This window comes from Streptomyces sp. NPDC048434, assembly GCF_043200375.1.
Classification (GTDB): Bacteria; Actinomycetota; Actinomycetes; order Streptomycetales; family Streptomycetaceae; genus Streptomyces.
On record NZ_JBICXQ010000032.1, the window covers coordinates 55,160 to 111,466 of the forward strand.

General features: G+C 70.0%; 51 protein-coding genes (1 of these 51 running past the window's edge). 16 read left to right on the forward strand and 35 right to left on the reverse strand.

Features of this window, described 5'->3' with window-relative positions; translation table 11 throughout:
• From ACGFWI_RS31775 to ACGFWI_RS31785, 3 genes are all read right to left on the reverse strand, one after another.
• On the reverse strand, window positions 1-93 hold the 5' end (the start) of the coding sequence (locus tag ACGFWI_RS31775) for an SseB family protein (RefSeq protein ID WP_393909496.1). 639 nt of this gene lie to the left of the window's left edge; the window shows 93 of its 732 coding nt (coding positions 1-93); its start codon is at window positions 91-93; its stop codon lies off the left edge, out of view.
• A 75-nt stretch (window positions 94-168) separates the two neighbouring features.
• Entirely contained in the window at window positions 169-1,338 is a 1,170-nt protein-coding gene (gene mycP / locus ACGFWI_RS31780; protein WP_393909497.1) for a type VII secretion-associated serine protease mycosin, read from the reverse strand.
• Window positions 1,335-2,681: a hypothetical protein gene (locus tag ACGFWI_RS31785; RefSeq protein WP_393909498.1), complete on the reverse strand. Its 1,347-nt coding sequence runs from the start codon at window positions 2,679-2,681 to the stop codon at window positions 1,335-1,337. Before ACGFWI_RS31785 ends, mycP begins: the two co-directional genes overlap by 4 nt.
• A 202-nt stretch (window positions 2,682-2,883) precedes the next feature.
• On the opposite strand from ACGFWI_RS31785, the gene ACGFWI_RS31790 reads away from it, so the two are divergent.
• The gene (locus ACGFWI_RS31790; protein ID WP_393909499.1) at window positions 2,884-4,104 is read left to right on the forward strand and encodes an amino acid deaminase/aldolase; all 1,221 of its coding nucleotides are present in this window, start codon (window positions 2,884-2,886) and stop codon (window positions 4,102-4,104) included.
• A 33-nt stretch (window positions 4,105-4,137) separates the two neighbouring features.
• Here ACGFWI_RS31790 and ACGFWI_RS31795 read toward each other — a convergent pair whose 3' ends face one another.
• From ACGFWI_RS31795 to ACGFWI_RS31810, 4 genes are all read right to left on the reverse strand, one after another.
• Complete coding sequence (locus ACGFWI_RS31795) at window positions 4,138-5,406, reverse strand: haloacid dehalogenase-like hydrolase (RefSeq protein WP_393909500.1); 1,269 nt, start codon at window positions 5,404-5,406, stop codon at window positions 4,138-4,140.
• Window positions 5,407-5,516: 110 nt separating this feature from the next.
• On the reverse strand, window positions 5,517-6,302 hold the full coding sequence (locus ACGFWI_RS31800) for a 3-oxoacyl-ACP reductase (protein ID WP_393909501.1): 786 nt from the start codon (window positions 6,300-6,302) through the stop codon (window positions 5,517-5,519).
• Window positions 6,299-7,678 carry an aldehyde dehydrogenase family protein gene (locus tag ACGFWI_RS31805; RefSeq protein ID WP_393909502.1) on the reverse strand — a complete coding sequence of 460 codons (1,380 nt, stop codon included), beginning with the start codon at window positions 7,676-7,678 and terminating at the stop codon, window positions 6,299-6,301. Before ACGFWI_RS31805 ends, ACGFWI_RS31800 begins: the two co-directional genes overlap by 4 nt.
• An 11-nt stretch (window positions 7,679-7,689) precedes the next feature.
• Window positions 7,690-9,057 carry a glutamine synthetase family protein gene (locus tag ACGFWI_RS31810; protein ID WP_393909503.1) on the reverse strand — a complete coding sequence of 456 codons (1,368 nt, stop codon included), beginning with the start codon at window positions 9,055-9,057 and terminating at the stop codon, window positions 7,690-7,692.
• Window positions 9,058-9,130: 73 nt separating this feature from the next.
• Between ACGFWI_RS31810 and ACGFWI_RS31815 the strand changes: the two genes are divergently transcribed.
• From ACGFWI_RS31815 to ACGFWI_RS31825, 3 genes are all read left to right on the forward strand, one after another.
• A complete protein-coding gene (locus tag ACGFWI_RS31815; protein ID WP_393909504.1) occupies window positions 9,131-9,850 on the forward strand; it encodes a FadR/GntR family transcriptional regulator in 720 nt (239 codons plus the stop codon).
• Window positions 9,851-10,113: 263 nt separating this feature from the next.
• Complete coding sequence (locus tag ACGFWI_RS31820) at window positions 10,114-11,553, forward strand: amino acid permease (protein WP_393909543.1); 1,440 nt, start codon at window positions 10,114-10,116, stop codon at window positions 11,551-11,553.
• A gap of 53 nt (window positions 11,554-11,606) precedes the next feature.
• Entirely contained in the window at window positions 11,607-12,305 is a 699-nt protein-coding gene (locus ACGFWI_RS31825; RefSeq protein ID WP_393909505.1) for a gamma-glutamyl-gamma-aminobutyrate hydrolase family protein, read from the forward strand.
• A 37-nt stretch (window positions 12,306-12,342) separates the two neighbouring features.
• Here the strand turns inward: ACGFWI_RS31825 and ACGFWI_RS31830 are convergent, their stop codons facing one another.
• Window positions 12,343-13,275, reverse strand: coding sequence for a LysR family transcriptional regulator (locus tag ACGFWI_RS31830; RefSeq protein ID WP_393909506.1), 933 nt, complete (start codon window positions 13,273-13,275; stop codon window positions 12,343-12,345).
• A gap of 86 nt (window positions 13,276-13,361) precedes the next feature.
• Between ACGFWI_RS31830 and ACGFWI_RS31835 the strand changes: the two genes are divergently transcribed.
• A complete protein-coding gene (locus ACGFWI_RS31835) occupies window positions 13,362-14,504 on the forward strand; it encodes a TDT family transporter (RefSeq protein ID WP_393909507.1) in 1,143 nt (380 codons plus the stop codon).
• Between the two features lie 15 nt (window positions 14,505-14,519).
• Here ACGFWI_RS31835 and ACGFWI_RS31840 read toward each other — a convergent pair whose 3' ends face one another.
• Window positions 14,520-15,257, reverse strand: coding sequence for a helical backbone metal receptor (locus tag ACGFWI_RS31840; protein ID WP_393909508.1), 738 nt, complete (start codon window positions 15,255-15,257; stop codon window positions 14,520-14,522).
• Between the two features lie 136 nt (window positions 15,258-15,393).
• Between ACGFWI_RS31840 and ACGFWI_RS31845 the strand changes: the two genes are divergently transcribed.
• Together ACGFWI_RS31845 and ACGFWI_RS31850 are read left to right on the forward strand one after the other, a co-directional pair.
• On the forward strand, window positions 15,394-15,774 hold the full coding sequence (locus tag ACGFWI_RS31845; RefSeq protein ID WP_393909509.1) for a hypothetical protein: 381 nt from the start codon (window positions 15,394-15,396) through the stop codon (window positions 15,772-15,774).
• Window positions 15,771-16,133 carry a hypothetical protein gene (locus ACGFWI_RS31850; protein ID WP_393909510.1) on the forward strand — a complete coding sequence of 121 codons (363 nt, stop codon included), beginning with the start codon at window positions 15,771-15,773 and terminating at the stop codon, window positions 16,131-16,133. The genes ACGFWI_RS31845 and ACGFWI_RS31850 overlap by 4 nt, the downstream gene beginning before the upstream one ends.
• Before the next feature lie 125 nt (window positions 16,134-16,258).
• On the opposite strand, the gene ACGFWI_RS31855 is transcribed toward ACGFWI_RS31850, so the two are convergent.
• The gene (locus ACGFWI_RS31855) at window positions 16,259-18,868 is read right to left on the reverse strand and encodes an ABC transporter permease/substrate binding protein (RefSeq protein WP_393909511.1); all 2,610 of its coding nucleotides are present in this window, start codon (window positions 18,866-18,868) and stop codon (window positions 16,259-16,261) included.
• Window positions 18,861-20,075: a glycine betaine/L-proline ABC transporter ATP-binding protein gene (locus tag ACGFWI_RS31860; RefSeq protein ID WP_393909512.1), complete on the reverse strand. Its 1,215-nt coding sequence runs from the start codon at window positions 20,073-20,075 to the stop codon at window positions 18,861-18,863. Before ACGFWI_RS31860 ends, ACGFWI_RS31855 begins: the two co-directional genes overlap by 8 nt.
• Window positions 20,076-20,302: 227 nt before the next feature.
• On the opposite strand from ACGFWI_RS31860, the gene ACGFWI_RS31865 reads away from it, so the two are divergent.
• The 4 genes from ACGFWI_RS31865 (at window position 20,303) to ACGFWI_RS31880 (ending at window position 23,835) form a co-directional block, all read left to right on the forward strand.
• Window positions 20,303-21,217: a 5'-3' exonuclease H3TH domain-containing protein gene (locus tag ACGFWI_RS31865; RefSeq protein ID WP_393909544.1), complete on the forward strand. Its 915-nt coding sequence runs from the start codon at window positions 20,303-20,305 to the stop codon at window positions 21,215-21,217.
• A 49-nt stretch (window positions 21,218-21,266) separates the two neighbouring features.
• Window positions 21,267-22,124: a siderophore-interacting protein gene (locus tag ACGFWI_RS31870; protein ID WP_393909513.1), complete on the forward strand. Its 858-nt coding sequence runs from the start codon at window positions 21,267-21,269 to the stop codon at window positions 22,122-22,124.
• Between the two features lie 332 nt (window positions 22,125-22,456).
• Window positions 22,457-23,095, forward strand: coding sequence for an ArsR/SmtB family transcription factor (locus ACGFWI_RS31875; RefSeq protein ID WP_393909514.1), 639 nt, complete (start codon window positions 22,457-22,459; stop codon window positions 23,093-23,095).
• A 2-nt stretch (window positions 23,096-23,097) separates the two neighbouring features.
• Window positions 23,098-23,835 carry an SRPBCC domain-containing protein gene (locus ACGFWI_RS31880; protein ID WP_393909515.1) on the forward strand — a complete coding sequence of 246 codons (738 nt, stop codon included), beginning with the start codon at window positions 23,098-23,100 and terminating at the stop codon, window positions 23,833-23,835.
• Window positions 23,836-23,970: 135 nt separating this feature from the next.
• Here ACGFWI_RS31880 and ACGFWI_RS31885 read toward each other — a convergent pair whose 3' ends face one another.
• Together ACGFWI_RS31885 and ACGFWI_RS31890 are read right to left on the reverse strand one after the other, a co-directional pair.
• Window positions 23,971-24,336, reverse strand: coding sequence for a VOC family protein (locus ACGFWI_RS31885; RefSeq protein ID WP_393909516.1), 366 nt, complete (start codon window positions 24,334-24,336; stop codon window positions 23,971-23,973).
• Window positions 24,337-24,404: 68 nt separating this feature from the next.
• Window positions 24,405-24,761: an L-rhamnose mutarotase gene (locus ACGFWI_RS31890; RefSeq protein ID WP_393909517.1), complete on the reverse strand. Its 357-nt coding sequence runs from the start codon at window positions 24,759-24,761 to the stop codon at window positions 24,405-24,407.
• A gap of 304 nt (window positions 24,762-25,065) precedes the next feature.
• On the opposite strand from ACGFWI_RS31890, the gene ACGFWI_RS31895 reads away from it, so the two are divergent.
• On the forward strand, window positions 25,066-26,184 hold the full coding sequence (locus ACGFWI_RS31895; protein WP_393909518.1) for an LLM class flavin-dependent oxidoreductase: 1,119 nt from the start codon (window positions 25,066-25,068) through the stop codon (window positions 26,182-26,184).
• 91 nt (window positions 26,185-26,275) lie between these two features.
• On the opposite strand, the gene ACGFWI_RS31900 is transcribed toward ACGFWI_RS31895, so the two are convergent.
• The 11 genes from ACGFWI_RS31900 to ACGFWI_RS31950 all read right to left on the reverse strand — a co-directional run bounded on the left by ACGFWI_RS31900 (window position 26,276) and on the right by ACGFWI_RS31950 (window position 38,738).
• The gene (locus ACGFWI_RS31900; RefSeq protein WP_393909519.1) at window positions 26,276-29,092 is read right to left on the reverse strand and encodes a DEAD/DEAH box helicase; all 2,817 of its coding nucleotides are present in this window, start codon (window positions 29,090-29,092) and stop codon (window positions 26,276-26,278) included.
• A gap of 1,219 nt (window positions 29,093-30,311) precedes the next feature.
• On the reverse strand, window positions 30,312-31,277 hold the full coding sequence (gene tatC / locus ACGFWI_RS31905; protein ID WP_393909520.1) for a twin-arginine translocase subunit TatC: 966 nt from the start codon (window positions 31,275-31,277) through the stop codon (window positions 30,312-30,314).
• 65 nt (window positions 31,278-31,342) lie between these two features.
• The gene (gene tatA / locus ACGFWI_RS31910) at window positions 31,343-31,639 is read right to left on the reverse strand and encodes a Sec-independent protein translocase subunit TatA (protein WP_393909521.1); all 297 of its coding nucleotides are present in this window, start codon (window positions 31,637-31,639) and stop codon (window positions 31,343-31,345) included.
• A gap of 222 nt (window positions 31,640-31,861) precedes the next feature.
• Window positions 31,862-32,065, reverse strand: coding sequence for a hypothetical protein (locus ACGFWI_RS31915; protein ID WP_393909522.1), 204 nt, complete (start codon window positions 32,063-32,065; stop codon window positions 31,862-31,864).
• Window positions 32,066-32,081: 16 nt separating this feature from the next.
• On the reverse strand, window positions 32,082-32,342 hold the full coding sequence (locus ACGFWI_RS31920) for a hypothetical protein (RefSeq protein ID WP_393909523.1): 261 nt from the start codon (window positions 32,340-32,342) through the stop codon (window positions 32,082-32,084).
• 58 nt (window positions 32,343-32,400) lie between these two features.
• Complete coding sequence (locus ACGFWI_RS31925; RefSeq protein ID WP_393909524.1) at window positions 32,401-33,351, reverse strand: helix-turn-helix transcriptional regulator; 951 nt, start codon at window positions 33,349-33,351, stop codon at window positions 32,401-32,403.
• Between the two features lie 16 nt (window positions 33,352-33,367).
• Window positions 33,368-34,333 (reverse strand): helix-turn-helix transcriptional regulator, encoded by a 966-nt coding sequence (locus ACGFWI_RS31930; protein ID WP_393909525.1) that lies wholly within the window; start codon window positions 34,331-34,333, stop codon window positions 33,368-33,370.
• Window positions 34,334-34,539: 206 nt separating this feature from the next.
• A complete protein-coding gene (locus ACGFWI_RS31935) occupies window positions 34,540-34,914 on the reverse strand; it encodes an FKBP-type peptidyl-prolyl cis-trans isomerase (RefSeq protein ID WP_393909526.1) in 375 nt (124 codons plus the stop codon).
• A gap of 68 nt (window positions 34,915-34,982) precedes the next feature.
• Window positions 34,983-35,972 carry an FKBP-type peptidyl-prolyl cis-trans isomerase gene (locus ACGFWI_RS31940; protein WP_393909527.1) on the reverse strand — a complete coding sequence of 330 codons (990 nt, stop codon included), beginning with the start codon at window positions 35,970-35,972 and terminating at the stop codon, window positions 34,983-34,985.
• A 135-nt stretch (window positions 35,973-36,107) separates the two neighbouring features.
• Window positions 36,108-37,469: a Pup--protein ligase gene (pafA, locus tag ACGFWI_RS31945; protein ID WP_393909528.1), complete on the reverse strand. Its 1,362-nt coding sequence runs from the start codon at window positions 37,467-37,469 to the stop codon at window positions 36,108-36,110.
• 9 nt (window positions 37,470-37,478) lie between these two features.
• Window positions 37,479-38,738, reverse strand: a complete 1,260-nt coding sequence (locus tag ACGFWI_RS31950; RefSeq protein ID WP_393909529.1) for an MFS transporter — start codon at window positions 38,736-38,738, stop codon at window positions 37,479-37,481.
• 122 nt (window positions 38,739-38,860) lie between these two features.
• Between ACGFWI_RS31950 and ACGFWI_RS31955 the strand changes: the two genes are divergently transcribed.
• Window positions 38,861-39,937, forward strand: a complete 1,077-nt coding sequence (locus ACGFWI_RS31955) for a LacI family DNA-binding transcriptional regulator (protein WP_393909530.1) — start codon at window positions 38,861-38,863, stop codon at window positions 39,935-39,937.
• A gap of 45 nt (window positions 39,938-39,982) precedes the next feature.
• Here the strand turns inward: ACGFWI_RS31955 and prcA are convergent, their stop codons facing one another.
• From prcA to arc, 5 genes are all read right to left on the reverse strand, one after another.
• Window positions 39,983-40,888, reverse strand: a complete 906-nt coding sequence (gene prcA / locus ACGFWI_RS31960) for a proteasome subunit alpha (protein ID WP_393909531.1) — start codon at window positions 40,886-40,888, stop codon at window positions 39,983-39,985.
• Window positions 40,889-40,957: 69 nt separating this feature from the next.
• Window positions 40,958-41,980 carry a proteasome subunit beta gene (gene prcB / locus ACGFWI_RS31965; protein ID WP_393909532.1) on the reverse strand — a complete coding sequence of 341 codons (1,023 nt, stop codon included), beginning with the start codon at window positions 41,978-41,980 and terminating at the stop codon, window positions 40,958-40,960.
• Window positions 41,981-42,293: 313 nt separating this feature from the next.
• Window positions 42,294-42,512: a ubiquitin-like protein Pup gene (locus tag ACGFWI_RS31970; RefSeq protein WP_159747643.1), complete on the reverse strand. Its 219-nt coding sequence runs from the start codon at window positions 42,510-42,512 to the stop codon at window positions 42,294-42,296.
• 189 nt (window positions 42,513-42,701) lie between these two features.
• Window positions 42,702-44,213 carry a depupylase/deamidase Dop gene (gene dop / locus ACGFWI_RS31975; RefSeq protein ID WP_393909533.1) on the reverse strand — a complete coding sequence of 504 codons (1,512 nt, stop codon included), beginning with the start codon at window positions 44,211-44,213 and terminating at the stop codon, window positions 42,702-42,704.
• Window positions 44,214-44,489: 276 nt separating this feature from the next.
• Window positions 44,490-46,256: a proteasome ATPase gene (arc, locus tag ACGFWI_RS31980; RefSeq protein WP_393909534.1), complete on the reverse strand. Its 1,767-nt coding sequence runs from the start codon at window positions 46,254-46,256 to the stop codon at window positions 44,490-44,492.
• Between the two features lie 249 nt (window positions 46,257-46,505).
• Between arc and ACGFWI_RS31985 the strand changes: the two genes are divergently transcribed.
• Window positions 46,506-46,799: a ferredoxin gene (locus ACGFWI_RS31985; RefSeq protein WP_393909535.1), complete on the forward strand. Its 294-nt coding sequence runs from the start codon at window positions 46,506-46,508 to the stop codon at window positions 46,797-46,799.
• 45 nt (window positions 46,800-46,844) lie between these two features.
• Here the strand turns inward: ACGFWI_RS31985 and ACGFWI_RS31990 are convergent, their stop codons facing one another.
• The 3 genes from ACGFWI_RS31990 to ACGFWI_RS32000 all read right to left on the reverse strand — a co-directional run bounded on the left by ACGFWI_RS31990 (window position 46,845) and on the right by ACGFWI_RS32000 (window position 49,938).
• Entirely contained in the window at window positions 46,845-47,420 is a 576-nt protein-coding gene (locus ACGFWI_RS31990) for a hypothetical protein (RefSeq protein ID WP_393909545.1), read from the reverse strand.
• 203 nt (window positions 47,421-47,623) lie between these two features.
• The gene (locus ACGFWI_RS31995) at window positions 47,624-48,607 is read right to left on the reverse strand and encodes a tRNA (adenine-N1)-methyltransferase (protein ID WP_393909536.1); all 984 of its coding nucleotides are present in this window, start codon (window positions 48,605-48,607) and stop codon (window positions 47,624-47,626) included.
• A gap of 68 nt (window positions 48,608-48,675) precedes the next feature.
• Window positions 48,676-49,938 carry a site-2 protease family protein gene (locus ACGFWI_RS32000; RefSeq protein WP_393909537.1) on the reverse strand — a complete coding sequence of 421 codons (1,263 nt, stop codon included), beginning with the start codon at window positions 49,936-49,938 and terminating at the stop codon, window positions 48,676-48,678.
• Window positions 49,939-50,112: 174 nt separating this feature from the next.
• Between ACGFWI_RS32000 and ACGFWI_RS32005 the strand changes: the two genes are divergently transcribed.
• Both ACGFWI_RS32005 and ACGFWI_RS32010 read left to right on the forward strand, forming a co-directional pair.
• Window positions 50,113-51,063 (forward strand): RecB family exonuclease, encoded by a 951-nt coding sequence (locus ACGFWI_RS32005; protein WP_393909538.1) that lies wholly within the window; start codon window positions 50,113-50,115, stop codon window positions 51,061-51,063.
• Between the two features lie 38 nt (window positions 51,064-51,101).
• Window positions 51,102-51,773 (forward strand): response regulator transcription factor, encoded by a 672-nt coding sequence (locus ACGFWI_RS32010; RefSeq protein WP_020929992.1) that lies wholly within the window; start codon window positions 51,102-51,104, stop codon window positions 51,771-51,773.
• 91 nt (window positions 51,774-51,864) lie between these two features.
• Here the strand turns inward: ACGFWI_RS32010 and ACGFWI_RS32015 are convergent, their stop codons facing one another.
• From ACGFWI_RS32015 to ACGFWI_RS32025, 3 genes are all read right to left on the reverse strand, one after another.
• Complete coding sequence (locus ACGFWI_RS32015; protein ID WP_393909539.1) at window positions 51,865-53,463, reverse strand: ABC transporter substrate-binding protein; 1,599 nt, start codon at window positions 53,461-53,463, stop codon at window positions 51,865-51,867.
• A gap of 89 nt (window positions 53,464-53,552) precedes the next feature.
• On the reverse strand, window positions 53,553-55,160 hold the full coding sequence (locus tag ACGFWI_RS32020) for an ABC transporter substrate-binding protein (RefSeq protein WP_393909540.1): 1,608 nt from the start codon (window positions 55,158-55,160) through the stop codon (window positions 53,553-53,555).
• A gap of 363 nt (window positions 55,161-55,523) precedes the next feature.
• The gene (locus tag ACGFWI_RS32025) at window positions 55,524-56,237 is read right to left on the reverse strand and encodes an HAD family hydrolase (protein ID WP_393909541.1); all 714 of its coding nucleotides are present in this window, start codon (window positions 56,235-56,237) and stop codon (window positions 55,524-55,526) included.
• Between the last annotated feature and the right edge of the window lie 70 nt (window positions 56,238-56,307).

Genomic DNA, 56,307 nt, shown 5'->3' on the forward strand with positions numbered 1-56,307 from the left:
GTCGGATCCGTACGCCGCCAGGGCTGCCGCGAGCGCGGGGTCGGCGGAGCCGTCGTCGTCGGAGAAACCGGGGTCCGGGATGTTCTTCTGCACGACGTGAGCGTATCGGCCGGGGGTGAAGCCCTTGCCGTGCGGGCCGGTGGGGCGCCCGCGGTGGGCGGGTGTCGGTCAGTGCTGCGCGGGGCGGCGGCGCCAGAGGACGACGGCGGCCGTGAGGAGGACCAGGCCGGCGGCGCCGGCGGTCCAGGGCAGCCAGTTGACGGGGGCGTCCTCGGCGTCGTCGGCGGTGGGGCCGGGGCCGAAGTAACGGGTGGCGTAGCCGGCGGGGGCCGGCTTCTGCGGGGTGGGCTTGAGATCTGCCGCGGCCTGGAGGGCGGCGGCGGGGTCGATCAGGCCGGCGCCGTAGTCGTCGTCGCGGCCGCCCTCGGGCTTGTCCTGGGCGGTGAAGGTCAGCAGCCGGCGGATCTGGGCCGGGCTCAGGTCGGGGTGTGCGGAGCGGATCAGGGCGACGGCGCCGGAGACGAACGCGGCGGCGGGGCTGGTGCCCCAGCCCGAGAGGTAGCCGTCGTCGGTGTCGGCCATGACGATGTCGAAGCCGGGCGCGCTGACCGTGGCGTACCAGTGACGGGTGGAGAACCGGGCCCGGCCCCCCAGATGGGTGACGGCGGTGGCCGCGATCACCCCCGGGTAGGCGGCCGGGTAGGAGACGTGGTTGCCCTTCAGGCCGCCGTTGCCCGCGGAGGCGACGACGGGGATGCCCTTGCCGAGGGCGTACTGGATGGCGGCGTCCTCGCGCGGCTCGGGGTGCGCGGATTCGCTGTCGTCACCCAGCGACATATTGATCACGTCGGCGCCGTGGTCGGCGGCCCAGCGGATGCCGTCGGCGAGCGCGCCCGCCTTCTCGGTGCGGGCCCGCTCGCGCTGGGAGTCGCTGTCTTCGAGGATCACCCGTACCGGCAGGATCTTGGCGGCCGGGGCGAGCCCGAGCACTCCGTTCTCGCGGCCCGCGCCATGGCCGTGCCCCACGATGATGCTGGCCATTCCGGTGCCGTGCCGGGCCCAGGCGGAGTCTCCGGGTCCGGCGCCGAAGCCGACCAGGTCCTGCTCGGGCCGTACCTGGCCTTCGAGGTCGGGGTGGTTGGCGTCCACACCGGTGTCCAGGACGGCGACGGTGACGCCCTCGCCCTTGGTGGTGCGCCAGGCCTGCTGGGCGTGGACGGCCTGGAGGGCCCACTCCTGGGCGCGCAGGGCGTCGGCCTGTGCGGGGACGGCGGGCAGTACGGCGAGCACCGCGGAGGCCAGGGCAAGGGCGGCGCCGCGCAGCGCGGTCTTCGTCATGACGAGGCGTCCCTTTTCTGTGTCGGGCTGCCGGCCGCCTTGCGGAAGTCCGCCTCGATCCGGTCCGCCAGGTCCTTCGCGTCGTGGCCCAGGCCGGCTTCGGCCGGGGCGGTGGTGGTGCCGGGCCGGATCGCGGCCTCGGCGGGCTGCGGCTCGCTGAACGTGCGGCCGTCGGCGAAGCCGGAGACGGCGTAGACGACGGCCGGGATGTCGGTGAGCACCCGGACGGTCCAGCTGGCCCGCTGGGCGCGCCCGAAGTCCGCGGCCGGGGTGTCCTTGGCCGCGTACGGCAGCGGCATCAGGTCCGTGCGGATGCCCAGGTTCTTGGTGCTGAAGCGGGTGTTGAGGGCCATCATCCCGGCCTGGTCGGCCTTGGTGATCTGCGCGCCGACCGTGATGACCGCGCTGCGGGTGGCATCGGCGTAGGTGGCGCGCAGCAGACGGACGCAGCCTGCCGGGGCGAGCGCGGTGGCCAGCTTCGGGTCGTACGCGCCGGTGCAGCCGCCGTCGGGGGCGACGGCGATCCGGGTCCAGGTCCGGTCGGCGCCGCCGGGGCCGACGCCCAGGCCGTTGACGGTGCGCGGGAAGAGGGTGTCGACGGGGGTGTCGTGCCAGACGTCGCGGCCCTTGGCGAAAACGGCCTCGGCCGTGGGCGGGGCGCCGGAGGCGTCGTCGGTGAGCCGGCTCCCGGCCACCGCGCCGCCGATGAGGCCGATGCCGAGGACCAGGCAGACCGCGGCGGCGGGCACCTGGCGGCCGGGACGGCGGGAGGAGGCGGGCGGTGCGCCGGGGGCGGGCACAACTCCCTGCGGAGGGAGCGGAGTCCGGGGCCACGGCACCGCTGACGGGCCCTCGGCCGCCGGCCTGGGCGGCATGCTGCCGGGCGGGGTGGCGGAGGCGGACCTGCGGGTGCGCGGCGGAGTGCCCGGCCCGGCGCCGGCGCCGCGTTCACCGGCCCCGCTCCACAGCTCCTGGCTGTTGGCCAGATGGAAGGCGGCGGTGTCGCGGAAGGCGGCGGGTTGTGAGCGGCCGGGGCCGGCCGGACCGGTGGGGGCCGAGGGGCCGGGTGCGCGGTCCTGGCGGGGCGGCAGCGGCGCACCGGCGGCGGGTGGCCGGACACGGGGCGGGACGGTGGGGCGGGGCGGGACGGTGTGCGCGCCGGAGCCGGACGGGGCGGCGGGCGCGGACGGCGGTACCGACGGCTCGGGCGGCACCCGGCGCAGCACGGCCGTCTGCGGGTCCTCGGCCGGCTCCGGCGCCGCGGCAGCGGTGGGCCGCCGGGGTGGCTGCGGGGGTATGGGTGGGATGTGTCGCGCATCGGCGAATTCAGCGTCGGTGCTCACCCGCGCTCCCCCTTGCGCCGCTGACCTCCGAGCCCGATCCGCAATCGGGGCACGGTGGTTCGTATCCGGACAACACGCCGCTGACCTGCTGTTGCGGTGTCGAGCCACTCTAAGGGCTGGCGCCGTCGGCGCTCCAACCCATGTCCGCTCTGTCGCAATCTCCCCCCTACCCAGTGGTAGGCGGGTCTGGCAGGCTGCGGCCATGCCCCCGCACACAGTCGATACGTATGGCGACAAAGCCCGTTACGACCGGGCCACCGCCCACCTCGACGCGCCGCTGGCCGTCGTCGACCTGCAGGCCTTCGACGCCAACGCCGCCGATCTGGTGCGCCGTTCGAAGGGGAAGCCGGTCCGGGTGGCGAGCAAGTCGGTGCGCTGCCGGGCGCTGCTGGAGCGGGTGCTGGCGCGGGACGGCTTCGCGGGGATCATGAGTTTTACGCTCGGGGAGTCGCTGTGGCTGGCGCGCTCGGGCTTCACGGACATCCTGCTGGCCTATCCGTCGGTGGACCGGGCGGGCTTCGCCGAGCTGACCGGTGACCCGAAGCTCGCCGCCGCGGTGACGGTGATGGTCGACGATCCGGCGCAGCTGGATCTGATCGATGCGGCCCGGCCGGCCGGCGGGGCGGGCGAGGAGGTGCGGGTGTGCCTCGAACTCGACACCTCCTACCGGCTGATGAGCGGGAAGGTGCGGGTCGGTGCCCGCCGTTCACCGCTGCGGGCACCCGCCCAACTGGCCGCGCTGGCCCGGGCGGTGGTGCGCCGGCCCGGTTTCCGGCTGGTGGGACTGATGGCGTACGAGGGACATGTGGCCGGTGTGGGCGACGAGGTCGCCGGCAAGCCGGTGTTCTCGCGGGCGATCCGGGTGATGCAGGCGGCGGCGCGCAAGGAGCTGGCGCAGCGACGCTGGGAGGCCGTACGGGCGGTGCGGGCGGTGGCGCCGGGCCTGGAGTTCGTCAACGGCGGCGGGACCGGCAGCGTGCAGCACACCGCCGCGGAGGCGGCGGTCACCGAGATCGCGGCCGGGTCGGGGCTGTACGTTCCGCGGCTGTTCGACAACTTCCGTTCGTTCAGCGGGCGTCCGGCGGCGCTGTTCGCCCAGCCCGTGGTGCGCCGCCCGGGTGCCGGAGTGGTCACGGTGCTGGGCGGCGGTTATCCGGCGTCCGGGGCGGCGGGTCCGGACCGGCTGCCGGTGCCGTATCTGCCGGCCGGGCTGCGCTACGACCCGCAGGAGGGCCCCGGCGAGGTGCAGACCCCGTTGCTGGGTCCGGCCGCCGACGAGCTGCGGATCGGCGACAAGGTGTGGTTCCGGCATGCGAAGGCCGGTGAGCTGTGTGAGCGGTTCACGGAGCTGGCGCTGATCGACGGGGACCGGGTGGTGCAGACGGTGCCGACCTACCGCGGCGAGGGCCACGCCTTTCTCTGACCTGGCGCGGCCCTCGCCCTGCGAGCGGTGCGCTCAGTACACCGTGTCCTTCTGGTCCGGGATCACCGAGCCGCCGGGGCGGTGGACCGGGCCGAGGGTGCCGTCCGGCCGGGTGTAGCCCGTGGTCGCGCACGGGTACGGGTCGGCCTGGCGCTTCTTCGGCTCGATGAACATCGGGTTGACGAGCCAGCGGTGGTCGCTGTTGTCGTACGCCCGGCACATCAGCTCGGCCTTGTTGCGGTTGATGGCCAGGTGCCCGGCGGTGGCATCGCCGACGAAGGTCACATCGGTCTCGGCGTCGCCCGCCGCGAAGGCGGGACGGTGCGCCCGGTCCTGCTTCTGCCAGGCCTTGGCGCCCTTGACGTGGAAGATCTCCTGGTTGATCCAGCAGCGCTTGCCGTCCATGTACGTCAGGACCTCGCCGTTGGTGTCCTTGACGTCGCCGCAGCCCTGGACGCCGGTGGTGAGCCGGCCGTCGCGGACGAGGTTGCGGATGCCGATGGTGTGCTCGCGGTCGATTCCCACGCCGGGCGCCCAGGCGCGGACCAGCGGCTCTGCCGAAGCGGAGACGATGTAGACGCGGAAGCCGGCCTTCTTGAGGGTGTGGATGAGGTCGCGCTGCTGGTCGTAGTAGCGGACGTACCCCTCCATCGTGTGCGTGCCGACCTTCTGCTGCGTACCGATCGGCGCGGCGAGGTTCTGGGCGCGGGCGGCGCGGGCGAACCCGGTCAGCTGCGCGGGGCTGTGCCCGGCGAACAGCTGGGTGATCCAGACGTACTCGGGGACGGTGCGGCGGTGGTTCCACTCGCCGGTGAACGCCTTCTTGCCGGTGGAGGTCTTGGCGTCCTGGTAGACGTCGAGGATCTCGTCGGTGCAGCCGGTGTCGGTCGACGTCGGCAGCGGGTGGCCGGCGGGCACGGAGGTGCCGCAGGCCTTGGTGAGGGCACTGGCGGCGTCAGCGGTCAGCCACTTGTTGGTGGCCTTCCAGCTCGCGGGGCGCAGCACCTTGTCGTGCCGCAGCATCCAGGCCAGCGTGGCGTCGGAGATGTCGTTCTTGACGACGGTGTTGTCCCAGTCGAAGGTCGCGACCGGCCGCGCGCCGTCGGAGCCGGCGCAGGTGCCGCGCTCGTCGATCATCTTCTGCAGCTTGGCACGGTTGTCGCCGTACCAGCCCTTGGTCACATGGAGGGTGGGGCAGTGGCGCGGGGCGGGGCCCGCCGTGGCCGTTTGGGCGGCCACGACGCCGCCACCCACGACCGCGAGGGCAGCACCCGCTGCAAGCCAGCGACGCTTGGTGAGCATGGAACGCACTCCTGTCGAACGAGGATCCGAAGGCGGACGCTAGCGCATGGCGGCCGGGCGTCGTGCGACGTCCGGCCGCCATGGTGCTGACGCAGGTGAACAGCGGCCGGTTACACCGGGGTGACGTACGCGCCCGCGATACCGCCGTCGACCAGGAACTCGGCGGCGTTGACGAACGAGGAGTCGTCGCTGGCGAGGAAGGCGACGGCGGCGGCGATCTCCTCGGGCTCGGCGAACCGGCCGACGGGGACGTGCACCAGGCGGCGCGCGGCGCGCTCCGGGTCCTTGGCGAACAGCTCCTGCAGGAGCGGGGTGTTGACCGGTCCGGGGCACAGGGCGTTGACCCGGATGCCCTCGCGGGCGAACTGCACGCCCAGTTCGCGGGACATGGACAGCACGCCGCCCTTGGAGGCGGTGTAGCTGATCTGGGAGGTGGCGGCGCCCATCACGGCCACGAAGGACGCGGTGTTGATGATGGAGCCGCGGCGCTGGTCGCGCATGTAGGGCAGCGCATGCTTGCAGCAGAGGTAGACCGAGGTGAGGTTGACCTCCTGGACGCGCTTCCAGGCGTCCAGTCCGGTGGTGAGGATCGAGTCGTCGTCGTCCGGGGAGATCCCGGCGTTGTTGAAGGCGATGTCGACCGAGCCGTAGGTGTCGAAGGCGGTCTTGTAGAGCGCCTCGACCTGGTCGGAGTCGGTCACATCGACCTGGACGAAGAGGCCGCCGACCTCCGCGGCGGCGGCCTTGCCCGCCGCCTCGTCGATGTCGGCGCAGACGACGTTGGCACCTTCGGAGGCCAGTCGGCGGGCGGTGGCCAGGCCGATGCCGCTGCCGGCTCCGGTGATCACGGCGGTACGGCCGACGAGGCGGCGGCACACTGCGGTCTGGTCGGTCACTTGGTCTCCTCTGTGCTGATGAAGATGTTCTTGGTCTCGGTGAAGGCGGTCAGCGCGTCCGGGCCCAGTTCACGGCCGAGGCCGGACTGCTTGAACCCGCCGAAGGGGGTCCAATAGCGCACTGCGCTGTGGGAGTTGACGGAGAGGTTTCCGGCCGCGACGCCGCGCGAGACCCGCAGGGCGCGGCCGACGTCACGGGTCCACAGCGAGCCGGCCAGGCCGTAGTCGCCGGCGTTGGCGAGCCGCACCGCGTCGGCCTCGTCGTCGAAGGGGAGGACGACGGCGACCGGGCCGAAGATCTCCTCGACGGCCGTACGGTCCTCGGGGCGTCCCTCCAGGACGGTGGCCGGGTACCAGAAGCCCTTGCCCGCGGGCGCCTCGCCGCGGATGGCGGCCGGGGCGTCCTCGGGGACGTAGGACCGCACCCGCTCGCGCTGGGCGGCGGAGATCAGCGGACCCATCCGGGTCGCGGGGTCGGCCGGGTCGCCGGCGGTGAACGCCTTGACCTCGGGCTCCAGCAGCTCCATGAAGCGGTCGTAGACGGCACGCTGGACGAGGATGCGGCTGCGGGCGCAGCAGTCCTGGCCGGTGTTGTCGAGGAAGGAGCCGGGGGCGGCGGCCGCGGCCGCTTCGAGGTCGGCGTCGGCGAAGACGATGTTGGGGCTCTTGCCGCCGAGTTCGAGGGTGAGCCGCTTGGTCCGGGCCGCGCAGCGGGCGGCGATCTGCCGGCCGGTGGTGGTGGAGCCGGTGAAGACGACCTTGGCGACGCCGGGGTGGTCGACCAGCGCGGTGCCGGTGACCGGTCCCTCGCCGGGCAGGACCTGGAAGAGGCCCTCGGGCAGCCCCGCCTCCAGGGCGAGCTCGGCGAGCCGGAGCGCGGTGAGCGGGGTGGTCTCGGCGGGCTTGAGGAGAACGGCGTTGCCGGCCGCGAGCGCGGGGGCGGTACCCCAGGCGGCGATCGGCATCGGGAAGTTCCAGGGGGCGATGACGGCGACGACGCCCAGCGGCTCCTGGACGGTGATGTTCAGGCCGCCGGAGACGGGGATCTGGGTGCCGTTCAGGCGCTCCACTCCCCCGGCCGCGAAGTGCAGCAGATCGCGGACGTTGCCCGCTTCCCACCGGGCGTTGCCCAGCGGGTGGCCGGCCTCCTTCAGTTCGAGCGCGGCGAGCGGCTCGATGTGCGCGTCGACGACCTCGGCGAAGCGGCGCAGGATGCGGGCCCGGTCCCCGGGTGCCACCGCCGCCCAGGCCTCCTGGGCGGCGGCGGCCCGCCGGACCGCGGCGTCGACCTCTTCGGGGGAGGTGGTGGGGACGGTGGCCACCACCTCCTCGGTCGCCGGGTTGAGGATGTTCAGCTCGTGCAGACCAGTGGACACGGTCAGGTTCCTTACATGCGCTCGAAGGAGCGGAAGCGCTCCCAGTCCGTGACGGCGGCGTCGTAGGCGTCCTGCTCGACGCGCGCCATGTGGCGGTAGTGGTCGACGACCTCGTCGCCGAACGCCGCCCGGGCGATCGGGCTCTGCTCCCACAGCTCGGCGGCCTCGCGCAGCGTCGTGGGGACGTGGGCGGCGTCGCCGGTGTAGGCGTTGCCGGTGGTCGCCTCGGGGAGTGCCAGCTCGTGCTCGATGCCGTACAGGCCCGCCGCGACCATGCCGGCGACCGCGAGGTAGGGGTTCACATCGCCGCCGGGCAGGCGGTTCTCCAGACGGTGGGCGCGGCCGTGGCCGACCACCCGCAGGGCGCAGGTGCGGTTGTCGGGGCCCCAGGCGACGGCGGTGGGCGCGAAGGAGCCGGGGCGGAAGCGCTTGTAGGAGTTGATGTTGGGCGCGTAGAGGAGCGTGAAGTCACGCATCGCGGCGGCCTGGCCCGCCAGGAAGTGCTGCATGGTCTGCGACATGCCGTACGGGCCGTTCTCGTCGGCCAGCACCGGGCGGCCGTCCGCGTCCTGCAGCGAGAGGTGGATATGACAGGAGTTGCCCTCGCGCTCGTCGTACTTCGCCATGAAGGTGAGCGACATGCCCTCCTGGGCGGCGATCTCCTTGGCGCCGGTCTTGTAGATGGAGTGCTGGTCGCAGGTGGTGAGCGCCTCGTCGTAGACGAACACGATCTCGTGCTGGCCGAGGTTGCACTCGCCCTTGGCGGACTCGACGGTCATGCCGGCCGCGCCCATCTCGTTGCGGATCCGGCGCAGCACCGGTTCGACCCGGCCGGTGCCGAGGACCGAGTAGTCGGCGTTGTACTGGTTGGCCGGGTTCATCTCGCGGTAGCCGCGTGACCAGGCGTCTTCGTAGGTGTCCTTGAAGAGCATGAACTCCAGCTCGGTGCCCGCGTGGGCGCTCCAGCCGCGCTCGGCGAGCCGGTCGAGCTGGCGGCGCAGGATCTGCCGCGGGGAGGCGACGACCGGGGAACCGTCGTGCCAGGCCAGGTCGGCGGTGATCAGGGCGGTGCCGGGGTTCCAGGGGGTACGGCGCAATGTGCCGGGGTCGCCGTGCATGGCGAAGTCGCCGTAGCCGCGTTCCCAGGAGGACATCGCATAGCCCTCGACGGTGTTGAGGTCGACGTCGACGGCGAGGAGGTAGTTGCAGCCCTCCGTGCCGTGTTCGAGGACGGTGTCGAGGAAGTATCGGGCCGCGAACCGCTTGCCCTGGAGCCTGCCTTGCATATCGGTGAAGGCGAGGACGACAGTGTCGATCTCCCCGGCGTCGACGAGGACCCTGAGCTCCTCGACGGAGAGTGGGGGCGTGCGGTCTGCCACGGTATTGCCTCCTGTCACTGCATCCGGAGGTCATAAGGTAGGCACACGAACCATTGATTGGGAAGGGGTATCGATGGACGAGGCGGCTGACCGGCTGGCACCCGTACTGCGGCCGGTGCGGGCGGGCAACGGTTTCGAGGAGGCGCTGGAGCAGATACTCCAGATCGTCCGGCTCGGCCTGGTACCCCAGGGCGAACGGCTGCCCGCCGAGCGGGAGTTGGCCGAGCGGCTGCAGATCAGCCGGGTCACCCTGCGCGAGGTACTGAAGGTACTCCAGGACGAGGGCCTGGTGGAGAGCCGGCGCGGGCGCTACGGCGGCACGTTCGTACGGGTGCGCACGGAGAACCACGGCGAGGCCGAGCTGCGGCGCCGGATCGAGAAGGTCGACGTCGAGGACACCCTGCGCTTCCGGGAGGTGCTGGAGGTGGGCGCGGCCGGGCTGTGCGCGGCCCACGGGCTGTCCGACGAGCAGAGCGGCCGACTGCGGGCGGCGCTCGCGGCGACCCAGGACGCGCCGCTCGCCGACTACCGCCGGCGCGACACCCTGCTGCATCTGACCCTCGCCGAGCTGTCCGGCTCCTCGTCGCTGGCGGCGCAGTACGCGGCGGTACGGGCGGGCGTGAACGACCTGCTGGACTGCATCCCGCTGCTGGTGCGCAATCTGGAGCACTCCCAGGCACAGCACGGCGCGCTGGTCGAGGCGGTCATGGAGGGCGACGCGGACGGCGCGCGCGAGGTGATGCGCGAGCACTGCGGCGGCACGGCGGCACTGCTGCGCGGCTTCCTCTCGTGAGGCGTGCGAAACCCGCCTGTTACGAGATTTTCCCGCCGGGGTCTTGCGCTCAGCCGACCCGGAGACAAAGGTATCGGCCCATACCTTTGTTGCGGGGCTGGTAGCGGTTCCCGTACCTGCCGCGGATTATCGAGGCCCTCGGAGGCGTTGTGTCGACCAACGAGCATGTGACGAGCCCGGACCAAGAACATCGAACCCCTCAGCTGTCCAGCGACGAACAACGCCTCCACGAGCTCGGCTACGCCCAGGAGCTGGCCCGCTCGATGTCGGCGTTCTCGAACTTCGCCGTCTCGTTCACGATCATCTCGGTCCTCTCCGGCTGTCTGACGCTGTACGGCTTCGGCATGAACACGGGCGGGCCCGCCATGATCACCTGGGGCTGGCCACTGGTCGGCCTCATGACGCTGTTCGTGGGCCTGGCGATGGCCGAGGTCTGTTCCAGCTTCCCAACGGCGGGTGGCCTGTACTACTGGGCGGCGAAGCTGGCCCCCTCGCACGGCCCGGCGTGGTCCTGGTTCACCGGCTGGTTCAATTTCCTCGGCCAGGTCGCGGTGACCGCGGGTGTCGACTTCGGCGCCGCGTCCTTCATGAACGCGCTGCTGGACCTGCAGTTCGGCTTCACCGCCACCCCGGCGCACACCATCCTGCTGTTCGGCATCGTGCTGCTGGCCCACGGCCTGCTGAACACCCTCGGCGTGAAGCTGGCCTCCCTCCTCAGCAACATCAGCGTGTGGTGGCACGTCTTCGGTGTGCTGGTCATCGTGGGCGCCCTGGTCGTGGTGCCCTCGAAGCACCAGTCCGCCTCCTTCGTCTTCACCCACTTCACCAACAACACCGGCTGGCACTCCAGCCTCTACGTCGGACTGCTGGGGCTGCTGCTCGCGCAGTACACCTTCACCGGCTATGACGCCTCGGCGCACATGACCGAGGAGACGCACGACGCGGCCAAGGCCGGCCCCCGCGGCATCGTGATGTCGATCCTGGTCTCCCTGGTCGCCGGCTGGGTGCTGCTGGTCGGCATCACCTTCGCCATCCAGAACTACGACGGCGCGCTGGCCAGCAAGACCGGCGTGCCCCCGGCACAGATCTTCATCGACGCGCTGGGCGCCACCGGCGGCAAGCTGCTCCTCCTGGTCGCCATCGGCGCCCAGTTCTTCTGCGGCATGTCGTCGGTCACCGCCAACTCGCGCATGATCTACGCCTTCTCGCGGGACGGCGCGCTGCCCGGCTCGCAGCTGTGGCACCGCATCAACAAGCGGACCAAGACGCCGACCAACGCGGTGTGGCTGGCCGCCGGCGGCGCCTTCGTGCTGGGCCTGCCGTACCTGTGGAACGCCACGGCGTACGCGGCCGTCACCTCGATCGCCGTGATCGGCCTCTACATCGCCTACGTCCTGCCGGTCATCCTCCGCCTGCTCCAGGGCGACCGCTTCGAGCGCGGGCCCTGGCACCTCGGCCGCTGGAGCAAGCCCATCGGCGTCATCGCCGTCGGCTGGACGCTGATCATCTCCGTCCTCTTCATGCTCCCGACCACCAGCCCGGTCACGGCGGAGACCTTCAACTACACCCCGCTCGCCGTCCTCCTGGTCCTCGGCTTCGCCGGCACCTGGTGGCTGGTGTCGGCCCGCAAGTGGTTCACCGGCCCGAAGGTCCAGGGCACGGCGGAGGAGCTGGCCGCCATCGAGCACGAACTGGAATTCTGACGGCCGAGCCGGAACGCAGAGCAGGAACGCACCAGCGCCACATCGGAGGATCCGTGTCCCAGCCCCTCATCGGCATCAGCACGTACCAGGAAGAGGCCCGGTGGGGGGTGTGGACCCTGCCCGCCGCTCTGGTGCCCGCCGGATATCCGAAGCTGGTGCAGCGCTCGGGCGGGCTGGCCGCGCTGCTGCCGCCGGGCGATCCGGCCACGGCCGCCGCGGCCGTGGCCCGCCTGGACGGGCTGGTGATCGCCGGCGGCGCGGATGTGCAGCCGGCGCGCTACGGCGCGGAGCCGCACCCCAGGACCGGCCCGCCCGCCCTGGACCGGGACGCCTGGGAACTGGCCCTGATCGAGGCCGCGTTGGCGGGCGGGGTACCGCTGCTGGGCATCTGCCGCGGACTCCAGCTGCTGAACGTGGTGCTGGGCGGCACCCTCGTCCAGCACCTCGACGGGCATGCCGGTGCCCCCGGAGTCTTCGACCGGCACGACATCAAGCCGGTCCCCGGGACACTGCTGGGCCGTACGCTGCCCGAGGCGGTCTCCGTACCGACCTACCACCACCAGGCCGTGGACCGGATCGGCCGCGGGCTGGTGCCGTCCGCCCATGCGGAGGACGGCACCATCGAGGCGCTGGAACTCCCGGGCGCGTACGGCTTCACCCTGGCGGTGCAGTGGCACCCGGAGGCCGGGGACGACACCCGGGTGATGGACGCCCTGGTGGCGGCGGCGCGCGGGGCGACCCCCGGGGAGTGACCGGGACGGGCCGGTCCGAAGGGCCGCGGCGACCCGCTCACGGAGCCCGGCGGGTCAGCCCCAGCAGCTCGCGGGCCGGTCCTGCGGGCCGCTGACCGGCGGGCCACACGGCGCGCAGCTCGCGGGCGAGCCGCAGCTCGCGCACCGGAATCTCGACCAGCCGACGAGCGGTCAGCTCCTCACCGACGGCGAGCTCGCTGAGGACGGACGGTGCCGCCTCGCTCACCACGGCCGCCTTCACGGCGGTGGTCGAGGCGAGTTCGAGGAGCGGTTCGGCCAGCCCGCCGTGCCGGGCGAGCGCCGCATCCAGCACCTGGCGGGTCCCCGAGCCCCGCTCGCGCAGGATCAGCGGGGTGGCGGCGAGTTCGGCGGCGGTCAGGTCCGTCCGGCGCCGGGCCCAGGGGTGGGACGGGGCGGCGACCACGACCAGCCGGTCATGCCCGATGACCGTCCCGTCCAGCCCCGCCGGGATCTGCAGCCCCTCCACGAATCCGAGGTCCGCCTCGCCCCCCAGCAGCCGCTCGGCCACCGCGCTGGAATTGCCCGCAAACAGCGATACGGCGGTCCCGGGCCGCTGCGCGCGCAGGGCGATCAGCCACCCCGGCAGCAGATACTCGGCGATGGTCATGCTGGCCGCGACCCGCAGCCGCGAATCGCGCTGCCCCCGCAGCGCCTGCGCACCGGCGTCGAAGGCCTCGGCGGCCTCCACCACCCGGCGCGCCCAGTCCGTCACCAGGGCGCCGGCGTCCGTCAACCGGGAGCCGCGCGGCGAGCGTTCGACCAGCGCCACCCCCAACTGCCGCTCCATCGACCGGATCCGGCTGCTGGCCGCGGGCTGGGAGATGCCCCGCGCCCTTGCGGCCCGCCCCAGACTGCCGAGCCGGGCGACGGCGAGCAGCAGCTCCAGCGCACCGAGATCCGGGACCCGGTGCGACAGCGACACGACGGCGGGCTCGGCCTCACCACCCATAAGTCCCCCTGCACATAACCCCAGCTTATGCCCTCATAGACACGAGGTCCCTGGTGGCGGCCGTTCGGGGCGACGACGCTGTTCCCATGGCAACCCTCGCGCAAGCACCTTCCCGCAGCACCGCCGCCACCGGCACCCGCGCACCCGGCTCCGCGGCCTCGGTCCGCCATCTCGGGCCGAACTGGTACGCCGCCGTCATGGGCACCGCGATCGTCGCCAACGCCGGCGCGGTCCTGCCGCTCACCGCACCCGGCCTGCATACCGCCTACCAGGTCGTCTGGGCCCTGTCGGCGCTGATGCTGCTGACGCTGCTGACCGCCCGAGCCGTGCACTGGGTCCGCCACGGCGACCAGGCGCGCCGCCATCTCCTCGACCCGGCCGTCGCCCCCTTCTACGGGTGCCTGGCGATGGCGCTGCTGGCGGTGGGCGGCGGCACGCTCGCCGTGGGCCGGGAGGTCATCGGCGAGCCGGCCGCGCTGGCCGTCGACGCCGTCCTGTGGACCCTGGGCACCCTCGTCGGCCTCACGTGCGCCGCGGCGATCCCGTACCTGATGGTGACCCGGCACCGTATCGAGACCGGCAGCGCCACTCCCGTCTGGCTCCTGCCGCTGGTCGCCCCCATGGTCTCGGCGGCGCTGGGCCCGGCCCTGGTGCCGCATCTGCCGGGCGGCCAGTGGCAGGCGGCCCTGCTGTTCGCCTGCTACGCCCTGTTCGGGATGTCCCTGCTGGCCACGCTGCTCGTCCTGCCGCTGATCCTGTCCCGGCTGATCCACCACGGCCCCCTCCCCCTGGCGCTCACCCCCACGCTGTTCCTCGTCCTGGGCCCCCTGGGGCAGTCCACCACCGCGCTGGCCAACCTCGCCCATGTCGCACCGGGCGTCGTGGACGCCTCCTCCGCACACGCCATGGGCGCCTTCGCGGTGCTCTACGGCATCCCGGTGATGGGCTTTGCCCTCCTCTGGCTGGCGCTCGCGACCGCGCTGGTGGTACGCGCCTTCCGCAACGGCATGGGTTTCGCGATGACCTGGTGGGGCTTCACCTTCCCCGTCGGGACATGCGTCACGGGCGCCGCGGGCCTGGCCCGCCGCACCGGCCTCGACGCCTTCGACTGGCTCGCGGTGGGTCTGTTCGCGCTCCTCGTGGCCGCCGTGGCGGTGGCCGGCACCCGGACCGCCGTCGGCCTGGCCCGCGGACGCCTGCCGGCGCCGCCCCGGCCGGTCACGGCGTAGCCGTCGCCCGCCTCCTCAGTGGGCCCCGACCAAGGACTGGGCCAGGACGTCCGGAGCACCCCCCAGCGACGGCCCGTACCAGGTCAGATACCGGCCGCTGACCAGCGCGGCGGGCAGGCCGGGGAACGCCTCGGGACCGTCCTCGGCGCTGAAGCGGTACGGCTCGTCGGGCAGCACCACCAGGTCGGCGGCGCAGGCGTGGAGGTCGTCGAGCGGGACACGGGGGTAGCGCTCGGCATGGTCCGCGTAGAGATTGCGCACGCCCAGGCGGGCCAGGACATCGCCGGCGAAGGTGTCCCGGCCCAGCACCATCCACGGGCGGCGCCAGACCGGCACCACCGCGGTCCGCTCCGCCGTCCGGGCCGGCAGCTCCCGCCAGGCGGCCTCGGCGGCGTCCAGCCAGCCGGGCCGGGCCAGCCCGCAGCCGTGTACGAGGACCCGCTCCAGCTCCCGGAACGCCTGCGGCAGGGTCCGTACTTCGGTGACCAGCACCGCGATCCCGGCGGCGCGCAACGCGGCGAGATCCGGCTCCCGGTTCTCCTCCTCGTTGGCGATCACGAGATCGGGGGCGAGGGCGGCGATCCGCTCCGTGTCGGGGTTCTTGGTGCCGCCGACACGCACCACATCGAGTCCGGCCGGCTCGCTGCACCAGTCGGTGGCCCCCACCAGCAGGCCGGGCGCGGTGCGGGCGACCGCCTCGGTCAGTGAGGGCACGAGCGAGACCACGCGGCGTGGCGGAGTGCGGCTCATCATGGTGCCAGCGTACGCAATTCGCCGTCGGCGACGGGTGGTGATGCACCATCGGACAATAGCGGCGGAAGTCCTCGCGTCCTTAGGGTGACGGTGAGTTGATCAAGCATCCGCAAGGGAGAACAGAGGGATTTTCTGCATGCACAGCCACCGCCGAAAGGGCACTCTCCTCAGCGTGTTGGCCACGGGCTTCGCGCTCGTTTCGCCTTTGGCTCTCAGTGCGCCGGCGCATGCCGCGCCGGTCAAGGGATTTCATTCCAAGTCGGACGGCACGGGCTGCCCGACCGCCGATGACACGGCGTTCATCTACGTCAAGGGCGCCGCGAAATTCCGGGTCAGCTGGCGGGTACCCAGCGGGAAAGTGCACACCCAGGAGTACTGGAACGACCCCGCCGGTATCTCGTCCAAGGCCATTCCGACCTGGCGGCACCAGATCTTCTGGAAAGTGACATCGGTCTGGGGCACGAAGAAGAACCTGGTCAAGGTGTACGGATTCTGCAGCGAGAAGGGAAACCGGTGACCCTCCGCACGAAGAAGAAGTTCACTGCGGTGCTGGCCGCCGCCGGTGCCACGCTGCTCCTCGCCCCGGGCGCCGCGCACGCCACCGAGAAGGAAGGCGGCTACAAGCGCTGCGGCAAGGGCCAGGAAGTCATCATCACGTCCAAGGCCGTCGGCCACATCGTGCACAAGTTCAAGATCCCGGGTAAGGGACACCACGTCTACACCCAGGATTTCGGCCGCAAGAGCTATCTGCTCTCGGACCGGCCCACCCCGACCGGACTGCGTTCGGTGAAATACCGGATCTATGCGCTGGACGTGCCGGGAAAGTTCGACGGGGCCAAAGTCCAGAGCTTCAAGCTGCTGTGCCGCACGTTCTGAGGAATGTCCCACCACACCGCTGATCCGTACGCACCGCATGGCGCACCGCGGGCCGGAAACAGCCGGGCCCCGCCACCGAAGTCCGGTGGCGGGGCCCGCCGTCGCGAAGTGGGTGCCGATAAGGCTTACTTCACGGGTGCCATCTTGTCGACGATGCCCGGATGGGCATCGATCCACTTCTGAACACCCTTGTCCTCGTTGCCCTTGCCGGCCGCCTGAATATCCTTCTCCAGGCTGCCGAGCTCATCGGAGTTCATCTTCCAGTTCTTCAACCAGCCGTTGAACTCCGGGAATTTCTTCGGGAAGCTCTTGTTGCCGATCGTCTTGATCTGGTTGTTGGCGCCCCACGTACCCTGCGGGTCCTTGAGCTTGGTGAGGTGGTACTTGCTGTACGCCCAGTGCGGGGACCAGAGGACCACCGCGATGGGCTCCTTCTGCGCGTAGGCCCGCTCCAGCTCGGTGAGCATGGCGCTGGTGCCGGCCTCGGTGACGTCGAAGCCGCCCAGACCGTACGCGGGAGACACCACGCTCTTGAGGCGCTTCATCTCGCCGGTGCCCGGCTCGATTCCGATGATCTTCCCGTCGAAGGTGTCCTTGTGCTTGCGCAGATCGTCGAGGGTCTTCACGCCCTTGACGTAGGACGGTACGGCGATCTCCAGTGAGGTCTTGTCGTACCAGGCGCCGACATCGACAAGATCGTCTTTGTACTTGTCCCAGTACTGCTTCTGCGCCACCGGAAGCCAGGCGTCGGTTTCGACGTCGATCTGCCCCGTCGACAAGCCGGTCCACATCGGGCCGACATCGAGGTTCTGCATCTTCGGCCGGTAGCCCCGCTTCTCCAGAATGTTCTTCCAGAGGTAGGTGGTGGCAATGCCCTCGTCCCACGCCGGGTAGCCCATGGACGGGGCCTTGCCCGCGTCCTTGCCCTTGGCGTAGTGGGCCTTGGCGGACGGCGCCAGCTTGTTGACCATGCCGGGGTGCTGCTTGAGCCAGGCGCGCACGCCCTCCTGCTCATGCCCCGTACCGGCGTTCTTGACCTCGCTCTCCAGGCTGGTGAGCTGCTTCTCGTCCAGATGGAACTTCTTCATCCAGGCGGCGACCTGCGGCTCGTCATGGGAGAAGCCCTTGCGGCCCAGCATGTGCAGGCTGTCCCCGGAGCCGAAGGAGCCCTTGGGGTCCTTGAGCTTGGTCAGCTTGTACTTGTCGTAGGCCCAGTGCGGCGACCACAGGGTGACGGCGATCGGCTTCTTGTCGTGGATCGAGCGGTCCAGCTCGGTGAGCATGGACGAGGTGCTCGACTCCACGACCTTGTACTCGCCGCCCAGGCCGTAATCCTTGAGGACCTTGTCCTTGAGGATCTTCATCTCGCCCGCGCCCGGCTCGATGCCGACGATCTTGCCGTCGAACGTGCCGCCCTTGCCCTTGAGGTCGTCCAGGGTCTTGACGTCCTTCATGTAGGACGGGACCGCGATCTCCAGGGAGGTCTTGTCGTACCAGGCGCCCAGGTCCTCGAGCTTGTCCTTGTACTTCTTCCAGTACTCCGCGTGGGTCGTCGGCAGCCAGGCGTTGGTCTGCACGTCGATGTCACCACGGGCCTGGCCGGTGAAGAGCGGGCCGGCGTCCAGGGCCTGGGCCCTGGGCTTGTATCCGCGCTGTTCGAGGATCTCCTTCCACAGGAACGTGGTGGACTTGCCCTCGTCCCAGTTGACGTAACCGAGGCTGATCGGCCGCCCGTTGCCGTCGCTGCCCCCCGTGCCGCTGCCGCTGTCCTTGCCGAAGACACTCAGCCCGCCGGCGACCAGCGCGAGCACAACCACGGCGACCGTCGCCAGGGAAGTGGCGGGCTTCCAGTGGAGGAACTTCAGACCGCCGAGCGCGGCCTGCGCCTTCGCCAGCGCGCGCCGGCCGAGCGGGGAGACCCGCTGGTTGAGCGCGCTGGTCATCCGGTCCAGGTACACCGCGAGGATGACGACCGCGAGACCGCCCTCCGCGCCCAGCTTCACATCGACCGAGCTGAGCGAGAGGTAGACGGTGCCGCCGAGACCGGCGCCGCCGACCATGCCGGCGATGACGACCATGGACAGCGCCAGCATGATGACCTGGTTGATACCGGCCATGATCGTCGGCAGGGCGAGCGGCAGCTGTACGCGGAAGAGCGTGCGCCGTGGGTGCGTACCGAACGCGTCGGCGGCCTCGACCAGTTCACCGTCGACCTGCCGGATGCCCAGTTCGGTCATGCGGACCGCGGGCGGCATGGAGAAGACGATGGTCGACACGATGCCGGGCACGGCGCCCAGGCCGAAGAAGAGGATGCCCGGGATCAGGTAGACCATCGCGGGCATCGTCTGCATCAGGTCCAGAACCGGACGCACCGCTCCGCTGACGGCGCGGCTGCGGGCCGCCCAGATACCCAGGGGTACGGCGACCGCGATCGTGATGATGCAGGCCACGAGCACCAGCGAGAGCGACTGCATGGTCTGGTGCCACTGCTCGATCGAATCGACCAGCGCGAAGCCGATGAACGTCAGCAGGGCGGCCGGCAGACCCCGCAGCCACCAGGCGATCACCGCGAAGATGCCCGTCAGGAGCAGCGGCGCGGGACCGGAGAGGACCGTCAGGATGGCGTCGTAGAAACCGCCCAGCACGGTCGTGACGAAGTGGAAGAGCCACTCGGCGTGGTCCCGCAGCCATTCGACCAGGCTGTCGGCCCAACTGCCTATCGGAATCCTAGGCACCGGCGCTCACCTTGTCCTCGGGGTCGTTGTCGCCCGTGTTCCCGGAGGTGGGCACGGATGTCTTGTCCGCCGGGGTCGCGTCCGCGGGTATCGCGTCGCCGGTCCCGTCCTGGCCGGGGACGGCCGGCGTCGGGCTCTCCTCCGCGGATTCACCGAGGACGGCGAGCAGCCGCTCGGCCGTGACGGCACCGACCAGACCGCCCTTGTCATCGATCACGGCGACCGGAACGGTGCTGGCCGAACAGGGCGTGAACAGCTCGACGAGCGGGGTGTCCACACCGACCGTCGCAGGTGCGGCGGCCCGGAACTCCGCCGCGGTGGCGAGCTTGTCGCCCTCCGGCGTCGTGGCGCCGAGCACGGTCCCGACCTCGGCCATGATCGCGCCCGCGGTCAGCACCCGGGAACGGTCCACGTCCTGGGTGAAGGAGGCGACATAGTCATTGGCCGGTGTGACGAGGATGTCCTCGGCGCTGCCGATCTGCACGATCCGGCCGTCGCGCATCACGGCGATCCGGTCGCCGAGCCGCATGGCCTCGTTCAGGTCGTGGGTGATGAAGACGATGGTCTTCTTCAGCGACTTCTGCAGCTCCAGCAGCTGGTCCTGCATATCGCGGCGGATCAGCGGGTCGAGCGCGCTGAAGGACTCGTCCATCAGCAGCAGATCGGCGTTGGTGGCCAGCGCACGGGCCAGGCCCACGCGCTGCTGCATACCGCCGGACAGCTCGTCGGGCCAGGACTTCTCCCAGCCCTTGAGGCCGGTGAGTTCGAGCGCTTCGGTGGCGCGCGCGATGCGCTCGGCACGCGGTACGCCCTGCACTTCGAGGCCGTAGGCGGCGTTCTCCAGGACGCTCCGGTGCGGGAAGAGCGCGAAGTGCTGGAAGACCATGGAGATCTTCTCGGAGCGGACCTTGCGCAGTTCCCTGTCGCTGAGCGAGGTGAGGTCCTGGCCGTCGATGCGGACGGTTCCCGAGGTCGGCTCCAGCAGCCCGTTGAGCGTGCGCAGCAGCGTGGACTTGCCCGATCCGGAGAGACCCATGACGACGAATATCTGGCCCTCATCCACCTCGATCGAAGCATCGATCACCGCAGCGGTGGTGCCTTCGGTCCGCAGCTCCTCCCGGCTTGCGCCGGCTTCGAGCCTGCGGACCGCGTCCTCGGGTCGTCTGCCGAACACTTTGTACAGGTGCTCGGCTTGCAGCCTGGACACATATGCCTCTCTTGTCGATCGAGTGACGACCTGCCACCCCCGTAGCCAGGTCGTGGAGCGGCACGGGTTCCGCCCGCCTTTACCGGTCGAATAGTTGAATCCCGACCGGGTCCACTCCGGATGCGCGCCTGCCCTTCTTTATCTGGCTCAAACAATGCAGTGATCCAGCTCACATCCGCGTGACGTATGGGGCATACGGCAAGATGCGGGATGTGACTCGACGCCTGATGCTCCTCGACACCGCCTCTCTCTACTTCCGCGCCTATTTCGGAGTACCGGAATCAGTCAGGGCTCCGGACGGCACCCCGGTGAACGCGGTACGCGGCCTGCTGGACTTCATCGCCCGGCTCGTCCAGGACCACCACCCCGATGACCTGGTCGCCTGCATGGACTTCGACTGGCGCCCCCAGTGGCGGGTCGATCTGATCCCCTCCTACAAGGCGCACCGGGTCGCCGAGGAGGCCCCGTCGGGCTCCGCGGAGCCCGACGAGGAGGAGATCCCCGACACCCTCTCGCCGCAGGTCCCGGTCATCGAGGACGTCCTGGACGCCCTGGGCATCGCCCGTATCGGGGCGGCCGACTACGAGGCCGACGACGTCATCGGCACCCTGACCGCTCAGGCGAAGGGCCCGGTGGACATCGTCACCGGCGACCGCGACCTCTTCCAGCTCGTCGACGACCGGCGCGGCATCCGCATCCTGTATCCGCTCAAGGGCGTCGGCACCCTCCAGATCACCGACGAGGCGCTGTTGCGCGAGAAGTACGGCGTGGACGGCCCCGGTTACGCCGATCTGGCACTGCTGCGCGGCGACCCCAGCGACGGCCTGCCCGGCGTACCGGGGATCGGCGAGAAGACCGCGGCCAAACTCCTGGCCGGCTACGGCGATCTGGCGGGCATCATGGCCGCCGCCGAGGACCCCGCCTCGAAGGTGACCCCCGCTCAGCGCAAGCGGCTGCTGGAGGCGCGCCCCTATGTCGCGATCGCGCCGAAGGTCGTGAAGGTGGCCACCGACGTGCCCGTCCCCGCCCTCGACCATGCCGTGCCGGCCGAACCGGCCGACCCCGAGCGCCTGGAAGCACTGGCCGCCCAATGGGGCCTCGGCGGCGCCCTGCAGCGCCTGCTCCTCACCCTCCGCCGATGACCTGTTAAGTTAGGTATACCTAACAAATATCGCATCAGGGGAGATCGCCGTGGCAGCAGAGCGTCCGTCCCGCAAGAAGCCCACCCTGCACCTCGCCCGGGTAGAGCGCACCGAGCAACTCACCCCGCACATGGTCCGTGTGGTGCTGGGCGGTGAAGGGCTGGCGGAGTTCACGGTGGGCGAGTACTCCGACCATTACGTCAAGCTGGTCTTTCCGCTGCCCGGCGTGCGCTACCCCGAGCCGTTCGACATCACGCAGATCCGCGCCGAGTTCCCGCGCGACCAGTGGCCCAGAACCCGTACGTACACCGTCCGCGCCTGGGATGCCGAAACCCGCGAGCTGAGCGTGGACTTCGTGGTGCACGGCGACAAGGGCCTGGCCGGTCCGTGGGCAGCCGCGGCGAAGCCGGGCGACGAGATCCGCTTCCTCGGCCCCGGCGGCGCGTACGTCCCGGAGGCCGGCGCCGACTGGCATCTGCTGGCGGGCGACGAGAGCGCGCTGCCGGCCATCGCGGCCTCCCTGGCCCGGATACCCGCGGGCGTGCCGGTGCACGCCTTCATCGAGGTGGCGGGCCCGGAGGAGCGCCAGGAACTGGACGTACCGGCCGGCGCCGAGATCAGCTGGCTGTACCGCGGCGCCACACCGGTCGGCCGCGAACTGGCCGCCGCCGTACGGGCGCTGGAGTTCCCGGCCGGCCAGGTCCAGGCGTTCGTGCACGGTGAGGCCGGCTTTGTGAAGGAGCTGCGCCGCCTGCTCCGCGTCGAGCGCGAGATCCCCCGCGAGGCACTGTCCATCTCCGGCTACTGGCGCACCGGTCACGACGAGGACGGCTGGCAGGCCGCCAAGCGCGACTGGAACCAGCAGGTCGAGGCGGAGCAGGAGTCCGCGACAGCGGCGGCCTCCTGACCCGGCCACCTCCGGGCCGACACCACGGCCACCGCCCGACGGACGGATTCCCCTGCCCCCACCGCCGGCCATGTCGGCGGATCCTCTCCACCGCCTTCCGCCCCGCCGCCGCGCCGCCTCCCGGTGCGGAGGCGGGGCGGTCGGCCGATCACCCCTCCCCCGCGCCGGGCCCGTGCCCGGCGCTTCGTCGTTTCCGGGGCGCCCCGACCGGCCCGGCCCCCTCACGCGCCACGCCCCGCCGCCTCCGGTGCCCCGGCAAGCCCCCACCGACATCCACACCGACAACATTTTCAATCCTTGACAAGAAAGTTTTTCGGTCGCACTCTGAGGGGGTGATGGATGTAGCAGTGATCGACGACCCGGCCGCCGCCGGAGTCTCGCTGGATCCGGTGCGGGCGCGGCTGCTGGCCCTGCTCACCGCGCCGGGTTCGGCGACGACGCTGGCCGCGCAGGCCGGACTGTCCCGGCAGAAGGTCAACTACCACCTGCGGGCCCTGGAGCGGCACGGTCTGGTCGAGCTGGTCGAGGAGCGCCGCAAGGGCAATGTCATGGAGCGGATCGTGCAGGCGACGGCCGCGTCCTATGTGATCTCACCCGCCGCGCTGGCCGACGTCGCGCCCGACCCCGACCGGGCGCCGGACCAGCTCTCCGCCCGGTGGCTGCTGGCTCTCGCGGCTCGGCTGGTGCGCGAGGTGGGTGAGCTCATCAAGCGCTCGACGAAGGCCGAGCAGCGGCTGGCGACCTTCGCCATCGACGGCGAGATCCGGTTCGCCTCCGCCGCCGACCGGGCCGCGTTCGCCGAAGAGCTCGGCGCCACCGTGAACCACCTCGTCGCCAAATACCACGACGAAAAGGCGGCGGGCGGACGGAAGCACCGCCTGATCGTCGCCCTGCACCCCAGCATCACCCGCCCCGCCGACGAGCCCGGCCCGGCCGCCGCGCCCGGCCCCACCGCACCCACCGAGGAGTAGTCATGCCCAGAGAGTTCGAGCTTCGCCGGGAGGTCGTGCTGCCGGCCGCCCCCGAAGAAGTCTTCGCGGCCGTCACCACCGGCACGGGCGGGTGGATGTTCCCCACGGAGAAGGTCTCCGGCATCGGGGGCAGCGGCCCGGACGACTCCCCGGTCACCGCCTGGGAGCCGCCGCACCGTTTCGCGGTCCGTGTGGAGGGTGAGGACGGCTGGTTCAACGCGCTGGAGTACCTCATCGAGGCCCGCGAAGGCGGCACCGCCGTACTCCGTTACGTCCACAGCGGCGTGATGAGCGACGACGACTGGGACGGCCAGTACGACGGTGCCTCGCTGCACACCGACTTCTATCTGCACACCCTCGGGCAGTACCTCCGGTACTTCAGCGGCCGTCCCGCGGCCTTCGCCGACATCCAGGGCCCGTCGGCGTCGCTCACCCACGACGGGTTCGAGGTGCTGCTGCGCGCCCTGGGCGTCACGGCCACGATGGCGGCGGGCGACCGGCTGCGCGTCGAACTGCCGGGCGTGGACCCGCTGGACGCGGTCATCGACTACCGCACCGAGCACTTCCTCGGCCTGCGGACCGAGGAGGGCGGGCTGTACCGCTTCTTCGGCCGCAACGCCTTCAAGGCACCGGTCGGCATCTCGCTCCATCTGTTCGACGGCACCGGCGACGGCGAGAAGGCGGGACAGGCGTGGCGGAGCTGGCTGGACGGGGTCTATGCGACGGACAGCACCGGCTGACGGGCCGCGCACCGGGCGCCGGGCCGGGTGACGCGCGCGCAAGCAGAAGACGCACGTTCACCGAAGAACGGCGGGCGGCGTGGCCGGCGCACCTGGACCGGGATCGCCACGCCGCCCCGGGGGGCCGCCGCGGGGCTACGGCGTATGACAGACCGCCTCGATGTTGTTGCCGTCGGGGTCACGGACGAAGGCCCCGTAGTACGACGCGTGGTATTCGGGCCACAAGCGTGGCGCGTGCAGGGACTCGGCGCCGGCCGCAACGGCGGCGGCATGGAAGGCGTCGACGGCCGGGCGGCCGGCAGCGGCGAAGGCGAGGTGCACCTCGCGGGCCGGGCCGTCCTCGGTGGCAGGGACGAGCCAGAGGGTGTGCCCGGTGGCGCCGAAGCTGACGAACTCGCCGAACTCCTTGGTCCGTTCGCCCCCGAGCGGGGCGAGGACACGGTCGTAGAAGTCCGCGCTCGCCGCGACATTGCTGACCTGGATCGCGATGTGATCAATCATGCCGTCAGCGTTTCACCGGCCCTGGGAGCCTGTCGCGGCGTTTTCCGCCGGGGACGACACCGGCCGGCTCAGTCGTGGTGGAAGACCTCCCGCATCGGTGTCCACCACTCCCCCGGTACGGCGCCCGCGGTCTGCTCCTGACAGGGGTCGGTGAGCTGCCACCACCGCCGTGTCACGGGGTCGGCGGCCATCCTCGCCATGTCGGCGGCGTAGTCCTCACCGACGTACTCGGCATACGAGAACAGCACCTCGCCCTCAAGGAAGATCGAGTAGTTGCGGAGATGGCAGGCGCTGATCATCTCCAGCACCTCCGGCCAGACCTCCGCATGCAGCCGCAGATACTCCGCACGGTGTTCCGGGCGCAGCTTGATGAGCTTTCCCAGGCGCCGCACCGGGGCGGCGCCCTCGTCGCTTGTCGCAGGCATGGCGGCATCCTCCCCCACCGCCCCGGCCACCGCACCCAGGTCGTCCGAACCGCCGTGAACTCATCGCGCCGCGACAGGAATTGGTTGACGGCACATACATCTACCTGTTCCACTGAGCTCATGCGTCCTCAGCAGCGGCTGGTCACCCGTGACCACATCGACTTCGGTCGGGTGTGGTCGGCCTCCTGTTGCCGCTGACTTCTTCGTAGCGCAGCACCCCCTCCCGTACGGCGATTCCGTACGCCCGCATGCCCCACGCGCATGCCCATGAGCGCACGACCTACGAGAAGACGAGGCCCTACCCATGCCTGTCGAGTTCCTCGGCATTGCCGCGACCAATGACGGTTCCGAAGTCACCCCCCGCTCCGGGGCGTCCTTCGACAAGGACTACACGCTGAAACTGGCCCGGGCCCACGAGGAGTACGGCTGGGACCGGGTGCTGTTCGCCTACGGTTCCGGCTCCCCCGATCCCTCCCCGGCCGCCGCCTATGTCGCGGCCCGCACCGAGACCCTGCAGATCCTGGTGGCGCACCGCCCCAACGTCTCGTATCCCACGTACGCCGCGAAGACCTTCGCGACGCTGGACCGGATCAGCGACGGGCGCCTCGCGGTGCACTTCATCACCGGCGGCAACGACCACGAGCAGGGCCGCGAGGGCGACAGGCTCACCAAGGACGAGCGCTACGACCGCACCCGCGAATACATCCGCCTCATCAAGAAGATCTGGACCACCCACGAGCCCTTCGACCACGAGGGCACCCACTACCGCTTCCATGACTTCGTCTCGGACACCTTCCCCGTCCAACAGCCGCACCCGCAGGTGTCGTTCGGGGGTTCCTCGGCGGCGGCGTACGCGGCGGGCGGCGCCGAGGCGGACATCTACTGCCTGTGGGGCGAGCCGCTGGCGCAGACCGCCGAACAGATCGCCTCGGTGCGGGCCGCGGCGCAGGCGGCGGGCCGCAGCGAACTGCCCAGGATCCAGGTCGCGTTCCGGCCGATCATCGCGCCCACGGAGGAGTTGGCCTGGGAGAAGGCTCATCGCACCCTGGAGCGGATCAAGGCCCGCAAGGCGGGCGGCACGCTCAGCCGCCGGCACCCGCTGACGAACCCGCAGAACGCCGGTTCGCAGCGGCTGCTCGCGGTGGCCGCCGAGGGCGAGCGGCACGACCGGGCGCTGTGGACCCCGACCGCAGCGGAGACCGGCGGCGCGGGCAACTCCACCGCCCTGGTCGGCACGCCGGAGACCGTGGCGCGGGCCCTGCTCGACTACTACGACCTGGGCGTGGACATCCTCTCCGCACGCGGCTACGACCTGCTCGACGACGCCATCGACTTCGGCCGGTATGTCATCCCGCTCGTACGCGAGGAAGTCGCCAAGCGCGACGCGGAGCGGGCGGCCACCGACGGCCGGCAGGCGTCGTAACGTCCCTCCGGCGACAGCAGTCGGCGCCGCACCCCGCCGAAAGGGGGGTGCGGCGCCGTTGCACTGCCAGGGCCGGTCCCGGCCCTGGGGCTCAGCGCACCGACGAATACGCCACCACGCCGCGCAGCACACCGTCCACGGCCTTGCGGGCCGTACGCGCCACCGTGCCACCGGGCGGGGCCGCCGCCGCGATCTGGCCGAGGACGTCGATCAGCTGCTTGCACCAGCGGACGAAGTCACCGGCCGGCATCTCCGCCTCCCTGAGCACCTCGTCGAGGCTGAAGCCGGAGGCCCAGCGGTACGCGGCCCAGGCGAAGCCGAGGTCCGGCTCGCGCTGGCCGACGCCTTCCGCCTGGTTGATCCTGTGGTCCTCCTCCAGGGCATCCAGACGGCCCCAGATGCGGACCATCTCGCCCAGCGCGTCCCTGGCCTTGCCGGCCGGCAGCTTGGGAGCCACCGCATCGTCCGCCTGCCGTGCCTCGTACACCAGCGCCGAGGCACAGGCCGCCAGCTCCGCCGGGCCGAGGCCCTCCCAGACGCCCTCGCGCAGGCACTCGCTCGCCAGCAGATCCAGCTCGCCGTAGAGGCGGGCCAGCCGGCGGCCCTCGTCGGTGACCGTGTCGCCTTCGAGGTAGTCCAGCTCGGTCAGCAGGGCGCAGATCCGGTCGAAGGTACGGGCGATGGTGTTCGTCCGGCCCTCGATCCGGCGCTCCAACTGGCGGGTGTCGCGCTGCAGCCGGTGGTAGCGCTCGGCCCAGCGGGCGTGATCCTCGCGCTCGTCACAGCCATGACAGGGATGCGCCCGGATCTCCGTACGCAGCCGGGCGATCTCCCGGTCGTCGGCCGCCACCGAACGGGGCTTGCGATGCCGCGACGGCACGGCATGGCCGGCCTTCGTCCGCAGCGCGGACGCCAGATCGCGGCGCGACTGCGGGCTGCGGGCGTTGAAGGACTTGGGGATCCGCATCCGGTCCAGCGCCTCGACCGGCACCGGGAAGTCGATCGAGGCCAGCCGCTTGACCTGCCGCTCGGCGGTCAGCACCAACGGCCGGGGGCCGTCCTGCGCGTCGAAGCCGCGATGGCCGTTCGTCCGTCCCGAGGGCATACCCGGGTCGAGCACCAGCGCGAGGCCCGCGTACTTGCCGGTCGGCACATGGATGACGTCACCGGGCTTCAGCTTCTCCAGCGCCGTCGCTGCCGCCACCCGCCGCTGTGCCGCGCCCTGCTTGGCCAGCTCCGTCTCACGCTCCTTCAACTCCCGCCGCAGCCCGGAGTACTCCTCGAAGTCGCCGAGGTGACAGGTCATCGACTCGCGGTAGCCCTCGAGCCCCTCCTCGTTCTTCTGTACCTGCCGCGAGATCCCGACCACCGACTTGTCGGCCTGGAACTGCGCGAAGGACATTTCCAGCAGCTCCCGCGAGCGGTGCCTGCCGAACTGCGAGACGAGGTTGACCGCCATGTTGTACGACGGCTTGAAGGAGGACCGCAGCGGATACGTACGTGTCCCGGCGAGCCCGGCCAGCGCGCCCGGGTTCATCCCCCGCTGCCACAGGACCACCGCATGGCCCTCGACGTCGATCCCGCGGCGCCCGGCACGGCCGGTCAGCTGGGTGTACTCGCCGGGCGTGATGTCGGCGTGCTGCTCGCCGTTCCACTTCACGAGCTTTTCCAACACCACGGACCGCGCGGGCATGTTGATGCCCAGGGCCAGCGTCTCGGTGGCGAAGACGGCCTTGACCAGCCCCTTCACGAACAGCTCCTCGACGACCTCCTTGAACGTCGGCAGCATGCCGGCGTGGTGCGCCGCGATGCCTCGCTCCAGGCCCTCCAACCACTCGTAGTAGCCCAGCACATGGAGGTCGTCGTCCGCGATTCCGGCCGTCCGCGCCTCCACTATGCGACGGACCTCCTCGCGGCCCTCCTGGTCATTGAGCCGCAGGCCCGAATACAGGCACTGCTGGACGGCGGACTCACAGCCGGCGCGGCTGAAGATGAAGGTGATCGCGGGCAGCAGGCCCTCGTTGTCGAGGCGGTCGATGACCTCGGGACGGCTCGGCGTCCAGATCCGGGCACGCTGGCGCCGCTCACGCTCGCGGTCCGCCTCGCGCGGATTGCGGCCACGGCGCTTGTCCCGGCCGAACGTCGGCCGGCTGTTCTCCATCCGCGCCAGCCGCTCCAGATCGGGATTGACCTCGCGGCGGCCGCCGCTCTGGCCGTCCCGCTCCTCGAACAGGTCGTATATCCGGCGGCCCGCGAGGACGTGCTGCCACAACGGCACCGGCCGGTGCTCGGAGACGATCACGGCCGTGTCGCCACGGACCGTGTCCAGCCAGTCACCGAACTCCTCGGCGTTGGAAACCGTCGCCGACAGCGAGACCAGCGTCACCGACTCGGGGAGATGGATGATCACCTCTTCCCAGACGGCGCCACGGAAGCGGTCGGAGAGGTAGTGCACCTCGTCCATGACCACATAGCCGAGGCCGGCCAGCGACCGGGAGCCGGCATAAAGCATGTTCCGCAGCACTTCGGTGGTCATCACGACCACCGGAGCCTCGGAGTTGACGCTGTTGTCGCCGGTCAGCAGACCGACCTTCTCGGCGCCGTAACGCTTGACCAGGTCCTGGTACTTCTGGTTGGACAGCGCCTTGATGGGCGTGGTGTAGAAGCATTTTCGGCCCTGCTCCAGGGCCAGGTGGACGGCGAATTCGCCGACGATCGTCTTTCCGGATCCGGTGGGGGCCGCGACCAGCACGCCCTTGCCGGCCTCCAGGGCCTGGCACGCCTCGACCTGGAACTGATCCAGACCAAAGTCGTACATTTCCCGGAAAGGGGCGAGTGCGGTGGCCTGCTCGGCCGCCCGGAGCTTGGCGGCGGCATAGCGCTCAGCAGGGGACATGTCCTCGGTCATCGTGTCTACGAGCCTACCGGCCGCCTCTGACAACGACCCGATCTTTATGTCGGCCCGTTACCGAGTGGGCCCCACCGAGCCGCACACTGCCACGTTGGTCCGGACCGGGGCGGATGCTTCGCGGCAGGAGCCGATGCGGGTGCTTCGCGGCAGGAGCCGATGCATGGTGTGCCGCCGGGGCTGTTGCGGCTGCGGAGTGTGTAGCTGGGGCGGGGCGAGGCCGTCGCTTCACGGTCGGGGCTGGTGCACGTTGCCGGTGGCCGGGGCCGGGGCAAAGTCGCTTCGCGGCGGCGGCTGGTGCACGTTGCCGGTGGCCGGGGCCGGGCGCCCAGTCATCGTGAGTGGTGGGTCGGAGGGGACGCCCGGTAACCCGTCCTCGGCGCGGGCGGCTCTGGTCCATAGGAAAGGAGCCCCGGCGTTCGCTCCGGTCCTGCGGGCGGGTCACCGGACATCCCCTCCAACCGCCGCACGTTGGCGGCCCTCCCGCCGTACCCATGACCGTCACAACCCCCATCGGCAGGTCCTGGCAGGAACCGGCCAGACGCCGCGCCCGGGAGCCGCCAGCCGCGCAGACCATCCCCACCCCGGGCTTGGGCCGGCCGGGGTCTGGCAGAGCACTGGGCGATGGCCGGACTCGACCCGCACCAGGACGTGTCAGGGCACTGGCCGGGCAGGAGGGACCGCAACCCCAGGTAGGGAACACGGCCGGCCCGGGCACGGGTGGGGCTGGGCCGGACCAGGGCTTGTGGTCGGTGACGGACGGTGCCGCCGGGCCGCAGACGGGGACGGGCGTAGGCCGGAGGGGATGTACCGGGGACCGCCCGCAGGACCGGAGCGAACGCCGGGGTGCCTTCTCCATGGACCAGAGCCGCCCGCGCCGAGGACGGGCCCCGGTGCGTCCCCTCCGGCCCCCGAGGCAACCACCAACCCCGCACGGCCCCAGCCCCCACCGACCCCACGCCACCCACGAAACCCACGCCCAATGCGCCGGCCCCCACGAACCGGACGGCCAAACGGGAACCACACCCAGTGCACCGGCCCCCACCCCACCGGCGGCCACACGAATCCCCACGGCCCCACCCCACCAGCCACAAGGACACAAGGGCGCAAGGGCGCAAGCCACACACAGCCCCACCCAAGCAAACGACCCCCGGGCTCAAAGAGCACAGGGGCCGTCAGCACACAACCAGGGCGCCGGATAACGCCAGGTAACCAACCGTCACGTAACGTCGTCGTAGCCACCGGGACGTCGCGATTCGCCGTCGGCCGCGTCACCGCTCGCCTGCTCCGGCAGCATCCGGCCGGAGGAGACCGACTCGATCTCGCCGACCGCGGAGGGCGCCAGATCGAGCTCAGAGGCCTCGTCGTCGCTCAGCCCCGCATCGGGATTGCCCCGCTTGCGGCGGCGGTCGTTGAACAGGCAGATGCCGACGGCACCGAAGTACAGCACCACGATCGGAGCGGCCAGCAGCCCCATGGTCAGCGGGTCACCGGTCGGGGTGGCGATGGCCGCGAAGACCGTGATGCCCAGCACCATGAACCGCCACCAGCTCAGGATCCGGTGACCGGTCAGCACCCCGCCGAAGTTGAGCAGCACCAGGAGCAGCGGCAGTTCGAAGGCGAGACCGAAGACCACGATCATGCGCGTGACAATGTCGAAGAAATCGTCGGCCGGGAAGAAGTTGGCCCAGTCGTCAGGGGTCAGGCCGACGAGGGCACCGGCCGTGGTGGGCAACACCGCGTAGGCAAGGTAGGCGCCGGCGAGGAAGAGCGGTACTCCGGCGCCGACGAAGCTCAGCGCGTACTTCTTCTCGGTCCTGTGCAGACCTGGCGCGAGGAAGGCCCAGAGCTGGTAGAGCCAGACCGGGCTGGCGCCGACGACACCTGTCGTGAGGGACAGCTTGAGCAGGATGGTGAACGGTGCCAGCAGGCCGTTCGCCGTGACCTGCGCACACGGGTGATCGCGCGGGGTGGTGGCCGTCGTACCGCGGGGACAGCCGACCGTGTCGATCACCGGCCCCGTGATGAAGTGGGCGATGGCGTCGTACTGCCACATCGCGATGGCGGTGATCACACCCATCGCCAGCACCGACTTCAGCAGCCGGTTGCGCAGCTCACGCAGATGCGCCGCGAGCGGCATCCGCCCCTCGGGGTCCTTCTCCTGCTTGCGGGCAGACTTCGGCAACCCACGTCCTCGTCTCGTGCGTCAGCCTGTCCCGAAACGGATCGGTGCGGCTGGATCGGTTCGGCTCAGCTCTGGTTGGTGCGGTGCGGCTCGGCCACCGGGCGCGAGCTGTTCACATCACCGGGAGCTGCCTGAATCGTGCGAGGAGCCTGCTGCGCGGCGTCGGCGGGCGCTTCGGACGTGGTGCCGGTCGTGGCACCGTCCGTCTCACCCTCCTTCTTCATCGCCTTGGCCTCACTCTTGAGGATGCGGGCCGACTTACCGAGCGACCGCGCCATGTCAGGCAGTTTCTTCGCGCCGAAGAGCAGCACAATCACGACGAGGATCAGGATGATCTCGGGGGCCCTCAGGTTGCTGAGCATCTGCGACTACCTTCTCGCCGGGGCGGCGTCTGCTGTGGTGCCTGCCGATAGTGGTCGGACTGGCGTCCTGGTGCTAGCTCGATCGTAACGTTCGGTGGTGAACGCCGGGCAATCCCCTCACATACTCCCGATTGCCTCGACCGCCGCGCTGTCTGAACCGCGGATGCAGCGTACCTCTCCGCCCAGCCCCGCAGCAGAGGGCCGACGCCCTGGGCCACCTCTTCAGTCCCTGCCGGTCTCGTGCGTCCGGGACGCGAGCGGAACGGCCGCCCGCTCCAGGTCCTCGGCGGCCCGCTGGATCCGCTCCGAGGACGCACCGACCTGACGGGCCAGCCGCCGCACCTCGGCGAAGACCCGGACGGCCAGGACGCCGAGCACGGCGATCCCGGCGAAGCCGAGGGCGATTGCGATCATGGGCCAGAGCATGGGGCGAGCCTATCCGTCAGCCCGTGTGCAGCCGCAGCGTGCGGACCCCGCCGCCGGTGAGCAGCTCGATGATCCGCTCGCCGGCCGGTTTGCGCACCGCACGGCGGCAGTCGGGGCAGGTGAAGGAGTAGAACGTGGTGCGGCTGCTGGCGCCGATCGCCAGCCGGAAGGCGTCCGAGGCCAGTTCGAAGCGGCCCCGGCAGTCCGGGCAGGCCGCTTTGAAGAGCACCGGAGCGGTCATGCCCGCCAGGGCGGTGGTCGCCATCGTGGTCGTCATCCTTCGCTGCCTCCTCCTTCTCCCCCCGCGGAACGGCGCGCCGCCCGCTTCGCCGCGTTCACTCGCCGTACGCCGCGAGCGCCTGGTCGGCGGCCTGCCGCGCACTGTCCGCGAGCTCCTGCGGCGCCACGATCCGCCCGTCGCGGCCCAGTCGCAGCGCCAGCCGCCGCAGCGAGGCCGGGTCGGGGGTGCGCAGGGTGATGCGCAGTCCGCCGTCGGGGAGCTCCTCGGCGCTGTCGTGCGGGTAGTACTCGGCGACCCAGCGGCCGCCGGGCCCGACCTCGATGGACACCTCGGGGTCCTCGGCCGCGGGCTGCACCAGTCCCTCCGACAGATCGCGCAGCTCGACCGGCGGCGGGTCGGACGGGGCGTCCAGCAGCTTGATCTCGGCGACCCGGTCGAGCCGGAAGGTCCGCCGGGCCTCCGAGAGCCGGCACCACGCCTCCATATAGGTGTGGCCGACGGCGAACAGCCGGATCGGGTCGACCTCGCGCTCGGTCAGCTCGTCACGGGCCGGGGAGTAGTAGCGCAGCCACAGGCGGCGCCGCTCGGCGATGGCGCGGTCCACGTCGGCGAAGACCCCGCCCTCGGACTCGAAGGTCACCGACAGCCGGGCGCTGGCGCCGGCCGCCTCTCCGGCCGCCGCCTCCAGCTTGGCGGTGGCACGCAGCAGCGCCTGCCGGTCGCCCTCGCGCAGCCCGGGGAGGGTGGCCACCGCGCGGGCCGCGACCAGCAGGGCGGTCGCCTCGTCGGCGGCCAGCCGCAGCGGCTCGGCGACATCGTCGGGGTTGTGCCACCAGATGCGGTCGCCGTCGGTGTCGATGTCCAGAAGGTCGCCGCCGCGGAAGCTCGTACCGCACATCGGCAGGACGTCGAGGTCGGCGATCAGCTCGTCCTCGGTGATGCCGAAGGCGCGGGCGACATCCCCGACGCGGGCGCCGGGGCGCTCACGCAGATAGGTCACCAAGGACAGCATCCGGCGGGTCTGGTCGATCGCGTTCGTCGCCATGGGTCTCGTATCCCTCTCAGCCCTTGGCCACGGCACGCAGCCGGTCGATGACCTCGGCGCGCAGTTCCGCGGGTTCCAGTACGACCACATCCGGCCCGAACTCCACCAGCCAGGCGTCGAGTCCATGGCCGCTGGGGATCTCCAGCTCGTCCCAGCCGCCGCCCAGTTCGCAGACGCTGAGCGCACGGGCGCGCAACGGATAGCCGTGCTCGGCGCGGAGCTTGATCCTGGCGGTGCCGGTCGCGGTCTCCCCGGCCCAGCTCTCGACGGTCTCGCGGACGGTGACGTGATCGGGCACCGGCGCGGTGAACGCCCCTTGCCGGGAGCGGACCTTGCCGGTGATCCGGGAGAGCCGGAAGACCCGCTCCGCCTGTCGCTCGCGGTCCCAGCCGGCGACGTACCAATGACCCCGCCAGCATTCGAGGATCCACGGTTCGACCTGTCGCTGCTCGGGGCGGGCGGCATTCGACTTGTGGTAGTCGAAGACGACCGGGCGGCGGTCGCGGCAGGCCAGCATCAACGGCTCGAAGGCGGCTTCATGGGCGGGGATACGGGGTTCCAGGGCGCTGTGCGGCTGCCCGGCGTCGTATTCCGGGCCGTCCCCGAGCGGCATACCGGCCGCGCGCAGCTTCTGGAGCGCACCGCTGGCGGCACCGGCCAGCCGGGCCTGCTGCCAGATCTTCGCGGCGAGCCCCAGGGCGGCGGCCTCCTCGGCGTCCAGCGTGATCGGGGGCAGCCGGTTGCTGTCGCGGCGGGCGAGATAGCCGATGTCGCCCTCGATGCCTTCGACGGTCTCGATGACCAGGCCGAGCTCGCGCAGATCGTCCTTGTCGCGCTCGAACATGCGGTTGAAGGAGTCGTCGCTGTTGGCCTCGATATAGGCCTCGATGGACGACCTCAGCTCACGCTTGGTCAGCGGGCGTCGCGTCCCCAGCAGGCACAGCGCCAGATTCATCAGCCGCTCGGCCTTGGCAATGGCCATCGACGCCCTTTCTCGTTGAACTCCCGATCGTTGACCGTACCGCTCGGGGAGGTCAGGGCAAAAGCCGGACGGGTAAGCCCCCGCTCCTTTCATCCGCCCGCAGGGCCGGAAGGGAACGAGGGCTTACCCGTCCCGGGGCCCGTGCCATCGCGGCACGGGCCCCGGAATACGTCAGCAGCGGTCGCGCACGGCGACCGGCAGCGGTCTCAGACGGAGACCAGGTCGCAGACGAAGATCAGCGTCTCGCCCGGGGCGATCCGGCCGCCGCCGGCGCCGCGGTCGCCGTACGCGAGGTGCGCGGGGATGGTCAGCCGACGACGGCCGCCGACCTTCATGCCCTGCACGCCCTGGTCCCAGCCGGCGATGACCTGGCCGGCGCCCAGCTGGAACTGCAGCGGCTTGCCGCGGTTCCAGCTCGCGTCGAACTCCTCGCCGGTGCTGAACGACACGCCGACGTAGTGGACGGAGACGGTGTCCCCGGCCTTGGCGACCGGCCCATCGCCCTCCGTCAGGTCCACGACCTCGAGCTCGGTGGGAGCCGGGCCCTCAGGAAAGTCGATCTCGGGCTTGTCGATGCTCACGAATGTGCTCCTACTTACGAATCTTTACGATTACCGGGCCAGTCTTGCAGATCTTGTAGGTGCCGCCGTCAGACCGTGCCGACGATGTCGACCGAGAAGACCAGGGTGTTCTTGTCCAGCCCGCTCTGCGGGTTCCCGCCGTAGGCCAGCTTCGGCGGAATCACGATCTCCACCCGGTCACCGACGTGCTTGCCGACCAGCGCCTTGTCCCAGCCCGGGACGACGCTCCCGGTGCCGATCTGGAAGGCGGTCGCGCCACCGTGGTCCCAGGACGAGTCGAACTTCTTGCCGTCCTCCCACTTCACACCGGTGTACTGCGCGATCAGCCCCTCGCCCGCCTTCACCTCGGGGCCCTTGCCCTTGATCAGGACCTGCTCCTTGAGGCCCGTGGGCGCCTTCTCCCCCTTGGGGATGGTGATCTTCGCGGCCTTCTCGTCCGCGGCCGTCACCTCGGGCATCCCGCTCTCCGGCGCCGCCTGCTCGCCCTCGACCTTCGCCTTCTTGTTGATCTTCTTCGCGCCGACCACATCGATGACCCACACCAGGCCGTCCGACGGCTTGATACCGGACTTCGGGTTCAGGCCCGCACCGATCAGCGCCTTGGCGGTGCCCTCGACCTCGAAACGGCTGCCGACCTTCTGCCCGGCGACCGCGGACATCACCTTCGGCGGCAGCATCTGCTGCGTCGGCTGGTCGGAGACCTCCCCGACAACCTGGGTGCGCGGACCTCCCGGCTTGGCACCGGGCCGCGGCGCCCAGCTGCTGCCCAGGTTCTGACCCTTCATCGACTTCGCCGAGAAGTCCAGCCGCACCACATCGCCCTTAGTGACCGTGGCGCCCTTGCCCTTGACGAGGGTCTTGGTGACGACCTTGTCGGACGGCTTGGCGCCCTTGGGCACCGTAATCTTGGGCTCTGCCCCTGCCTTGCCCTCGACCTTGACGACGGCATCGCCCGATGTGCTCTTGCTGTCCTCGGACCCGCAGGCGGCGGTGAACAGCAGGATGGGCACGGTCAGCGCAGCGGCGGCGGCGCGACGGGTGTTCTTCGTGAGGTTCATTCGACCAACTCGGGCTCGTGGGGTGGGTGGGCAATGCCTGCCACTCTACGACCTGACCCGCCGGAGGATTCTCAGCACAACACGGCAATGTGCCGGGAGCTTCCGCTCCCGGCACACCACCGCATTCCCCGCGGGTCACATACCTGCGATCAGCTTCTCCACCCGGTCGTCCACCGAGCGGAACGGGTCCTTGCACAGGACCGTGCGCTGCGCCTGGTCATTCAGCTTGAGATGCACCCAGTCGACGGTGAAATCACGGCGCTGCTCCTGCGCCCGGCGAATGAAGTCACCGCGCAGCCTGGCGCGAGTGGTCTGCGGCGGCACCGACTTGCCCTCGAAGATCTTCAAGTCGTTGCAGATCCGCGCCGCCTGCCCCTTCCGCTCCAGGAGGTAGTAAAGCCCCCGGCGGCGGTGGATGTCGTGATACGCGAGGTCTATCTGCGCCACCCGAGGGTGGGACATGGTGATGTTGTTCTTTGCGCGATACCGCTCGATGAGCTGATGTTTCATCACCCAGTCGATCTCGGTGGAGATACGGTCGAGATCCTCGTCCCGGATCGCCTCGAGCGTACGGCCCCACAGTTCGAGGACCCGCTCGACGGTGCCCGTACGGATTCCGCGACGGTCGCAGAAATCCACGGCCTTCTCGTAGTACTCCTGCTGGACTTCGAGCGCCGATGCCTCGCGCCCGCTGGCCAGCCGCACCTTGCGCTGGCCGGTAATGTCATGACTGACCTCACGGATGGCCCGGATCGGGTTCTCCAGCGTCAGATCCCGCATGACCGTGCCCGCCTCGATCATGCGCAGGACGAGGTCGGTGGCGCCGACCTTCAGCATCATGGTCGTCTCGGACATATTGGAGTCACCGACGATGACATGCAGCCGGCGATATCGCTCGGCATCCGCATGCGGTTCATCGCGGGTATTGATAATCGGCCGGGAACGGGTCGTCGCCGAGGAGACACCCTCCCAGATGTGCTCCGCACGCTGGCTGACGCAGTAGACGGCGCCCCGCGGAGTCTGCAGCACCTTGCCCGCGCCGCACAGCAGCTGACGGGTGACGAGGAACGGAATGAGGATGTCCGCGAGCCGGGAGAACTCACCATGACGGGCGACGAGATAATTCTCGTGGCACCCGTAGGAGTTTCCCGCCGAATCGGTGTTGTTCTTGAAGAGATAGACGTCGCCCGCGATTCCCTCCTCATGCAGGCGGCGCTCGGCGTCGACGAGCAGACCTTCGAGAATACGCTCGCCGGCCTTGTCGTGAGTGACCAGTTCGGTCACGTTGTCGCACTCGGGAGTTGCGTATTCCGGGTGCGAACCCACGTCCAAGTACAGGCGGGCGCCGTTCCGCAGGAAGACATTGCTGCTGCGGCCCCATGACACGACACGGCGGAAGAGGTACCGCGCCACTTCGTCAGGCGACAGTCGGCGCTGTCCCCTGAACGTGCACGTGACGCCGTACTCGTTCTCCAGCCCGAAAATGCGGCGGTCCATGACTGAACATTACGCCTGATGCCCTGCTCTGAAACCGGGTTCGACGGCCTCGTTTCGATCATTTTCCGCCGAGGCCCCACCCGCCGTACGCAGCACGGGATCCCCGAGAAATCGTTTCGTCGACAAAAGGACGAGCAGCGCGGCGAGCCCACCGGCGCCGGCCACCGCGAAACCCGCCACCGCGCCACCGTTCTCCACGGCCGGACCCACCACCGATGCACCCACCGCCGACCCGACACCGAACGTCGTCACCAGCCAGGAAAACGCCTCCGTCACCGTGCCCTGGGGCGCATGACGGTCCACCACCACGAACGCACAGGCCAGGGCCGGCGCCAGGAACACCCCCGCGACACCGGTCAACGCCGTCATCCCGACGACACCCGGCACCAGCACCAGCGGCAGATACCCCAGCGCCAGCAGGCCGATCAGCAGCCGCAGCCGGCTCTCCGGCCGCCCCGGCCACTCGCGGGCGCCGTAGACGAGGCCACCGGCCAGCGCGCCGAAACCGAGCGCGGACAGCAGCCAGCTGGAGACCATCCCCCCGCCGTGCTCATCGGCGTACGCCACCGCCGCGACCGCGATCGACCCGAGCGCCAGCCCCACGAAGAGGAACGCCCCGATCAGCACCAGCATCCCGGCCGAGCGCAACGCACCCAGCCAGTGCGCCTCACGCGGCCCGCTGCGCCACCGCCGGGACGGCTCGGAGACGACCACGGAGAGCGCTCCGAGCACCCCGAGCAGGTTGATCACCAACAGCGCCGCCCCCGCCGACCAGGCCGCCACGCACAGCGTCACCAGCAGCGGTCCCACCGCGAACATGAGCTCCTGCGCCACCGCGTCCAGCGCATAGGCGGCGTGCACCCGGTCCGCGCGCTGGAGGACCCCGGGCCACAGCGCCCGCAGGCCCCCCTCCAGGGGCGGGGTGAAGAAACCGGCGATCACCATGGCGGCGTAGGCGAGCCACAGCACATCCAGGCCGACGGCCGCGAGCAACGCCATACCGAGCGCGGAGAGCACGGAGGCGGGCAGCATCACCCGCGGCTGGCCCCAGAGGTCCACCGCCCGGCCCAGCAGCGGCTGGCCGATGGCGTTGCAGACGCCGTAGACCGCGGAGAGCGCGCCGGCCAGGGCGTAGCTGCCGCCCTCGGCGCGCACGAAGAGCACCACGGCCAGCGCCGCGGTGGCGTTCGGCAGCCTGCCGACCAGCGTCCCCGTCAGGAGCCGGGCCGCGTGCCGGGTTCTGAGCAGCTCCGCATATCCCGCGGCCATCCCTGCCCCTTTCCCGCCCGGACCGGCCGGACGTGTTACGTATAACCTGTGCCGTTATACGTACCATGACCTTCACCCGCAGTCCACCCCGCAACGGCCGAACGCGAGGAGCGAAACACCCGGTGACCAGCAACGAGACCACCACACCCGGCCGGCGCCCGGCCGCCGGCCGCACGACCAGCCGGGACGTGGCCCGCGCCGCCGGGGTCTCCCAGGCCACCGTCTCACTCGTCCTGGGCGACAAATGGCACGGCCGGGTCTCCCCCGCCAAGGCCGAAGCCGTCCGCACCGCCGCCCGCGAGCTGGGCTACCGCCCCAACCTCGCCGCCCGCAGCCTGCGGATGGGCCGTACCCGCACCGCACTCCTGGTCGTCCCCGCCCTGACCACCGAATTCTTCGCGCGCGTCTACACCGGCGCGGCCCGGGTCGCCGCCGACCACGACTTCGGAGTGGTCCTCTACCCCTCCCCCGAGGGCATCGGCCCGGCCCGCGACCCCTTCGACTCCGCCGCGGCCACCCTGGACGGCGTGATCGCCTCCTCCATGGCCGCCGAGGCCCTCACCGCGCTCCGCGACGCGGACCTGCCTCTGGTCATGCTGGACAGCGACCCCGACGACGACCGGGCCACCGCCACCGTCAACCTCGACATCGCCGACGGCGTACGGCAGTTGACCACCCATCTGACGGCCCTGGGCCACCGCCGTATCACCCACCTCGCCGCCGATGTGGACTCCTGGACCTTCGAGCTACGCGCCCGCGCCGTCACCGAAGCCCTGGAGGGCATCCCCGGCGCGGTGCTGCGCCGGCAACCGGCCGCCCTCGGCGTCGATGCCGGGCTGCACGCCGCACACGCCGCCCTGACCGCCCCCGGTCCCCGCCCCACGGCCCTGCTCTGCGACGACGACATCATCGCCGCGGGCGCCTGCAAAGCCGTACGCCGACTGGGCCTGCGGGTCCCCGAGGACGTCTCCGTCACCGGCTTCGACGACCTGGCCCTGGCCCTCGCCGTCGAGCCGGAGCTGACGACCGTACGACTGCCCGCTGAGGAGTTCGGCGAGGCCGGGATGCGGGCCCTGATGAGCGTGCTCGACGGCCGCCCGGCCGAGGCCCCCACCCTGCCGGTCGAACTGGTCACCCGCGGCTCCACCGCCCCGCCCGCAACCGCCCCCGGAAACGCAGCGCGCCCCGGCGGGCAGTGAGCCACCGGGGCGCGCGATCGGGGCACACAGCCCCTCAGCAGTACGTCAGAGCAGGGGCTCCCCTTCGGGGCCGTCCTCGCCCGAAGCACCCTTGCTCTTACTTCCGTTGTCCTTGCTTCCGTTGTCCTTGCTTCCGTTGTCCTTGGAGCCCTTGTCCTTGGAGCCCTTGTCGTCGGCTCCCTCGGCGGTGGTCCCGGACTCCCCGGCACCGGCGCCCTCATCGGCGTCCGCGTCCCCGGCGCCCGCTCCACCGCTCTCGTCCAGCAACCGGGACAGCTGCCGGCCCAGGATCCGCTTGAACTTGCGCTGCTGGGGGCGCGTACGGTCCAGCGTCGCGACCTCCAGCTGGTCGGCTGTCAGCGTGCGCTCACCGCCGTTGTTGTCCCGCGACAGCGACTCCATCGCCAGCTTGAGCGCCTCGGCCAGCGTCATACCGTCGCGGTGGCGTTGGTCGAGATAGGTGCTGATCTGGTCCGCATTGCCGCCGACGGCCACCGAGCCGTGCTCGTCGACGATCGAGCCGTCGTGCGGCAGCCGGTAGATCTGGTCGTCCTCGGCGGCCGCGCCCACCTCGGCGACGATCAGCTCGACCTCGTACGGCTTCTCGGCGGCGCTGGAGAAAATCGTGCCGAGCGTCTGGGCATAGACATTCGCCAGGCCCCGCGCGGTCACATCCTCACGGTCGTAGGTGTAGCCCCGCAGATCGGCGTAGCGCACACCGCCGATCCGCAGATTCTCGAACTCGTTGTACTTGCCGACCGCCGCAAAGGCGATCCGGTCGTAAATCTCGCTGACCTTGTGCAGGGCGCGGGAGGGATTCTCGGCGACGAAGACCACGCCGTCGGTGTACTGCAGCACCACGACACTGCGGCCCCGCGCGATGCCCTTGCGGGCGTACTCGGCACGGTCGGCCATGGCCTGCTGGGGTGAGACATAGAACGGCGTCGACACCGGCTATCCGTCCCTTCCTGTCAAAAGCTCTCTCGGTAGCTGGGGGAGCATTGCGGAACATCCGTCCCGTCAGAGCAGCGCGGCGCGCGGGCCGTCGGGCTGTTCGAGGCGGCGTTCATGCACGGCACGGGCGATCTCCGAGACCTCGTCCTCGGTGAGCCTCCTGAAGCCGTCTTCGGTGATCACCGTGACGATGGGGTAGATCCTCCGCGCCATATCGGGTCCGCCGGTCGCGGAGTCGTCGTCAGCCGCGTCATACAGCGCCTGGACGACAGCGGTGGCGGCCTGATCCTCCGTGAAATCTTCCCGGAAGAGCTTCTTCAGCGCGCTGCGCGCGAAGACCGAGCCGGAACCCGTCGCCGCAAAGCCGTGCTCCTCCGAGCGCCCGCCGGTCACGTCGTACGAGAAGATACGGCCCTTCTCGCGGTCGAGGTCATAGCCGGCGAACAACGGCACCACGGCCAGGCCCTGCATGGCCATCCCCAGATTGCCGCGAATCATCGTCGACAGACGATTCGCCTTGCCCTCCAAGGAGAGTTGGGCACCCTCGACCTTCTCGAAGTGCTCCAGCTCCAGCTGGAAAAGCTTGACCATCTCCACCGCGAGGCCCGCCGTACCCGCGATGCCGACCGCCGAATACTCGTCGGCCGGGAAAACCTTCTCGATATCACGCTGCGCGATGACATTGCCCATCGTCGCCCGCCGGTCGCCGGCGAGCACCACGCCTCCGGGGAACCCCGCGGCAACGATCGTCGTGCCGTGCGGCGCCTCAATGGCACCCTGCACCGGCGGCAACGGGCGGTTGCCCGGCAGCAGGGTGGGCGAGTGCTCGCCGAGGAAATCCATGAAGGACGAGGATCCAGGCGTCAGGAAGGCAGCTGGTAGACGCCCGGTGCTTCGAGTATTGGCTTCCACACGATTCCTTCCAGATATGCGATCGCCCCCGAGCGTGGCGTCGGGGACATCCCTCAACTTGCCGAGTGCCGAGTTGCAGTTGAAGCACAGTACGACTCGGACCTTACCCGTATCGCGGTCGTGATCCACCTGCCCGGGCACCGGCCCGGGGCGGATCGCGAACTGCTCCTTGCTCACTGCGTCACGCCCGGTCACGACGGTGCCGCGGGGCAGCGGGCCGGCAGCCCCTCGCAAGCGGAGCCGTTCCGGTGCCCTGCGGCGTACCGAGCGAGTGCGCGGGTGACCGGGTGCCCGCGGGGGACCGGCCGGCAGTGCACGGAATTCTTCGCCCGCCCGTCCCGCGCCGAAATGCTTTTCCGGACGGACGCCACGCGGCGGCCCTGACGGTCGTCGGGCCCCCCGCATGTCGCCCGAAGGCCGCGCACGGTCAGGCTTTCCCGCACCGCGCGCAACGCTTCGGCCCCCCTGAATCGAGCACGTCCGGGTCGCTCTACTCCCCGCCCTTTTGCACGAAGCTTCGAACGAAATCCTCGGCGTTCTCTTCGAGTACGTCATCGATTTCGTCCAGGACGGAATCCACGTCGTCCGACAACTTTTCCTGGCGTTCCTTGAGGTCCTCCGAGGCCTGCGCGTCCTCGGTCTGTTCCTCGACCTCTTCGGTGGAACGCGTGGCCTTGGCCTGTCCGCCGCCGCTGTCCTTGGTCGCCATGTCCCTCACCCCGCTCGGTTCGCCCCGCTCGATGTGACCTTCAAGATCCGACCCTACAAGCAGGGTCCGACATCGGCCCTGCACTTGGTGCAAAGCCCGGGAGTCACCTCGATGATTCCCGCACCGCGACGATTTCAGCCGCGGATCGGCTGTGGATCGTGACGAATTCTGTCGTGCACCTGCCGAAGCTCAGCGGCCGGACAGCGTCCTCACCAGCTCCTCTGCGGTACGACAGCGGTCCAGAAGCTCCTTCACGTGCTTACGGGTCCCCCGCAGTGGCTCCAGCGTGGGAACCCGTTGCAGGGAGTCACGTCCGGGCAGGTCGAAGATGACCGAATCCCACGAGGCGGCCGCGACATCGTCCGCGTACTGCTCCAGGCAGCGACCGCGGAAGTAGGCCCTGGTGTCCTCTGGGGGCTTCTGCTCGGCCCGCTGCACCTGTGGCTCGTCCAGGAGCCGCTTCATCTTGCCGCGGGCCGCCAGACGGTTGTACAGGCCCTTCTCGGGCCGTACGTCGGCGTACTGCAGGTCGATGAGGTGCAGTCGCGCCGCGTCCCACTCCAGGCCGTCGCGGCGCCGGTAGCCCTCCATCAGCTCCCGCTTGGCGACCCAGTCCAGCTCACCGGACAGGCTCATCGGATCGTTCTCCAGCCGGCCGAGCACGTCCTCCCACCGGGTCAGGACGTCCTTCGTCTGCTCGTCCGCATCCGCCCCGTAGCGGTCCTCGACATATTTGCGGGCCAGCTCGAAGTACTCCATCTGGAGCTGTACGCCGGTGAGCGTGCGGCCGCTGCGGAGCGTGATCAGATGTTGCAGGGTGGGATCGTGCGAGACCTGGTGGAGGGTGCGGACGGGCTGGTCGACGGCCAGGTCGACGGCGATGAAGCCGTCCTCGATCATGGAGAGCACCAGCGAGGTGGTGCCCAGCTTCAGATACGTCGAGATCTCGGAGAGGTTCGCGTCCCCGATGATCACGTGGAGCCGGCGGTACTTCTCCGCGTCCGCGTGCGGTTCGTCGCGGGTGTTGATGATGGGCCGTTTGAGGGTCGTCTCCAGCCCGACCTCCACCTCGAAGTAGTCGGCGCGCTGGCTGAGCTGGAAGCCGTGATCGTGGCCGTCCTGGCCGATACCGACCCGTCCGGCGCCGGTGATCACCTGGCGGGAGACGAAGAACGGCGTCAGGTGCCGCACGATGTCCGAGAAGGGGGTCTCCCGCTTCATCAGGTAGTTCTCGTGCGTCCCGTAGGAGGCGCCCTTGTTGTCGGTGTTGTTCTTGTAGAGGTGGATGGGCTGGGCGCCGGGGACCTGGGCGGCCCGTTCGGCCGCCTCGGCCATGATCCGCTCGCCGGCCTTGTCCCACAGCACGGCGTCACGCGGATTGGTGACCTCGGGGGCGCTGTACTCGGGGTGGGCGTGGTCGACGTAGAGCCTGGCCCCATTGGTCAGGATCACGTTGGCCAGGCCGATGTCCTCGTCCGTGAGCTGGCTGCCGTCCGCATTTTCGCGTGCGAGGTCGAAGCCGCGGGCGTCACGCAGCGGGTTCTCCTCCTCGAAATCCCAGCGGGCACGGCGTGCCCGGTGCATCGCGGCCGCGTAGGCGTTGACGACCTGGGACGAGGTGAGCATGGCATTGGCGTTCGGGTGGCCGGGGACGGAGATCCCGTACTCCGTCTCGATTCCCATTACTCGCCGTACGGTCATGCGGCCCTCCTTGCCCGGCGACGCCCCCGGATGGGGTCGGCGCTCAAGTACCGCTGCGCTTCCGGTCCGTGTGCGTGCCCCACGCCCGCACAGCGTGACGCAGCGGTACCGAAGAGCCTAGAACGCCTTTGCGGCGCTGTGGAGATCATTACAGTCATTGCTCCAGTCCGGTTTTCCCTGGTCCACCGCGCCCTTATGGGGTGCGGTTCTGGCGCCCCCGGAAAAGCGTCCGGCTGCGGACGCCCCGTGCAGGACATCCGCAGCCGGAGAGCGGTGTTACAGGTATTGGCCGGTATTCGCCACCGTGTCGATGGAGCGACCGGTGTCTGCGCCCTGCTTTCCGGTGACAAGCGTACGGATGTATACGATCCGCTCGCCCTTCTTTCCGGAGATCCGGGCCCAGTCGTCCGGGTTGGTGGTGTTGGGCAGGTCCTCGTTCTCCTTGAACTCATCCACGCAGGCCTGGAGGAGGTGGGAGACGCGAAGCCCCTTCTGATTGTGTTCGAGGAAGGCCTTGATGGCCATCTTCTTTGCGCGTCCTACGATGTTTTCGATCATCGCGCCGGAATTGAAGTCCTTGAAGTAAAGGACTTCCTTGTCACCATTGGCGTAGGTGACCTCCAGGAAGCGATTCTCCTCGGATTCCGCGTACATCTGCTCAACGACCGACTGGATCATCCCGCTGACCGCGGCCTTCCGCGAGTCTCCGTGCTCGGAGAGATCGTCGGTGTGCAGCGGCAGACGCTCCGTGAGGTACTTGGAGAAGATGTCCTTGGCGGCCTCCGCGTCCGGACGCTCGATCTTGATCTTCACGTCGAGACGGCCGGGGCGCAGGATCGCCGGGTCGATCATGTCCTCGCGGTTCGAGGCACCGATCACGATCACGTTTTCGAGGCCCTCGACGCCGTCGATCTCGGAGAGCAGCTGCGGGACGATGGTGTTCTCCACGTCCGAGCTGACACCGGACCCCCGGGTACGGAAGAGGGAGTCCATCTCGTCGAAGAAGACGATGACGGGGGTGCCCTCGCTCGCCTTCTCCCTGGCGCGCTGGAAGATCAGCCGGATGTGCCGCTCCGTCTCGCCGACGTACTTGTTGAGCAGCTCGGGGCCCTTGATGTTGAGGAAGAAGCTCTTCCCCGCGGGCTGCCCGGTCACCTCGGCGACCTTTTTGGCAAGGGAGTTGGCGACAGCCTTGGCGATGAGAGTCTTGCCGCAGCCCGGCGGGCCGTAGAGCAAGACGCCCTTGGGCGGACGGAGTTCGTGTTCCTTGAAGAGGTCGGGGTAGAGGTACGGAAGCTCGACCGCGTCCCGGATCAGTTCGATCTGGCCACCCAGACCGCCGATCTTGGTGTAGTCGATGTCCGGGACCTCTTCGAGGACGAGTTCCTCGACCTCGCTCTTCGGGATGACTTCGTAGACGTAGCCGGAGCGGGGCTCGAGGAGCAGGGCGTCCCCGGGCCGGATGGTGATGTCCAGCAGTGGCTCGGCGAGCCTCACCACTCGTTCCTCGTCGGTGTGCCCGATCACCAGGGCGCGCTCGCCGTCCTCAAGGATCTCCTTGAGGGTGACGATGTCGCCGGCGCTCTCGTACTTCATGGCCTCGACCACGTTGAGCGCTTCATTGAGCATGACCTCTTGGCCACGCCTGAGGTCCTCGGTCTCCACACTGGGGCTGACGTTCACCCGGAGTTTTCTGCCTCCGGTGAAAATGTCGACCGTGTCGTCCTCGTTCGTCTGCAGGAAGACACCGAAGCCGGCCGGCGGCTGCGCGAGCCGGTCGACCTCCTCCTTGAGCGCGACGATCTGGTCGCGGGCCTCGCGGAGAGTATTGGCGAGACGCTCGTTCTGCGCCGAGACGCCGGCCAGGTTGGTCTGCAGCTCGACGATCCGCTCTTCGAGAATCCTCGTGTGACGCGGAGAGTCGGCGAGCTTGCGTCGCAGGACGGCGATCTCCTGCTCGAGATAGGCAACCTGACCGGCGGGATCTTCAGACCCTCGCCCCGGCCGGATGCCGCGGTTGATGTCGTCGTCGTGGGCTGCCACGGTCCTCACCTCCTCCAAGGAGCTGGACGCTTCCTGACCCTACCTGGGCCGGTGCAGGTTGAAACCCCTAGATCGAAAAGACTGTCGGGGCGTGTCCGATCTTCACCCTTGCGCACGTCCTCACGCCAAGGGAATACCCACCCAACAACATCGGAAAGCGAGCGGTTGTATCGTCGAGTCGGTCAACACCCGTCAGGGCTGGCGCCACTTAGGCAAAAACGGTTCACGTACGCAGGAACGGCAGGCGAGATGACCGCGCAGGACGAAGCCCCAGAGCTGGAAGTGTGGATCGACCAGGATCTGTGCACCGGGGACGGCATCTGTGCGCAGTACGCGCCGGAGGTCTTCGAGCTCGACATCGACGGGCTGGCTTATGTGAAGAGCACCGATGACGAGCTGCTGCAGGACAAGGGCGCCACAACGCCCGTCCCGCTGAAGCTGCTCAATGACGTCCGGGACTCCGCGAAGGAGTGCCCCGGGGACTGCATCCACGTCCGCCGCGCCAAGGACCTCGTCGAGGTCTACGGCCCGGACGCGGAGTAGCCGGTGCGGCGCGGAACGCGTCGGCCGGGCACATCATGTGACCGGTTACACACGACCAGTACTCATGGCGGCGGGGAGTTCGCTCTGAACGAACTTCCCGCCCTTCCATTGCCACTTGACGCTCTTGTGCACGTCCGGGCAGCAGCGCGGAACGTCGAGCGTGGAGTAGCCCAGGAGCGCCGCTGAGATCGCGCCATCCTTGATGGTGAGGGTTTGGACGCTGCGCTGCCGGGCGGGCGCGAGGAGTGTCGCCACGATGCGTGGTGCGGCCTTGGCCTCGGTCGGCTGCGCCAGGACGTAGACGCCGCTGGGCGGGGTGCCGGTCCCGCTGTGGCAGCGGACCACCGCAACGGTCTCGGTCGTGCCGTCGCCGTCGAGGTCGCCGGAGGCCTTCTTCACCACGTCGAGGCGGTTGGGCCCGCAGTCGACCGGAAAGGTCACCCTGCCCGGGTCAGGGGCGGCTGTGAGGTGGTGGCCGGCCGTGGCATCGGGGGAGGTCGTGGCCTTGGCGTCGGGGGGCTGGATAAAGGACGCGGCCGCGACGACCGCCGAGACGGCGGTGGCGGTGGCGAGCCAGTGCATGGGGCGCGGCTGGGTGTGCATAAGGTCCTGGCCTGCCATGGGCTGCACGCGGGGTAACTCCTGTGAAGTGCTGTACCGGTGGGAGTGCCCAGCATCGTTCCACAGGAGGGTGCGCCAAGGAACCGGCCGGGCCGGAGTTTTCCGTGCAGATCCGGTGGTGGAAACGAAGGGACGCCGCCGGCGGTTCCCGGTGCGGGAACTCGTCGGCGGCGCCTGATGGTTCGATGGCCGGATCCGGGCGGTCAGCCCTGCTCGGCGGAGCTGTCTCCGGAGGCGGCTGCCTGGTCCTTGGCGGGGGCGGCGGCTGCGGCTGTCTCCCGGGCGCCCGACGCGGCTGCTTCCCGCCCACCCGGCCCTGTGTAGTCCTCGCCGTAGGCGCCCTTGGCGGGCCGGCGGCGGCGCAGCGGGGGCTCGACGCCGTCGGCGAGGCGGCGGGCGGTCAGCAGGAAGCCGGTGTGGCCGATCATGCGGTGGTCGGGGCGGACGGCGAGGCCCTCGACGTGCCAGGTGCGGACCATGGTTTCCCAGGCCGACGGCTCGTTGAAGGTGCCGTGCTCGCGGATCGCCTCGACGGTGCGGGCCATCTGCGTCGTCGTCGCGACGTAGGCGCAGAGGATGCCACCGGGGACCAGGGCCTTGGAGACGGCCTCCAGGCACTCCCACGGGGCGAGCATGTCGAGAATGACGCGGTCGACGTCGGCGTCGGAGAGGTTGTCCTGGAGGTCACCGACGGTGAGCGTCCATGCGGGATGCGGGCCGCCGAAGTAGCGCTCGACGTTCTGCGTGGCGATCTCGGCGAAGTCGGCGCGGCGCTCGTAGGAGTGCAGCATGCCGTCGTCGCCGATGGCGCGCAGCAGGAAGCTGCTGAGCGAGCCGGAGCCCACACCGGCCTCGACGACGCGGGCGCCGGGGAAGATGTCGGCCATCGCCAGGATCTGCCCCGCGTCCTTGGGGTAGACCACGGCGGCGCCGCGGGGCATGGACAGGACGTAGTCGGGGAGCAGCGGGCGCAGCGCGAGGTAGGCGACGTTCCCGGTGGTACGGACAACGCTGCCCTCGGGAGCACCGATCAGCTCGTCGTGGGGGAAAGCTCCCTTGTGGGTGTGGAAGCTTTTTCCCTCTTCGAGCGTGAAGGTGTAGTGGCGTCCCTTGGGATCGGTGAGCTGGACCTGGTCCCCGACCTTGAAGGGCCCGCGACGGCGGGCGGCACCGGTCGGTTCGGACATGTGACCAGCCTACCGGCCCGTTGGGACGCCGCGGACCAGTGGGCGGCCCGGAGGCCGCCGACGGGGGGTCAGGGCTTACGGGCCATGGCGGAGACGAAGGCCCGCTCGACGTCGGCGGTGGACAGCACGCCGTAGATCTCACCGGTCTCCTCGACGACGAGGTACTCGGTGGCGGGGGTGGCGCGCAGGTACTCCAGGAGGTCCTCACCGGCGAGTTCGGCGGAGACCCGCATGCCCTCCTTGAGGTCCTGGGCGAGGGTGCCCACGGAGACCCAGGGGCGGCGGTGGTCGGGGACGCCGACGATGGCTGCCTCACGGACGAGGGCGGTGGGGGTGCCCTGGCGGTCGACGACGACCAGGGCGCGGGCGCCGGAGTCATTTGCGCGGCGCAGTGCCTCGGAGAGCGGGGTGTCGGCCTCGACGGGTACGGCGCGCCGGGTCAGGGTGCGGGCGGTGAGGTCGGGGAGCCGTTCCCGGAGCCGGGCCATGCGCAGGCTGTTGCCGGCGCCGGTCCAGATGATGGCGGCGAGGATCGCGGCGAGCAGGGCGTCGGTGAGCGAGTCGGCGCCGCCGATCTCCGGGCGGGCGGTGCCCAGGACGCCGGTGTGGGTGAGCAGCGGCAGGCCGATGAGGACGGTGACGGCGAGCGCGCGGCCGACCCAGGCGGCGGCGATGGTGCCGCTCATGGGCCTGCCGGTGATCTTCCAGACGATGGCGCGCAGCATCCGGCCGCCGTCCAGCGGGAGGCCGGGCAGCAGGTTGAAGATCGCGACGATGAGGTTGGAGATCATCAGGCCGGCGACCAGGACGCCGGGGACGGTGCCGGGTTCGACCAGCTGCATCCCGGCGTAGAAGACCCCGGCGAGGGCGAGCGAGAGCAGCGGGCCGACGAAGGCGAGGATGAACTCCCTGCCGGGGGTCTCGGTCTCCTTCTCGATCTCCGAGACGCCACCGAAGAACTGCAGCTGGATGCGCCGTACGGGGAGTTTGAAGCGGAGCGCGGCGACGGTGTGGGCCAGCTCGTGGACGAGCACCGAGGCATAGAAGGCGACCGCGAAGAAGAGCGAGACGAGGTAGCGGGCGGCGCCGAGCTCGGGCAGTACGCGCTCCAGCTGGCCGCCGAAGACCCAGGTGATCAGGGCGGCGACGAGGAACCAGCTGGGGGCGACGTAGACCGGTACGCCGAAGGGACGGCCCATCAGGATGCCGCCGCCGCTGCCCTTCCTCCTGCCCGGTGCGGGTGCCTTGGGCTCCTTGCCGTTCTTGGGCGGCTCGGGCGGCTGGGGCCGCACGGACTCCTCGGGGTCCTGCGACTTCCCGCTCTCGTCCACGGCGTCCCCTCATCGAATACGGCAGTCGCCCCTGCTCGGCCTGATGTCCCGATCAGGCAGGGCGCAGGGGTCCAGGCTCGATGGTATGCGGAGTGCCCTGCCCCGATCCGCTGCGGGGCCCTGCGCCGGTGACCCGTCCGCGCTTGTCAGTGGCGGGCCGTAGGGTTTTGTGGCATGGGATGGAGCACGGAGCAGGCCGAGGCGGGCACACAGGGTGGGGAAGCCGGGTCCGGCGGGGAGGCTGCCGGGGCGGAGGCGCGGAGCGAGGTGCAGCCGCGGCCGCCGGTGGCGCTGTCGCCGTCGCGGGCGAGCGATTTCATGCAGTGTCCGCTGCTGTACCGCTTCCGGGTGATCGACAGGCTGCCGGAGAAGCCGAGCGCGGCGGCGACGCGCGGCACGGTCGTGCATGCCGTGCTGGAGCGGCTCTTCGACGCTCCAGCAGTGGAGCGTACGGCCGTCGAGGCACGGGCGATGGTGCCGGGCGAGTGGGAGAAGCTGCTGGCCAAGCGGCCGGAGCTGGCGGAGCTGTTCGCGGACGACGCGGAGGGCGAGCGGCTGGCGCAGTGGCTGGCGGAGGCCGAGGCGCTGGTGGAGCGGTGGTTCTCGCTGGAGGATCCGACGCGGCTGGAGCCGGCGGACCGTGAGCTCTATGTCGAGACGGTGCTGGATTCGGGGCTGCAGCTGCGGGGGTTCATCGACCGGGTCGATGTCGCGCCGACGGGTGAGGTGCGGATCGTCGACTACAAGACCGGCAAGGCCCCGCGGCCGCAGTTCGCCGAGGGCGCGCTGTTCCAGATGAAGTTCTATGCGCTGGTGGTGTGGCGGCTGCGCGGTGTGCTGCCGCGGCGACTGCAGCTGGTCTATCTGGGCAGCGGCGATGTGGTGACGTACGACCCGAGTGAGGCCGATCTGCGGGGCGTGGAGCGGAAGTTGCTGGCGCTGTGGGAGGCGATCCAGCTGGCGACGGCGACCGGTGACTGGCGGCCGCGGCCGACGAAACTGTGCGGCTGGTGCGACCACCAGGCGCACTGCCCGGAATTCGGCGGTACTCCCCCGGTGTATCCGCTCCGGGTCCGCCCGCCGGAGGGCGGCGGGGTGCCGCAGGGCAGAATGGGAGACATCTAGGCGCTGATCGCCCGGACAGGCCTATCAAAGGAGAGCTCGTGGCCATCCGCGTCCTGCTGGTCGACGACCAGCCCCTGCTGCGTACGGGATTCCGGATGATTCTGGAGGCGGAGCAGGATCTGGCGGTCGTCGGGGAGGCCGGTGACGGTCTGCAGGCGCTGGAGCAGGTGCGGGCCCTGCAGCCCGATGTGGTGCTGATGGACATCCGGATGCCCCGGATGGACGGCGTCGAGGCGACCCGGCAGATCACGGGTCCGGCGAAGGACGGCCCGGCGAAGGTGCTGGTGCTGACGACCTTCGACCTGGACGAGTATGTCGTCGAGGCGCTGCGGGCGGGGGCCAGCGGCTTCCTGCTCAAGGACGCGCCGGCCAACGAACTGGTACAGGCGATCCGGGTGGTGGCGGGCGGCGAGGCGATGCTCGCGCCGAGCATCACGCGCCGGCTGCTGGACAAGTACGCCGGGCATCTGCCGTCGGGCGAGGAGCCGGTCCCGGACACGCTGCACACCCTCACCGAACGCGAGGTGGAGGTGCTGAAGCTGGTGGCGCGCGGGCTGTCGAACGCGGAGATCGCCGCGGATCTGTTCGTGAGCGAGACGACGGTGAAGACGCATGTGGGTCATGTGCTGACGAAGCTGGGGCTGCGCGACCGGGTGCAGGCGGCGGTGTACGCGTACGAGAGCGGGCTGGTGCGCCCCGGCGCCCAGTAGCCGGGCGGGTGCTGACAGCCCGTCACGCGCACGACGACGGGGCCGGACCGGGAGTTCCCGGTCCGGCCCCGCTCTCGTGTGACAGGTCCGGTCAGGCCTCGGACGACTTGCTGATCTCCCAGAACCGGAAGACGGTCGAGGGGTCCAGGGTCCATTCCAGGCCGGAGACCCCGTCGCGGGCCACGGCGTACTGCTTGCCCTGCCAGAGCGGGATCATCGGCACGTCCTGCGCGACGATGTCCTGCAGCTCCCGGAAGTCGGACTTGGTGGCGCCCCGGTTCGGCTGGTCGGCCGTCTTGGGCAGCAGCCGCCCGGTGATGGTGGGCGAGCTGTAGTGGTTGGCCACCACGCTGTCCTTGCCGAAGAACGGCGCGGTGAAGTTGTCGGGGTCCGGATAGTCGGGGACCCAGCCCTTGACGTAGGCACCGAACCGGCCGGAGGCCACGCCCTGCTCGTACTCCTTCGTGGGCAGGGTGCGCACCTTGGCGTTGAACAGGCCGCTGTCGTTGAGCTGTTGGGCGATTTCCTCGAAGGCCGGGACGGTGCCGGGGCCGAAGCGGTCGGGGGTGGCCCACAGGGTGAGCGGCACCTTGCCGTTGAAGCCGGCGGAGCGCAGCGCCTCCTTCGCCTTGTCGGGCTTCGGGCTGTCGCCGTAGGTGTTGAAGAAGGAGGTGCTGTGGCCGGTGATGCCGGCCGGGACGATCGAGTACAGCGGCACCGCGGTGCGCTGGTAGACGTCCCGGACCAGGGTCGAGCGGTCCAGGAGGTAGGCGATCGCCTTGCGGACGCCCAGCTTGCCGGCGACCGGGTCCTTGAGGTTGAAGACCAGGTGCATGACCTCGGCGCTGGCGCCCTCGACGACCTGGGTGCCGTGCTGCTGCTTCAGCGAGGCGTTGTCGAGTGCCGCGATGTCCTTCATGGACAGACCGCGGTAGGCGACATCGACATCGCCCTTCTCGACGGCCGTCTTGAGCTTGTCGGGGCGGTTGAAGAACTTCACGGTCATCCCGGAGTTCTTGACCTTGGCCGGACCCTTGTACGAGCCGTTGACGCCGAAGACGGCCTTCTGGGAGCTGTACTCCTTGAGGGTGTAGACGCCGGAGCCGGTGGCCTTGCCGTCGGTGCGCAACCGGTCGGCGGGGTAGTCGGCGTGATCGACGATCGAGCCGGCGCCCGAGGCTATCTTCATCGGGAACGTCGCGTCGGGCGTCTTCAGCCGGAAGATCACGGTCTTGGCGTCCGGCGCCTCGACCTTGTCGAGCGCGGAGAACATCACGGCGGGGCCGTTGCTGTCCTTGATGCGCCGGGTGCGGTCGAAGGAGTACTTGACGTCCTTGGAGGTCAGCGCGTCACCGTTGCTGAACTTGAGACCGTCCTTGAGGGTGCAGCGGTAGACCTTGCTGTCGCCGTCGGTGAAGCCACAGCGTTCGGCGGCCTCCGGCTCGGGGGTGGTGCCTCCCTTGGGGAAGCTCAGCAGGGACTGGAAGACATTGTTGAACAACAGCCATGATCCCGGCTCGTAGCCGGATGCCGGGTCGGTCGACTGGACCTTGTCCGTCATTCCCATGACCAGGGGTTCGCCGCTGCCGGCCGCCCCCGAGTCGTCCGTGCCGCACCCGGCGAGCGCGAGCAGGGCTGTGGTCAGCCCCGCTCCGATCGGGGCGGCCAGCCACTGGTCACGCTTCCTCACTAAACGGTCCTCACGTTCTGGGTGGTGCCTGTCGGGCCGCAGCGGGGAGGCCGCGGCGGGTGTGTGCTGCATTGGCCGGGTCCCCGGGCTCAGTTCGAGACGCCGCGGCCGAGCTCCCAGATCTGCAGCGACGAGGAGGAGTTGAGGGCCCACTCGATGCCGGTGACGTCATCGCGGGCGACGACGTACTGCTTGCCCTGCCACAGCGGGAGGAGCGGCACATCGTCGGCGATGAGGTCCTGCGCCTGCTTGAAGTTCGCCGCGGCGGCGTTGCGGTCGGTCTGCTGCCGGCTGTTCGGGATCAGCTGCGACTCGATCTTGGAGTTGCGGTAGGGCGAGCCGAGGAAGTTCTGCTTGCCGATGAACGGCGCGATGTAGTTGTCCGGGTCCGGGATATCGGCGAACCAACCCATGTTGTAGACGCTGTACTTGCCGTCCAGGGAGTCGGTCCGGAACTGCTGCCAGCTGTCGACGCCCTTGACCTTGATGTCGAACAGCTTGGTGCTGTTGAGCTGGCTCTGCAGCGCACGCACTTCCTTGGCGGTGCTGGAGCCGTAGTGGTTCGTGGTGTACGTGAGGGTGAACTTCACCGGGGTGGTGATGTGCGCCTGCTGCAGCGTCTTGCGGGCGGCGGCGGCGCTGGGGTTCCCGTACTTGGTGAAGAACGAGTTGATGTGACCGGTGAGGCCGGTGGGAACCATCGAGTAGAGGGGGTCGCCGGTGTAGGAGTAGACGTCGCGCACCAGCTCCGAGCGGTTGACGATCTGCGCCATCGCCTTCCGCACGGCCTTGTTGGAGACGGCCGGGTCCTTGGTGTTGAAGGCGAGGTAACGAATCTCCTGGCCCGGCATCTCCTGGAGCATGATGTGCTTGTCGCGGGCGTTCTCCAGGCTCCTGATCTGGTCGGGCGACAGCCCGCGGTACATCAGATCGACATCGCCCTTGCGCAGCGCCTGCTCCGTCACCTTGGAGTCGGTGAAGAAGCGCATCTCGACCTTGTCGTTCCGCACGTTCACCCCGCCCTTGTAGGTGGGGTTCTTGGTGAAGGTGGCCTTGGTGATGTGGTTGTTCTTGCGCTCCGTCTTCAGCGTGTACGGGCCGGAGCCGACCACGTCGAAGCCGCTGTAGAGGCGGCCCTTCGGGTACACCTCGCCGTCGACGATGGCGGCGGCGGGGGTGGCGAGCTTCTGCGGGAAGGTGGCGTCCGGCTTGGTGAGGTGGAAGACCACCTCGTTGTCGCTGGGCGTCTCGACCTTGTCGATGTCATCGAGCAGCGACACCGGACCGTTGGTGTTGTTGATGGTCCGCATGCGGTCGATGGAGAACTTGACGTCCTGCGCCGTCAGGGCGTGCCCGTTCGAGAACTTCAGGCCACTGCGCAGGGTGCAGCGGTACTGCTCGTTCTGGGTGTCGCGGAACCCGCAGGACTCGGCGGCCTCGGGCACCGGCGCGTTGCCGGTCCTGGGCAGCCGCATCAGCGTCTGGAGGGTGCCGCGCAGCATGTTCCACGCATCGACGTCATAGGCCTGCGACGGGTCGAGCGGGGCGGGCGCCGCCTTGGTCGCCTCGATCTGGGAGGCGACTCCCACCACGATCGGATCGCCGCCTTCGCCCGCGCCGTCCGTGCTGCCACAGGCTGCGAGAACGGGGGCGAGGAGACCGGCCAGCGCCGGCAGCACCAGGGTCTTGCGATTCATCGTCGGCAGGTTCCTTATCGGCGCAGAGGTGTTGCTCGCGTCGACATTAGTAGGAACGGCCAGCCGCGCTCAGACACAAAGGAGTTGATTCGATATGGCTTCCGGATAACCACGGGTGGGTGATCGATATCCGGACGGTGGAACGATTCGCACGTTGCTCCACCAATCCGGACACTTAACCCCGCTTAACACCCCCGACAGCCCCTCTGGAACACCCCTGGGCCCCACTGTCGACGGCCCGGCACGTGAGAAACGTCACGCATTCACGGATCCGTGGCGAGGCAACAATTCGGTCAGCGCATTCGTCACGGAAAATGAGCGGGCCGCTCCCCTCAGTTCTGAGGGGCTTTCTCCGGGACACGCTCAGTGCACGACTCGACGGCTTTCCGTGATGAGCGTTCGGAGAAATGGCAGATCGACTTCTTCCAGCGAGGGCACGACCGTACGGCCCGCCGCCGGCGGGATCGGTGTCACCGAGGGGACCGCGACGACCGGGCAGCCCGCCGCCTCACCTGCGGTCACGCCGGTCAGGGTGTCCTCGATGACCGCGCAGCACGCCGGGTCGGCCCCCAGCCGCGCGGCGGCCGTCAGATACGGGTCCGGGTGCGGTTTGGTGCGCTCCAGGTCGTCGCCCGCCAGGGTCAGCCGGAAGTTCTCCGGGCCCAGCGAATGCAGCATCTGGTCGACGATGGCGCGGTGCGAGGCGGAGACCAGCGCGGTCGGCACCTCATGGGCGGCCAGCTCGGCCAGCAGCCTGCGGGCGCCCGGCATCAGGGGGACGCCACGCCCGATCCGGGCCAGGAAGGCGGCGTTGAGGAGCACGCTGAGCTCGGTCAGGGTGATGTCGACGCCGGTGGCTTGAATCAGATACCCGGCACTGCGGGTCATCGGTCCGCCGACCACGACCTCGCGGTGTGTGTCGTCGAGGATGTGGCCGAGTTCGGCAAAGACTTCCGCCTCCGCCTCCCACCAGAATCCCTCGGTGTCGACGAGCGTGCCGTCCAGATCGAGGAATACGGCTTGGAGGGTCGCGGCTTCGGCCGTTCGGGTGCCGACTGCGGGGATGCTGCTGGTCATCCATCCACCTCCGTTACGACGTCCCCGAAGGGACGAAAGGGCCGGCCGCCATCCCCGGCTGGGGAAACGA

What these genes read in the sequence shown, in the direction of transcription:
- ACGFWI_RS31865 (WP_393909544.1), top strand. Translation starts at nt 20,303, where the DNA reads ATGCTCCTCGACACCGCCTCTCTCTACTTCCGCGCCTATTTCGGAGTA.
- ACGFWI_RS31915 (WP_393909522.1), bottom strand. Translation starts at nt 32,065, where the DNA reads ATGCTCTGGCCCATGATCGCAATCGCCCTCGGCTTCGCCGGGATCGCC.
- ACGFWI_RS31985 (WP_393909535.1), top strand. Translation starts at nt 46,506, where the DNA reads ATGACCGCGCAGGACGAAGCCCCAGAGCTGGAAGTGTGGATCGACCAG.
- tatA (WP_393909521.1), bottom strand. Translation starts at nt 31,639, where the DNA reads ATGCTCAGCAACCTGAGGGCCCCCGAGATCATCCTGATCCTCGTCGTG.
- ACGFWI_RS31790 (WP_393909499.1), top strand. Translation starts at nt 2,884, where the DNA reads ATGCCCCCGCACACAGTCGATACGTATGGCGACAAAGCCCGTTACGAC.
- ACGFWI_RS31930 (WP_393909525.1), bottom strand. Translation starts at nt 34,333, where the DNA reads ATGGCCATTGCCAAGGCCGAGCGGCTGATGAATCTGGCGCTGTGCCTG.
- ACGFWI_RS32005 (WP_393909538.1), top strand. Translation starts at nt 50,113, where the DNA reads ATGGGATGGAGCACGGAGCAGGCCGAGGCGGGCACACAGGGTGGGGAA.
- ACGFWI_RS31885 (WP_393909516.1), bottom strand. Translation starts at nt 24,336, where the DNA reads ATGATTGATCACATCGCGATCCAGGTCAGCAATGTCGCGGCGAGCGCG.
- ACGFWI_RS31925 (WP_393909524.1), bottom strand. Translation starts at nt 33,351, where the DNA reads ATGGCGACGAACGCGATCGACCAGACCCGCCGGATGCTGTCCTTGGTG.
- ACGFWI_RS31990 (WP_393909545.1), bottom strand. Translation starts at nt 47,420, where the DNA reads ATGGCAGGCCAGGACCTTATGCACACCCAGCCGCGCCCCATGCACTGG.
- ACGFWI_RS31795 (WP_393909500.1), bottom strand. Translation starts at nt 5,406, where the DNA reads ATGCTCACCAAGCGTCGCTGGCTTGCAGCGGGTGCTGCCCTCGCGGTC.
- ACGFWI_RS31880 (WP_393909515.1), top strand. Translation starts at nt 23,098, where the DNA reads ATGCCCAGAGAGTTCGAGCTTCGCCGGGAGGTCGTGCTGCCGGCCGCC.
- pafA (WP_393909528.1), bottom strand. Translation starts at nt 37,469, where the DNA reads ATGGACCGCCGCATTTTCGGGCTGGAGAACGAGTACGGCGTCACGTGC.
- dop (WP_393909533.1), bottom strand. Translation starts at nt 44,213, where the DNA reads ATGACCGTACGGCGAGTAATGGGAATCGAGACGGAGTACGGGATCTCC.
- ACGFWI_RS31845 (WP_393909509.1), top strand. Translation starts at nt 15,394, where the DNA reads ATGCACAGCCACCGCCGAAAGGGCACTCTCCTCAGCGTGTTGGCCACG.
- ACGFWI_RS31895 (WP_393909518.1), top strand. Translation starts at nt 25,066, where the DNA reads ATGCCTGTCGAGTTCCTCGGCATTGCCGCGACCAATGACGGTTCCGAA.
- ACGFWI_RS31830 (WP_393909506.1), bottom strand. Translation starts at nt 13,275, where the DNA reads ATGGGTGGTGAGGCCGAGCCCGCCGTCGTGTCGCTGTCGCACCGGGTC.
- ACGFWI_RS31940 (WP_393909527.1), bottom strand. Translation starts at nt 35,972, where the DNA reads ATGAACCTCACGAAGAACACCCGTCGCGCCGCCGCCGCTGCGCTGACC.
- ACGFWI_RS32020 (WP_393909540.1), bottom strand. Translation starts at nt 55,160, where the DNA reads ATGAATCGCAAGACCCTGGTGCTGCCGGCGCTGGCCGGTCTCCTCGCC.
- ACGFWI_RS31920 (WP_393909523.1), bottom strand. Translation starts at nt 32,342, where the DNA reads ATGACGACCACGATGGCGACCACCGCCCTGGCGGGCATGACCGCTCCG.
- ACGFWI_RS31840 (WP_393909508.1), bottom strand. Translation starts at nt 15,257, where the DNA reads ATGATGAGCCGCACTCCGCCACGCCGCGTGGTCTCGCTCGTGCCCTCA.
- ACGFWI_RS32025 (WP_393909541.1), bottom strand. Translation starts at nt 56,237, where the DNA reads ATGACCAGCAGCATCCCCGCAGTCGGCACCCGAACGGCCGAAGCCGCG.
- ACGFWI_RS31835 (WP_393909507.1), top strand. Translation starts at nt 13,362, where the DNA reads ATGGCAACCCTCGCGCAAGCACCTTCCCGCAGCACCGCCGCCACCGGC.
- ACGFWI_RS31890 (WP_393909517.1), bottom strand. Translation starts at nt 24,761, where the DNA reads ATGCCTGCGACAAGCGACGAGGGCGCCGCCCCGGTGCGGCGCCTGGGA.
- ACGFWI_RS31820 (WP_393909543.1), top strand. Translation starts at nt 10,114, where the DNA reads ATGTCGGCGTTCTCGAACTTCGCCGTCTCGTTCACGATCATCTCGGTC.
- ACGFWI_RS31970 (WP_159747643.1), bottom strand. Translation starts at nt 42,512, where the DNA reads ATGGCGACCAAGGACAGCGGCGGCGGACAGGCCAAGGCCACGCGTTCC.
- ACGFWI_RS31950 (WP_393909529.1), bottom strand. Translation starts at nt 38,738, where the DNA reads ATGGCCGCGGGATATGCGGAGCTGCTCAGAACCCGGCACGCGGCCCGG.
- ACGFWI_RS31815 (WP_393909504.1), top strand. Translation starts at nt 9,131, where the DNA reads ATGGACGAGGCGGCTGACCGGCTGGCACCCGTACTGCGGCCGGTGCGG.
- mycP (WP_393909497.1), bottom strand. Translation starts at nt 1,338, where the DNA reads ATGACGAAGACCGCGCTGCGCGGCGCCGCCCTTGCCCTGGCCTCCGCG.
- ACGFWI_RS31995 (WP_393909536.1), bottom strand. Translation starts at nt 48,607, where the DNA reads ATGTCCGAACCGACCGGTGCCGCCCGCCGTCGCGGGCCCTTCAAGGTC.
- ACGFWI_RS31900 (WP_393909519.1), bottom strand. Translation starts at nt 29,092, where the DNA reads ATGACCGAGGACATGTCCCCTGCTGAGCGCTATGCCGCCGCCAAGCTC.